A 57671-nucleotide genomic window follows, 5' to 3' on the forward strand; every position below is an offset into this window, starting at 1 on the left:
CTTGCAAAGAATTTATAACAAATTGCAATTCTATAATTAAAAAATTGCTTGCTATCATTGGCTTTTTAACAAAATCTGCTAAAATGGAAACGGTTGCAAACGTTTGTTTATTACGAACCACAAAAGTCCGTATCAAACAACCTACACGATGCCGTGTTAAACCGTTTGGCGTATGGGAATAAAGGAGTTCACATGCCGGCAAATATTCAAGATGTTGCAGATAAAGCACACGTGTCAGTTTCTACCGTGTCTCGTTCATTTACACGCCCAGATTTAGTTTCAGCTTCAACTCGCAACAAGGTATTGGAAATCGCAGAAAAGTTGAACTTTTCTATTTCCAAATCTGCAGCAGCATTAAAATCCGGCCGAACTTTGCGCATAGCTTTACTTGTAAGCGACCAAATTCGCCTATGGTTCAGCGCATCTATTATTCAAGGTCTTAACCAAGTATTTCACAGCGCAGGCTACGATTTATCTATTTTCCAGATTTCTAGTAGTGAGGAGCGTAACGAATTTTTCACAATGCTTCCAACTAGACGAAACGCAGACGCTGTTGTTGTATGCTCTTTTGACGTAAACACTAACGAAATTGAACAGCTTAAAACTACAGGCGTGCCTATTGTTGGCATAAATTGCTTGCATCCTAAGGATTATGATTTTGATTCAACTATTAATATTGACGATGATCAAGGCGCGAGGCTTATGGCACGTCACTTGATTGGATTAGGGCATCACAATATTGCATATGTTCGCACTACTCGCGATGTTTCACTACATTTCAGCGTTTTGCAACGTTATCATTCATTCATTGACGAGTGCAAAAAGAACGCTATTACGCCAATTGAGATTGTTGCTCCAGCTAATTTAGACAGAATAAGCGCTATAGTTTCTATGCTTCTTGGAAACGCAACAATGCCAACTGCTATTGCTTGCCAGGAAGACGGAATTGCAATACCTCTTATGTTCCAGCTTGCTCGTAGCGGTTATGCAACTCCTAGCGATGTATCAATTATTGGTTTTGACGATAGTTTTTACGCTCATGAAACTGGTTTAACTACTATTAGACAAGATCCGGTTGAGATTGCTGCAACTGCAGCTAAAATAACACTTTCGCTTATAAAAGGTCAGGAAGTTGACAATCCTTATAGAATTGTGCCAGCTCAACTTATTGTGCGCTCAAGCACAGCGGCTTTATTAAGCGAGTAAATATTTTATTTTATTTAAGCAAGTAGCTTTTTATAATTCCTACACACTATTTAAATAACAAAAATCCGCTAGGACTTAACACTAAACTGTGTCAGTATCCTAGCGGATTCGCTTACGTCACCTTTGCTTACTTACGTCAGAGGTGTAACGTTTATTAATTTATTTTAAATCACTCATCGTCTTCGTGAGCCTGAGCATATTCCTTAGCCCAGCCATCGACGAATGCGGTCTTGACCTTATCCCACTTGCCAGTGCCCTGAGCGTACTCAAGCAAAGCGGAACCAAGATCGTTCTTCCAGTTGTCAGATGGCATGACGGTGAAGTTCCAGCTTACTGGGGTCTTACCGGACTTTGCATCCTCAACAGCTGCCTGAGTCAATGGGTTGTCGGACTTAATGTCTGCGAAGCTCTTGAATGGAGTTGTGAAGCCCATCTGCTTGGACAAAGCATCCTTACCAGCATCGGAAGTAAGCAGCCACTTCAAGAAGTCCTTAGTAGCCTTCTTGTTTGCGTCAGAAGCCTTATCGTTGATGCACCAGTAATTCTCAGAACCGGTGGCCAAGCCCTGCTTCTCTTCGCCCTTAGCACCAATGTAAATTGGGAGCATGCCAAGATCTTCAGCCTTCATACCAGCCTTGGAGAGGTCACCCCAAGCCCAAGTACCATTCTGATAGAACACAGCCTTGTTCTGGGAGAATTCAGCGTTTGCATCTTCACCAGTCTTGGAGCTGAGCTGAGTTGCAGGAGTGGTGGAATCATTGATGTAGAGATCGAAAATCTTCTTGTAACCATCAAGGAACGTACCCTTAACCTTTGCAGGCTGCTTGGTAACGTGATCTTCCTTGAACTCGTAGTACAGAGGAAGATTTGCAAGGTGGGTCTTGAAGCGCCAGTCAGAGCTGGAATCGAAACCTGCAGAAGTAAATGCACCATCAACACCGAGATCTGCCTTATGCTTCTGAATGTCGTCAGCAACAGCCTTCAACTTGTCGAAGGAGTTGATTTCTTCAGCAGACTTAACCTTAGCATCCTTAAGCTCGGTGTACTTCTTGAGCAAAGCCTTGTTGTAAATCAAGCCGTAGGTTTCCATTGCGTATGGAACACCAACAACCTTATCTCCATCCTTAAGAGCAATATCCTTGTTCTGAAGCTGGTTGTAAAGCTCGGTATCCTTCAAATCAGCAGTGTAATCTTTCCAGCTTGCGTAACCGACTGGACCGTTAATCTGGAAGAGTGTAGGAGCTTCGTCGCCCTTGCTGATTTCGCTCTTCAAAGACTGCTCGTATGTACCAGAAGCAGCGGTCTGAACCTTTACCTGAACGCCAGTCTTCTTGGTATATTCCTTAGCAACTTCCTTCCACTGGTTTGCAGCTTCTGGCTTGAAGTTCAAGAAGTAAACCTTACCCTTCTCAGCGGCTTTTTCGCTGGAAGAGGAACCGCAAGCTGCGAGAGCGCCAAAAGCCATCGCTGAGCAAGCTACCAGTGCAATTGTTGACTTAATCGTACGATTCATCATCGAACCTTTCTCGTATGCCGACAATCCCTTCATTGGACTGCCACACCACTAGGTGTCCTTATCGACAATACTTATTATGCCTCAAATATTTGAATATTGCAAACGATGGCATAACCTAAATTAACGCGTGTCGCCATAAAAACTGCACATAATAATATCTTTAATGAAATTGGAAGGTATTTTTGAAAATAATTAAAGGGATTACGCAACAATTTAGCAAACGATTGCGCAACCCCTTGAGGATTATAGTTCAAAACAAATTATTTAATTAAGCTAACTACGCCCATGAGCAATCTTATATTCCTTAGCCCATCCGTTAACAAACGCGGATTTAAGAGTATCCCACGCCTTTTCAGCGCCAATAGAAGTCATACCGTCTTTTGTCGCTTGAGCGTATGTAAGCAGATCAGAGCCAACATCGTCTTTCCAACCGTTAGATGGCATAGTAAGAAACACCCACTTAACAGGCACTTTGCCTGGCTTAGCAGTGTACTCAACAGCGGCCTGAACAAGAGGATTTTCTGCTTTAGGGAAACCTATGAAAGGAGTAGCAAAACCCATCTTATTAGCTAAAGCATCCTTACCATAATTTGAAGTAAGTAACCAACTAAGGAAGGCATTAGTAGCCTGCTGATTCTTTTTTGAAGCCTTTTTATTAATGCACCAATAGTTTTCAGAACCGGTAGCCATGCCTTGCTTCTCTTCGCCCTTAGCACCAATGTAAATTGGGAGCATGCCAACATCGGCAGGCTTTATGCCAGCTTTTGAAAGATCACCCCAAGCCCAAGTACCATTCTGGTAGAACACAGCTTTACCAAGAGCAAACTCATAAACAGCATCCTCACCAGTTTTAGTGCTTAACTGACTTACAGGAGTTGTGGAATCAGAAATATAAAGGTCAAAAATCTTCCTGAAATTATCAACATAGTCGTAATTAATTGACTGAGGCTGACCATTAACGTTATTCTTAACGAATTGATAATACAAAGGCATATTTGCAAGATGCGTCTTAAAACGCCAGTCTGAGCTCAAATCAAAACCTGCAGACGCAAAAGCACCGTCAATCCCAAGCTCATCCTTGCGCTTTTGCAAATCGTCTGCAACAGCCTTCAACTTACCGAAAGAAGTTATTTGATCTTCAAAAGATTTTCCGTCTTCTTCCGGCTTCAACTTTGCATCTTTAAGATCCGCATACCTAGCAAGCAAAGCCTTGTTGTAAATCAAGCCGTAATTTTCAGTAACATATGGCACAGCAACCGGCTTACCGTTATCCATAAAAGCAAGATTTTTATTGCTAAGTTGCGTATAAAGAGGAGAATTAGTTAAATCAGCAGTGTAATCCTTCCAGTTAGCGTAGCCAACAGGACCGTTAATCTGGAATAACGTAGGCATGTCATCTGGCTTATTTGCATTTTTCTCTACTTCAGTTTTAAGTCTCTTTTCATACTGACCACCAGTTGGTGTAACTATGCTTACTGTAACACCAGTTTCATCCTTGTACTTTCTAGCAACTTCTTCCCATGCAGCAGTAGCTTCAGGCTTCAAATTGAAGAAAATAACCTTCCCATTAGCAGACCTATCGGTATTTGCGCCAAAAGACTTAGAAAAACCAAAAGCAGTAAACGCGCAAGCCGCCAAAACAGCGCAAACCACTAGCGCAATAATCGACTTAACTGAACGACTCATCATCGAACCTTTCCACACACTGCTAATCTCTTACGAACTAACTAATTACTGCTATTGAATACTGAATAAATCACAATAGTGAGCTAATATTACAGCAAACGCAAGACTCAAATATATAAATATCTTTGCAAAAAGATTTGCGCAAATCGCAATAAAATATCTGAAATTCTAAACTGTATTTCAGCAATTCCAATGCACAATCACACTATCGCCTTTGTACTCGCCCAACACAGAATAATGCGCAGTATCCATACGAAGAAGTCGCGCAAATTCAGGATTTACTCCCAGCCAGCGAGTAGTTAGTATGCGCAAAACATGAGCATGCGCAACCACAAGCACATTTTTACCCTGCTTAAGTTTAGGCATTGCAGCATCAATAACGCTTTGCGTGCGCTCTGCAACTTCTTGCAAAGTTTCACCAGACGTACGGTGCACTGAAACATTTTCGCCATTTGGCAAAGTTTCTTTAGCATCAGTAATCATATGCGCAGGAAGTGCTTTAGGCCCATGCTTCCACACATCCCAAGCCTCAACTCCACTTAATTCAGCAATATCAGCGCGCGTGCGACCTTCTGCTGCCCCATAATCCCACTCAACAACCCCTTCACACAACGTATATGGAGAATATCCAGCGCCCTGAGCTGTTTGCTGCGCACGACGAAGCGGGCTAACAAGCACACAATCTGGATTAAAGCCTTGCGGAAATTCCTTACGCAAACGCTCCCCAGCTTCTTTTGCTTGTTCAACACCAACTTCAGTAAGCGGCAAATCTGTGCGCCCAGTATGTTGGCCGGACACACTCCAAGCTGTTTGGCCGTGACGAAGCAGCACTAAACGTCCAAGTTCTTCACACTTTTCATCATTCAATTCTTGAGTGCCATTAGTTTGCATAGCTTCACATTCCTTTAGCGCGCCAAGTACCCTTCTATCGCGCCGGGCGCCGCACAGCACGACTGATTTTTACGTAAACAATTCTCAAAATGCATCCACACTGCTGCAAATCAAGATTACTGTTCTATGTTACCGCCAAAATTGGTATTTCGTTACCACTAACATAGAAAATATGACGCAATTATCATCGGCAAATAATAAATTCGCTCGCAATCATCGCGCAGCTCAAATTACCGTGCAACGACTTAATGCAGCGAATCATAAGATTGATGCGCTTCGCGAGCGCCGATTAAAAAACCCAAATACTTTAGGAGATTCGTTGCTTAAAGTCGCACTGCCTTCTTTCGCAACGTTTATTGCCGGGCAGATTGCGCACGTAATATGGAAAAAACATGTTGATACTCGAAAAATCAATTTAGACTCTAACAATCATCCTAACAATCTTTCTAAAGAAAAAATTGAGCAAAAGCAACGTGTTAAGCAAGAAGAGCCGTTGCTAATGTCTATTGGTTTTGCAGTATTTTCTGCGATTCTTACTACGATTGTTGGTCGCTTAGTAAGCAGCGGAACCTTATCTTATATTGCGCGAAGGCAAAGAAAGCGTCAATTTAGAAAAAATAAATTCTGATTTTGAACAAATGAACTGAGAATGCAGAAATAAGAAAAAGAAAAATAAGATAAGGGACAAAAGAAACGTGCAAAACTTACGTCATAACGAAACTATTGATACTTTACTGAACCGCCGCTCAATTCGCGCTTTTAGCAATGAAACAATTGACGAAGATACAGTCGCAACTCTTGAAACCGTAGCCCAGCGAGCCGCTTGCAGCCAGTTTTTGAACGACTGGTCAGCGATTAAAATTACGGATAACTCAATTAAGCAGAAGCTTTCCGAAATCGGCAATCAAACATATATTGCCACTGCTCCGCTGTTGTACGTTTTTATTATCGACCAACACAGAAACGCTGCAATCGCGCAAAAAAATGGCATCGACACCAGCAGCGACGAGTTCATGCTTAAAACTCGTTACCGCTTTACTCAAGCACAAAATGACGTTATTTTAGCACTTCATGCCATGGAAACTGCCGCGGAATCTTTGGGTCTTGGTTGCGTAATTCTTGGTTCAATTTTGAACAGTAGAACTCAGCTTATTGATATTTTGAATTTGCCTGAATACACGTACCCTGTGCTCGGCTTGGCAATTGGTGAGCCTGCGCAAAATCCGGAATTAAAGCCACGAATGAGCGCTAACATGCAGATTTTTGAAAACACTTACCCTGCTGACGACGCTGAATTATTAGAAAATCTTGCTGATTTCGACAATCGCGTGCATCAATATTACGATTTGCGAAACGCTAGCCGACCAGTTGATGCTTTTAGTGCGCAAATTGTTGCATTAGCAACTGATAATAGTGCGAAAAAGCATGAGGCAGAGGATGTTGAGCAAGTTGCAAGGCAAGGTTTTAACGTTGCATAATTAGCTCCGCCTTAACTTAGCACAACTTTAACTTAGCGCCGTCTTGGCTTGTATCCGCGTTTTCTAGATTTCGGCTTCGCGCTTGCAGACGGCGAGCGCATATCGGAATACATGCGATCTACCGGGTTTTTATGCGTCAAATGCCAACAACCGCAATATTCGCAAGCGTAAACCCATAACTGTGTTCCGCGCTCTCTTAAACTCTGCTCCGCTGCCATAAGAGCCTGCCCTTTATTCTTATACATGATTTTTTGGGTAGATTCGCAGCGCCTCGGAGTAAAGAAATACATAGCCTTTATGGTATCAAACCGCTTAACAGAGCTTATACAAGACGTACGCAATAGCGTAAATCACGCATTATTCCTAAACTTAAGCCACAAAACACATTCACGAAAGTTCAAAATAAATTCAATTTCTTATACTTTAGTTCAATTTTTCTACTATTTTTCGTCATTTTTTGAAAAATTACTATACAAAAACAATTTCAGCGACTATTATTGGGCAAATAATTCAATTTAATACTTATATTTTGAACTTTATTGTGAACTTGTTCAATTTATAAATGCTGGTTTTACGAGAAAGACAGATTATGGCACAGAATTTTGCTGACGAGCTTAAGAAAGCTATGAAACGCAAGGGATACAAGCAGATTGACGTAATCGAGCTTGCATCAAAAAACGGCCATAAACTTGGCAAAAGCCAGTTAAGCCAGTATTTAAGCGGCAAAACTGAGCCTCGCAAAGACGTGCGTAACATGCTTGCTGAAATTCTTGGAATCAGCGGCGACGGAATCAAAGGCGGTCATTCTTGTGCAAAAATCGATCAAAACTGCCAGTCTGCAGAAGAATCACAATTAAATCAGCCACAGCTTACAGAAGCTGAACTTTCACAAACACTCAAACATAGAAACTTCAACAAATCCACAAAACTCGAACACGTGCTTTACGACGTTCGCGGTCCTGTTGTTGAAGAAGCAAACCGTATGGAAGCAAATGGAACGCATATTTTAAAGCTCAACATTGGAAATCCTGCGCCTTTTGGCTTCCGCGCTCCAGACGAAGTAATTTACGACATGCAGCAGCAGCTTATTGACTGCGAAGGCTACTCGGATAGTCGCGGACTTTTCTCTGCGCGCAAAGCAATTATGCAATACGACCAGCTCAAGGGCATTCCAGGCGTGCAAATGGAAGATATTTACACTGGAAACGGCGTTTCCGAGCTGATTAACCTTTCTATGCAAGCGCTGCTTGATTGCGGCGACGAGATTCTTATACCAAGCCCAGATTATCCGTTGTGGACTGCGTGCGCGAGCTTGGCTGGCGGCACTCCTGTGCACTACATGTGTGACGAAAAGTCGCATTGGTATCCAGATATTGCCGATATTCGCTCTAAAATCACGCCTCGCACTAAAGCAATCGTGATTATTAACCCGAATAATCCTACGGGCGTGCTGTATAGTCGCGAAGTTTTGGAAGAGATTGTTAAGATTGCGCGCGAGTTTAATCTGATTATTTTTGCTGACGAGATTTACGACCGTCTTGTTATGGACGGCAAGAAGCATATTTCGATTGCTTCTCTTGCTCCAGACGTGTTCTGCGTAACTTTTAGCGGACTTTCTAAGTCGCATATGATTGCTGGCTTCCGCATTGGTTGGATGAGCCTTTCGGGAGATAAATCCAAGGCTCGCGACTACATTATGGGGCTTAACATGCTGTCTAATATGCGTTTGTGCTCGAACGTTCCTGCACAGTCGATTATTCAGACTGCTTTGGGTGGATACCAAAGTGTTGAAAAGTATTTGGAGCCAGGAGGACGCGTGTACGAGCAGCGCGAGTACTGCTATAACGCGCTTCAGGAAATGGACGGCGTAAGCGTTGAGCGGCCAGACGCTGCTTTCTACATGTTTGTAAAGCTCGATCCTGCTCGCTACAACATTCACGACGACGAGCAGTTCGCGCTTGATTTGCTTCGCGATCAGAAGTTGCTGATTGTGCACGGAAAAGGCTTTAATTGGCAGACTCCAGGCTACTTCCGCGTAGTCTACTTGCCGCGCTTGCAAACACTCCGCGACGCAATGAGCAAACTCTCTAACTTCCTCTCCTACTATCGCCAGTAGCCGCAACCCCTGCCTATAAACTGCAACAAAACACTCATTTCGCTCACAGTCCAGAAAAAGGTGTAAATAAAGGTGTACATATCAAAAGACACATATCATTCTTAATATGAAAGAAAGAAAAGTAAGAAGAGTAAGCAATGAGCGCTGTAGCACGAGTACGATCGGGTTTGATTATATCCGTTTTATCGCTTAATGCTTTTCTTTTAACGAGCTGTAGATTTGGCGTAAGTCTATATCTTTTAATACATGTCGACTTATCTCACGCAGCGCTTAACGCGGTTTCCGTAGCACTTATGACCTGCGTAGCAGCACCGCTTGGCGGAATTATTGCAGATAAATATCCACCAACTAGATTGTTTATAGCACTAACGTTTTGTTTTGCCTTGTTGTGTACTGGATACGGTTTCGCTTTAGTAGCACAGCATAATCTTATTGCTATTACGGTTACACTACTCGGCATAATATTCGGGTTCTTTACCGCATTTTCTTCGCCTAATCAAAAAGTATTGATGGCATATAGCGCACCAACTGGCGAAAAAACCAAGTTTTTGGCAAGCATGCGTATGTGGATTAATCTCAGCAGGCTTGCTGCACCTGCGATTACTGGCATATTTGTTGATATATGTAATCCGCTCATTTTCTTTACGAGCATTGCTATTGTGATGATACTAGCGGCGCTACCTCTACTGTTAGTTAATCTAAACCAGCAAGCACAAAATAGCTCAAACAATACGAAGACAGGAAGCAATAAAACTGCTGGTTTTGCAGCTTCTCTACACTATATGAAATCTACACCATGGTTAATAGTCTTAGGAGTAGTATCAGCATTACAATCTGGATCATGGCTTGCTGCATTCAGACTAATGGGAGCACACCATTGTCTCACACTTTTTCATTCGGCATCCACGTGGGGGTCAATAGTCAGCATATTTAACATTGGCATGATTGTAGGTTCGCTATTATGCAAATATATTGTGCTACATTATGAGATTTTATACTCTATTTTATTACCTGGGTTCCTTTCTATTCCTTTACTTATTTTCGCACTTAATAATTGGATTGCTCTTTTTCTTTGCTCTGCTTTCATTGCAGGTATTATTTTTGACGCCACTATTGTCTATGGGCAAACAGCTCTTCTCGATGGCATACCAACACACATTCTCGGCGCAACTACTACTTTTACTTCTATTATGGAGCAATGCGGCATTATCGTAGGGTATGCAAGCGTACTAGCATGGGGAAATCTAAATTCATCATTATTCATAATGATTGCTTCTGGCGTAATACTTGTTTCAACAGGTATAGCCTTATGGATTATTCAAGCTCGTAAACAAACATACCCATCAATGCTTACCAAAGATTATTGGACACCATCAGCATGGGTAAAAAGAAGCATATAACAAGCTATTTAGTGCGAAAGCACAATAAAGCTATGCAAATGCAATTACATCACAGGACAATTAGTTTGCACATCCTGTTGGAATCCTGACGGATCTCCTAGTTTTGCTTTACGCATATGCTCTTTGAAAAAGTTTCGCGTTGCATCATCACAACGGTCTGGACCCATAAACGGCATGCTAGGCACTTTTTCGAGCTCATGCAAAGCTTTACTTGCCGCTTGCTCATCACTAGCATACGTGTCTAACCATTGCCGTTCCCAAGCACACTGATAATAATTAGATGCTTGCGTATCACCATATCCACTCTGGAACTGGCTGTCTTTTTCTTCTCCAACCAAGTTTGCAGGAGCTTTATATTTTTCAGGCCAACTAAGCTTTGCCACAGATTCCTGATACTCCTTCTCTATATGAGCAAAATCAACAGTCTCTCTAGACGAACTATTTTGCGAGCGCGCACCATCCACACCACTCGCATTATTGTTGCCTATTCCTCCACACGCATTAAGCATAAGAAGCGCACTAAGCACACCAACAATAAGAGTTGCTTTACCAATAGTATGATTATTCATTATTCCTTCTTTCTTATTTTTTGAAAATTAACGCAATGCTAATGCTGGTTGTAAACGCGATGCTTTTATTGCCGGCACCACACTTCCAGCAAGCGCTGTAATAAAAGCCGCAATAACAGCTCCAATAGCGGCTTCATATGGGTAAACTGGCGGACTAACGGGGCTTGCCGCATCCCAAAAACTTGATGCTATAGACACAAGACCAAAAGAAACAGCAACAGCAGCAATCGAAACTATTAGTGCTAAAATAATCGCACTGCCTAACACGAGTGAAGCAATCGACCATTTAGTAGCACCCAAAGCTCTGCGTATAAGCAGTTCATGCGTGCGCTGCTCCAACGATGCTAAACCAATATTGATTAAACCTAGCGCGGAAACAAAAAGCAATAATGCTGCTACGATAGCAAAACTTAATTGCAATACTATTATCACATTCTCGTAATCATCACTATTATCATGTCTTCTAATTTCGTTTACTTGTCCACCACAACAGTCGTAAAGAGCATCTGAAACATAAGATTTAATTGATTTTTGAGGACGATTTTCTTTATTCAACCAGTAGATTGAGCCTTGAACTTCTTTTCCAGAATATTCCCAAAGAGTTGGAGCGTAACGTAATAATCCTAGAATATTCACGTATACTTTTGCTGAGTCTACGCCATCGTTCACAACTCCAACAATCTTTATAGGACTCATTTGTGTTGTTTTGCGAGAAGTAATAAATGCTACTTCACCAATCTTGTATCTTTTGCTAGCAGATTGGTTTACTACCATTTCTAATGCGTTGCTTTTATCGCTATTACTAAACCATCTTCCACTTACAATAGGTAAGTTATAAACTCTGTTGTATCCTGCCGTAGTGTAAACAGCGTCAACATATTGAAGATTGCTGGTTTTATATTCTTTGCTTATTTTTACACTCTTCGAGGCTGGCATAGAAGCGCTAAACAGTAGTCCAGCGTTTGGTTGTAGCATAACGTTAGCGTTACGGTTTGCGGATTCAATGCGATTTAAGAATTTGTCAAATACTGAATATTCGTTAAAATTTTGTGCTGAAAAAGTAATCTCGTATGTTGGTCTACGACCGTTTAGCTGTTCGTTAGTTGCAATAAGATAGTCCTTACCAACCGTGCCAATAAGCACTGACGCAATAACAGCAATGATGCCGATAAACATTGAAAAACCTGTGAGGAAGGATCTCATAGGAGACAGGCGCAAATCTTTAAGCAGCATGATCATAAAGAACACCGCCTTCCATAGTAAAAATGTGAGAGCAAGAACGAGCTACTTTCATATCATGAGTGACCAATAGTAATGTTGTTCCAGATTCTTGAACACGATCATGCAACACTTGAAGCACTTTTTCTCCCGTACTACTATCGAGCGCACCAGTTGGCTCATCGCAAATAAGTAATTCGGGATTAGTAACGAGAGCACGCGCTATCGCGACTCTCTGCTGTTCACCGCCTGATAGACTTCCAGGGTATTCGTTTAGTTTATCTTGCAATCCAACAGCACATAATGCTTCTTCTATCGTTTTTCTTCTTGTCTGCTTGCTTTGTTGTAGTCCTGCGTATAAAAGCGGCAACTCAACATTTTCTCTAATGCTTAAATGCTTAATGAGAGAATAGTTTTGGAAAACAAAACCAATATTTCGAGCGCGCATATGCGATACTGTATTATCACTACACTTTTGGATTGACTTGCCAGAATAATAGTATTTTCCAGTAAAATTTTTATTCAAAAATCCAATAATAGAAATAAGACTCGTTTTGCCGGAACCAGACCTGCCAACTACCGCGTATGTTTCACCTTGATTAAGTAACATAAAGGCAGAGTTAACAGTGGTAAGCCATTCGCCATTGCCTAGTTTTACACGCGCTGACACGTCTTGTAGTTCAACCAGTGGAACAGGATTGTTCTCCATAATCATTGCACTCCTGGAATGAGATCAGGAGAAACACCTGCTACAACATCACCCTCATGCAAACCAGACGTAATTTCAATATTAGCGCCGTCACTGATTCCAAGACCAACTTCTTTACGCTCCCAATTATCGCCTTTCTTGTATGAGACTAATCCTTTTTGGACTCTTCCAGCAACCGCACTAACAGGCAGAGTTAGAACCGATTGTTTATGCTTGCCATTAAAAACAAGCGTCGCATTTTGGCCTGATTCTACTTCTGTGCTTTTATCTATTAAACACGTTAAAACTTTCGACGATACACTAGGCGTACTTTGCGCACTCGACTCATCTGTTTGAGTTGAATCAGCATTATCATTCTTGCTACTACCCGAAGCTGCAACATCGGTAGAAGTTCCACCGCTTTGTACTATTTGCAAACAATTGGTTGGTCCAACACTGTCTTCAACTTGGAAGCGACCTTTAACATCTGTAATATCCGCAGAACGAAGTAAAGCTTTTGCGTTAAGGCTTATTGAAAAACCTTCATATTTAAGAGTGAATAGCGGGAAAGATTTAGGCACGTCCGCAGATGATTCAGCTACTGACACAACTTTAGCGCCTACGGGAGCAATAATTTTGTTACCAGCATTGTAGCCTAGAACACTTCCAGCTTTTACAACACTTCCTGCTTTTACCGATGGAGAAAAATTCCCTCTACTTACAGCAGTGATAACAAAGGTAGACGATTGTTCTATTGCTGCTTTACCCGACACAACTTGTGTTAAAGGCTGTTTTTTGACTGAAACAAGTGGAACTGAATCATGTGATGCCTGCTGCTGACTATTATCAACTGCTCTACCAGAGCATGCAGTAAGCAAACACACTGGCAGAGCAGCGAACAAGAATACTTTCGTAAACTTACGCATAACACAAAGCTCCTTACTCTCCAAACTCGCAAACGCATAGGATGCGTCGAAACAAGCCTCTCAAACTGATCCAAAATAAATAAAGGGCTCGGTAATGCTGCAATTAACGCTTTTATGATTACCACTTCATTTAGAATTTCAGCTTTTGGTTAATAGCTTATAATCGCCGTAAAGAGTTTGCATCACACTAAATGATGATTTTATTTATGATTTTTGGAGCTTGCATAATACCAGAGAATGATTTATTTTGCATAGAGTTTATACACTACCGAGCGACTTACTTGCGCATAGCCTCAACCACATTGTGATTAAATCACTAAGCTTTAAGCGAACTTATTCGCTGCGGAGTAACCCCCGTAAGCTCCAAGCAACTACCTTTATACAATCTGCTTTGTAAAGGTTTTCCTAGACAAGATATTCATCATACAAATTCAAGTATTATTATTACTTAAATAATGCTTTTCTAAAGGAGCAGTATGATAGCAAAGCGTATTACTGTTGGCATTGTTGATGATGATTGTTTTTGTCTACACGGCCTAAAAACATATATTGAACAGGTTGTTCCGTCCTGCAATATTTGCTGGTTATCCGCGCACGCCGATCAAGCAATTCAGTTTTGTCAAAATCAATGCCCAGACGTGCTGCTAATTGACATGTATATGTCTGGGGTTTCGGGAATTAAAATATTATACGAATTGCGAAGAAGATACTCACTCCCAATAATAATTGCTATAACTTCATTCCCTATCAACGATTATGCTTTAAAAGCATCAACAGCAGGCGCGCAAGGCATTGTTGGAAAGAACCACCCAGAAACTATTTGCGCCATGCTTAGCAGTATTGCCCATGGCACGTTCAAGCCACAAATAATAGGCGATTTTCATTTTGACGACACGACGACAGCATTCCAACGTTTGCAAAATAAGCCAAAAAATGGACGCCTTGCTTTAACGGATCATGAGACTGAAATTGTAAAGTTGTGCAGTAAAGGAATGACTAATGCGCAAATCGCTAAACGTTTATTTGTTGAAACTTGTACTGTGGAAACTATCCTTCGTCGCGTGTTCAAAAAATTGAATGTGACAAATCGTTCACAACTTATTACCACATGGCTGCATGATGAATATTTAGGAAATGATACACAATGATTATTTTCTTAATGCGTCGTTTGCGAGAAAAGATTATTGACAATAAAACATTTTTACTATTGGGATGTTTGTCGAGCGCAATGGATGCATATATTTACTCAAATAGCGACAATAGCACAATACAACTTGTCATAGTTTACATGATTCTTGCTGCTATAAATTTGTTTCTTTGCTTGCTCCCGCATTTTATGAGCATGTGCTATATTTTTGTACACCTCAGCATTCTTGTTATTCCTAGTCTGAATCTTCCACCAGTAACTTTCGGGCTCATCATATCATTTGTTTTTATTTCGTATTTATATCCGATTCAATTTACACTACCTTTATTCTTAGTAATAGATGCATTACACTACGTTGCATACCGATACTTATCAACTTTGTCTTTCAAGTATCTTATTGCTTACCTTTTAATAAATATATTTTGCGTTTGCACTGGTATTATTTTGCGCATTTCTCACCAAAAAATGGTTCTTTATGAAAAAGATAAGCAAACAATTAATAATCTTCATCTGGCTGTGCGAATGCACGATAGATTAACTAATAAGATTGCAGATATTGCACTACAAAGTAAAATAGCATTACTTGACAAGTCTATTTCTAAAAAACAGCGAAGTGCTATTGAGGCAATAAATGATTTGGCAGATCAGGCTTTTGAAGAAGGTCATAATATTATCGACATTCTACGTGGAAATACTGCTAAGCAAGATGCTCGAAGCGAGTTTATTCAGCACATTGAAGATACACTACAAATGAACGACTCAATCAATACATCTTGTGGATTAAAAGGAAGATCCATATGCAATATATCTAGTAACGATATTCCTGAAAATATTAACGATGAAATCATCTGTGAAGTTATTGAATTAATCGAAGAACTATATTTGAACATGCGAAAATATGCTTCTTTAGTTTATTACATCAGAATTTCGATACGTAAAAAACAAATTGTTATAAAACAGTTCAATGTTCGATTTTTGGACAGGAAAAGTAAAGATGCAATTCGTTCAGTATCTCAAAAAGGACTTCTGCTTCATCGCGATACAATAAAGCATTTAGGCGGTTCACTCTATTTTCGAGCCTTTGGTAAGTATTGGGAATGTAATGCAGTTATTCCTTTCAAAAATGAACATAACTGTATAGATAGTATGCTTTACTGATTCAGTTTAAAAGATTAATGAATCTTAAGCAGTTTTAGTTAGTAATTATTTGTAAAGGTTTTCATATACAAGATATTGTTTACCTTTTAGCACGCCATTAATTTATAAATTGTCAAAGTTTTATATACACAATTATTTTCTTGTATTAGAAGGAGAAGAATATGAGTAATTTAGAAGATACAAAAGCACAAATTCCGTCCGTATTTTGGACAATAGCCAATGGTGTATTTCTTGCTAGCGGAATTGCGCTGATTGTAATGCGTAATGATTATCTATGGGGAGTGCCTCAAATTATCGCTGGATTATTTGGTCTTGCAACCATGTTTCTCATTAAAAAACCGTGGTGCGCGCAGCTATATTTTATCGTATCTTCACTAGCTGTAATAGCAAATGGGCTTATGGAAATATTCGGCATAATCCACGGATCTGGATACGGTTATGTTCCGCTGATTATTGGCATAATCGTGCTTCTATTTATAGGCCTTGACAAGGATGAAAGTTCAAAAGCTCTTGGAATTGCCAAGAATAAATAAAAGCATTAGACTACGATTTTAACTTAAAACATATCGCAATTTTCAAAGGCCAAGCTGTAAACATGCATCTTACGACTTGGCCTTTGATTATTTATCTGTTAATGATTTGTTTTGCATAAAGTTTATACACTACTGAGCGACTGATTTGCTCAGAGACTAAAGCATATTGCATTAAATCACTAAGCTTTAATCGAACTTATTCGCTGCGGAGTAACCCCCGTAAGCTCTGCAACATCACGAACCGTCAAGCCCTGATTCCTTAGTATGCGAACCGTTTCACGCATAAGCATAGATGCCTCTTGCTGAGTTTTTATAGCTGCCGATTTTGCATCTAATTTATCAATTAAGTAAATAGGCATTGCATATAAAAATCGTATAAATCTATAACCGCAATGCGCGCACTTCTATCTGATATTTTCCAAAGTACTTTGGGTTTTGCAAGATAGATTGGTTTTTGTGGAACTACTTTTCTTGCGCAAGTTCGATTGGCGGATGCTCCGCGCGGAAAGTATTTACGTGCGCTTCAGACGCATACCCCAGCGCAAAACCAGTAATCAGCGCATACTCCGGCGGAATGTCGAATACTTCGTCAAGCGGTGAACGCCACGCGGCAAGAACGCCAAGCGGGCATGAATCTACGCCTTGCTCTTTAGCAGCCAACAGTAACGTTTGCAGCATAATTCCAGCATCCAGCGCAGAAAACGGCAGAAAATCGCGGCGAACAAACACAAATCCCATAACTGGCGCACCGAACGCCTGGAAGTTGCGCAAAGTGTGAGCATTCCGAGCAGGAAAATCTTTACGATCAATATTTAAATGTTTATACAACGCCAACCCTAAACGCGCACTGCGCTCTTTAAGTGATTGTGGATACGGAGCCATTACAGGAAAATCTCCATCCGGCTGGCTCATTTTCTGGGCTATAAGGCGCTCTTCTTCGCTAAGGGTAGCGTCTTTAGTACGAAACATTGCTTTGCATTTTTGCGTATATGCATCAATAAGCTGCTGCTTTAGTTCCCCTTGAGCAATAGCTAGCATGTATCCACGAGTGTTGGACCAGCTCGGCGATTGTGCAGCTGTTTGCAAAATAGTTTCAAGAATTTTAGAATCGACTGGTTTATTTAGAAAATCACGTGCAGAAAATCGCGACTTTGCGAGTGCTTCAAAAGTTTGTGTAGTCATGTCTTTTAGTATATCGCACCAAATACGCACGCAGTACTTTTCTCGAGTTTGCGCTACGGCCTGCCGAAGCGCTGCGATTTAGCGCGCGCTGGCCATTCTTCGGACACTGGTGCAGTACGTTTTCTGCGCGCGTGTCTCTGTTGTCTGTTTTGACGTTATTTTGGAACATTCTCCTTAGTTTTTCTCCGGCGTTTATTGTTGTTTTGGCGTTATATGGAAACATTTGCCGTAAGTTTATGCCAGCGTCTCGAGGATTACAGATAACAGTAGTGTGGGAATAAAAAAAGCGGGGAACAATCAAGTTCCCCGCTAATCAAAGATTAATGCGGCAGCGTGCTAGTCTCCCACACCCTATCGAGTGCAGTACCCTCGCCGTGTCAGGCCTTAGCTTCCGGGTTCGGAATGGGACCGGGCGTCTCACCTGAGCCATGACCACCGCAAAACTATATTATACACTCACAAACCGTGAGTGGCAACGTGGCGGTTTGGGAACCGGACATGAACGCGAGCAATAAAAGCTTTTACTAACCAATCGTTAAGCGAATCGTTTAATACTCCATGATGCTAGAAAATAATACTCAAGTTTCAAACCAGCCCCTTCTTAAAAAGCAGAAGGGAAGAATGTCACCATCGCCCGTTAGTACTGGTCAGCTCCACCCCTTACAGGGCTTCCACGTCCAGCCTATCAACCACGTGTTCTACATGGGGGCTCACACACTAAAGTGCAAGGAATGCTTATCTTGGAGCAGGCTTCCCGCTTAGATGCTTTCAGCGGTTATCCCTTCCGAACGTAGCTAACCGGCGGCGCCACTGGCGTGACGACCGGCATACCAGAGGTTCGTCCACCCAGGTCCTCTCGTACTATGGGCAGGTCTCCTCAACATTCCAACGAGCGCAGAGGATAGAGACCAAACTGTCTCACGACGTTCTGAACCCAGCTCGCGTGCCGCTTTAATCGGCGAACAGCCGAACCCTTGGGACCTGCTCCAGCCCCAGGATGCGACGAGCCGACATCGAGGTGCCAAACCATCCCGTCGATATGGACTCTTGGGAATGATCAGCCTGTTATCCCCGGGGTACCTTTTATCCGTTGAGCGATGCCACGTCCGTACGCCGGCACCGGATCACTATCTCCGACTTTCGTCCCTGCTCGACCCGTCAGTCTCACAGTCAAGCCCGCTTGTGCGATTACACTCAACACCCGATTGCCAACCGGGCTGAGCGGACCATTGAGCGCCTCCGTTACTCTTTAGGAGGCAACCGCCCCAGTTAAACTACCCGCCAGGCACTGTCCCTAACACGGATAACGTGTCGAGGTTAGACGCCAGATATGGAAAGAGCGGTATTTCACCTGTCGACTCCACGCAAGCTAGCGCCCGCGCTTCACAGCCTCCCGCCTATGCTACACGATCCACACCTAACGACAATACCAAGGTATAGTAAAGGTCCCGGGGTCTTTTCGTCCTTCTGCGCTTAACGAGCATCTTTACTCGTACTGCAATTTCGCCGGGCTCCTGGCCGAGACAGTGGGGAAGTCGTTACGCCATTCGTGCAGGTCGGAACTTACCCGACAAGGAATTTCGCTACCTTAGGATGGTTATAGTTACCACCGCCGTTTACCGGGGCTTAAATTCACCGCTTCACCGAAGCTAACGGATCCTCTTAACCTTCCGGCACCGGGCAGGCGTCAGAGCGTATACAGCGGCTTACGCCTTCGCACGCTCCTGTGTTTTTGGTAAACAGTCGCTACCCCCTAGCTTGTGCCACCCCCAACAGCTCAACAGTGTGAAACCATATCACCATCAGGGGTCTCCCTTATGCCGAAGGCACGGGAGTAATTTGCCGAGTTCCTTGGCCAGGATTCGCCCGATCGCTTCGGTATACTCTACCAGACCACCAGTGTCGGTTTAGGGTACGAGCGGAATCACACCTCACGTTGAAGCTTTTCTTGGCAAGCAGGATCACCGGAATCAGCCTTACAGCCTACCCATCACGCCTCAGCTTTAACATCCCCCGGATTTACCTAGAGGACAGCCCACACGCTTAGCCACGGAAAACCACCTCCGCAGCCGGCTACCTACCCGCGTCACTCCCACGCTAACCTACTACCGATACGCTCCCAACACAAACAAGCCAACAACCCCGAAAGGAAGCCAGCCTGTAAATGAAGGTTAGTACTCTCAGATTCAGTTCGAACGGTGTAACACCGGTACGGGAATATCAACCCGTTCATCCATTCGACTACGCCTGTCGGCCTCGCCTTAGGACTCGACTCACCCGGGGACGACGAACGTGGCCCCGGAACCCTTAGTCATCCAGCGGACGGGATTCACACCCGTCTCTCGCTACTCATGTCTGCATTCTCACTCCTGTAAAGTCCACGACACGTTCACACGGCCGCTTCACCCCTTACAGGACGCTCTCCTACCCCGCATGAAACAAATCATGCAGCCGCGTCTTCGGTGGCGTGCTTAAGCCCCGCTACATTGTCGGCGCGGAACCACTAGACCAGTGAGCTGTTACGCACTCTTTCAAGGATGGCTGCTTCTGAGCCAACCTCCTGGCTGTCTATGCGACTCCACATCCTTTCCCACTTAGCACGCGCTTCGGGACCTTAGACGACGATCAGGGCTGTTTCCCTTTTGACGACGGAGCTTATCCCCCGCCGACTCACTGCCGTGATAAACCTAACAGGTATTCGGAGTTTGGCTGCTATTGGTACCCGGTATGGGCCCGCAAGCATCCAGTAGCTCTACCCCCTGTAAGCAATAACACGACGCTGCACCTAAATGCATTTCGGAGAGAACCAGCTATCACGGAATTTGATTGGCCTTTCACCCCTAACCCCAAGTCATCCCCCCAGTTTTCAACCTAGGTGGGTTCGGTCCTCCACACGGTCTTACCCGCGCTTCAACCTGCTCAGGGCTAGATCATCCCGCTTCGGGTCCAGGACATGCGACTAAAACGCCTTTTAAAACTCGCTTTCGCTACGGCTCCCCCACCCGGGTTAGCCTCGCCACATACCACTGACTCGCAGACTCATTTTTCGATAGGCACGCCGTCACCCCACAAGAAGGCTCCGACGGATTGTAAGCGCACGGTTTCAGGAACTATTTCACTCCCCTCCCGGGGTGCTTTTCACCTTTCCCTCACGGTACTAGTACACTATCGGTCAGACAGGAATACTTAGGCTTACCCAACGGTCTGGGCAGATTCACGCGGGATTCCACGAGGCCCGCGCTACTTGGGAATAAGCATAAAGAGACATCGCACGACAAGCTACGGGGCCATCACCCTCTACGGCTGGGAATTCAATCCCATTCACCTAGCACGACATTTTATCACTCTTCTCAACCCCGTCAGAGGCTGAACAACCAATCCCACGACCCCGAATGCGCAACACCTGACGGTTATCACACGCACCCGGTTTAGCCTGATCCGCTTTCGCTCGCCACTACTCACGGAGTATCCTTTCCTGCAGGTACTGAGATGTTTCACTTCCCTGCGTACCCCCCACAAAAACTGTGGTGACCACCCATAACAGTGGCCGGGTCTCCCCATTCGGAAATCCTCGGATCAAAGCCCACTCGGCAGCTCCCCGAGGCATATCGCAGCCCGTCACGTCCTTCATCGGTCCTGTCTACCAAGGCATCCACCATACGCCCTTACCAGTGACACACACCAGTAAGAAACCTAACAGCAAAATTCTCTAGACAACAAATCATCACACTAAACGATCACAAAACGATCAAGACGACTCCACCAAAATGGAGCCGGTCGAAAATCAGTAAAAGCAAAAACATGAAACCCTAAAAAGAATCTCACATAATCACTCGCGTCCACTATCCAGTTCTCAAACCACCACAACACCACAAAACCCAAGCCAACACTAAAAAGCATCAACCTGAAATCCTGTGAGTCAAGGACCGCAACCCCAAAACAAAGGGGGGTGGCAATCCGGGAACCCAAAAGCATGCCCAACATACTCATTCAAAAAACGTTAACTATTGTTTTCCACACCAGTAACCACACTCATCTGAGCGTGCACAAAAACTCCGTAGAAAGGAGGTGATCCAGCCGCACCTTCCGGTACGGCTACCTTGTTACGACTTAGTCCCAATCACGAGCCTCACCTTAGACGGCTCCATCCCAAAAGGGTTAGGCCACCGGCTTCGGGTGCTGCCCACTTTCATGACTTGACGGGCGGTGTGTACAAGGCCCGGGAACGCATTCACCGCGACGTTGCTGATTCGCGATTACTAGCGACTCCGCCTTCACGTAGTCGAGTTGCAGACTACGATCCGAACTGAGACCGGTTTTAAGGGATCCGCTCCATGTCACCATGTCGCATCCCGTTGTACCGGCCATTGTAGCATGCGTGAAGCCCTGGACGTAAGGGGCATGATGATCTGACGTCATCCCCACCTTCCTCCGAGTTAACCCCGGCGGTCCCCCGTGAGTTCCCGGCATAACCCGCTGGCAACACAGGGCGAGGGTTGCGCTCGTTGCGGGACTTAACCCAACATCTCACGACACGAGCTGACGACGACCATGCACCACCTGTGAACCTGCCCCGAAGGGAAACCACATCTCTGCAGCTGTCAGGCACATGTCAAGCCCAGGTAAGGTTCTTCGCGTTGCATCGAATTAATCCGCATGCTCCGCCGCTTGTGCGGGCCCCCGTCAATTTCTTTGAGTTTTAGCCTTGCGGCCGTACTCCCCAGGCGGGACGCTTAACGCGTTAGCTCCGACACGGAACCCGTGGAATGGGCCCCACATCCAGCGTCCACCGTTTACGGCGTGGACTACCAGGGTATCTAATCCTGTTCGCTCCCCACGCTTTCGCTTCTCAGCGTCAGTAACAGCCCAGAGACCTGCCTTCGCCATTGGTGTTCTTCCCGATATCTACACATTCCACCGTTACACCGGGAATTCCAGTCTCCCCTACTGCACTCTAGCCCGCCCGTACCCGGCGCAGACCCACCGTTAAGCGATGGGCTTTCACACCAGACGCGACGAACCGCCTACAAGCTCTTTACGCCCAATAATTCCGGATAACGCTTGCGCCCTACGTATTACCGCGGCTGCTGGCACGTAGTTAGCCGGCGCTTATTCGAAAGGTACACTCACCCGAAGGCTTGCTCCCAATCAAAAGCGGTTTACAACCCGAAGGCCTTCATCCCGCACGCGGCGTCGCTGCGTCAGGGTTTCCCCCATTGCGCAATATTCCCCACTGCTGCCTCCCGTAGGAGTCTGGGCCGTATCTCAGTCCCAATGTGGCCGTCCGCCCTCTCAGGCCGGCTACCCGTCGAAGCCTAGGTGGGCCATTACCCCGCCTACAAGCTGATAGGACGCGACCCCATCCCATGCCACTAAACACTTTCCCAACAAGACATGCGTCAAGTTGGAGCATCCAGCATTACCACCCGTTTCCAAGAGCTATTCTGGAGCATGGGGCAGGTTGGTCACGCATTACTCACCCGTTCGCCACTCTCACCAGTCAGCAAGCTGACTAGATCCCGTTCGACTTGCATGTGTTAAGCACGCCGCCAGCGTTCATCCTGAGCCAGAATCGAACCCTCCACGAAAAACTTCAATGAAGAGCCAACATAAGGCTCCAATATAAAAGAAAAAGACGAGACATTCTTTAAGGAAAGAACATCCCAACAAAAACCTCACCACCATTTAACCATCTCTCAGGCACCCCACAATCTGTGAGGCAGGCAATGAACTGGCAATAATTAACTAATAAGTAGTACAGACACGCTCTTGAGTTCTCAAACCACCACCACACCAGCCGGCTCAATCAACCCCGAAGGAGAAGAACCAGCCGCGCTGAGCAGCAAGAGATAAACTTACACCAAACCACACTCAAAAGCAAATCACACACATGCCAACAAGCCAAAACCATTGAAACGAAGCCAAAACATCGGCGTGTTGAAACAACGTCAGTAGCGCTCAAAAAAATCGCAATCGCACAAACAACGGCAAATATGCAGCAAAAATAATCAAAAAAATAATCAAAATACCCAAAACACGGAGTGTTGCGAAAAAATCAAAAACAAAATAAATAAAAACTCAGCAAAAACAATATGCTTGCAATATACGTGCACACAATATATATGCGTGCTATATATATGTATATGAGAAATAGCGAGAAAAATAGCAAGAATAACGCACGCAACAACGCACACCATCATATTGTTGTGCTAACAGGCGCGGGAATATCTACCAGCGCGGGCATTCCAGATTTTCGCGGTCCAGACGGCGTATGGACCAAGCACCCAGAACAAATGAGCGTTTATGACATAGACGCATTTTTAAGCAGTAAAGAGGAACGCATATATTCTTGGAGATGGCAAAAAGAGTCGCCCGTTTGGAACGCACAGCCGGGAACAGCTCACAAAGCACTTGTAAAACTCGAGCAGGCAGGCATGCTCGACCTTATAGCCACACAAAATTTTGATGCGCTTCACGAAAAAGCTGGTAATAATCCAGACATCATAGTGAATTTGCACGGAAGCATTGGAACATCGCACTGCATGAGCTGCCACGCGAGCTATAAAACTGCCGATATTATGGCAGATTTAGATGAGCACCCGGATCCGCATTGCAGGCGCGCTCTGCCGTACCGCGGAAATATGCCTTGCAACGGTCTTATAAAAACAGACGTTGTTTATTTTGGAGAAGCACTTCCCGAAGGCGCTATGGAACGCAGCGCGCAAGCAATTGTTAAAGCAGATGAATTATGGGTTATTGGCTCCACGTTAGAAGTATTTCCAGCTGCCAGCCTAGTGCCGTTAGCTGCGCGCGCAGGAGTACCGATTACGATAATGAACCTGGGCGCTACACAATATGATTATTTGGCAGAGCGTATTATTCGCGAAGATATTGCGAAAGCTCTGCCAAAATTAGTAGACGAAACTATTGCAAAGTAATTATTGCAAGGTAACAGCGATACCTTCCCAAGGCGCAAGAGTACCGTTTTTAAGCGATGCAAGCGCGTGATTTACGTCGTAGGTTGTAACCATTACGTCATGCTCTGTAAAGCTACCAGAAGCGCAATTTTGCAGCATTTTCGCACTTTGTGCAGGAATAGGCACAGTTGAATCAGTCATATTAACCATTACGAGCATGCGTTCTGTAGATTCTGAAGAAGATTCCGCATTAGATCCCGTAGAATCTTTCTTCATCACGCAATCAGATTTAAGCTCGCGCACAAAAGCGTACACACACTCGTCATCCGCATCAACCAAATTCCAAGAGCCAGCAGAAACAATCGGCTCCGAATGACGAAGCGCAATCAAATACTTATAAAAAGCGTAAACGGAATCAGAATCTTCCATCTGCTCAGCCGCATTAATATCCACATAATTAGGATTCACACTAATCCACGGCTCCGCATTATTTTTCGATGCGACATTAAAAGGCATAAATCCCGCATATTTAGAAGCATTCCACTGCATTGGAGTTCGAGAATTATCGCGGCCGCGCTTTGCGAGCGCATCCATCATCGACTCAGCCGACTGAATATGCGCTTCTTCTACTCGCTGCTTAAACATATTCAACGCTTCCAAATCGCGATACTGCTCGAGACGAGTAAAGTGCGCGTTAGTCATACCAATTTCCTCACCTTGGTACACGTAAGGTGTGCCGCGATGCATGTGAAGAAGCATTGCAATCGCCTTAGCAGAGCGCACGCGCATCTCGTCGCTAGACTCACTTCCCCAGCGAGAAAGCGCACGCGGTTGATCGTGATTATTAAAGAACAGGCTCGCCCAACCAGCATCCGCTACAGCTTGCTGCTGCTCGGCCATTACGCGCTTTAATGCCGTAAGCTTTAGCGGCACAGGATTCCACTTAGTGCCGTTTTCGCAATCAATATCCACGTGATTAAACAGGAATAGCATGTCGAGCTCGCTGTGAGCAGGGTCAGTAATATACGTGTTGCGGTGCGGAGAAATTCCCGGAGCTTCGCCAACAGTAAGATAGCCTTCGCGCCCTTCGAAAACTTCTGCACGCATCTCGCGCAAGAATTCGTCTAAACGAGGACCGTCCGAGCAGAACGGGAATGGCGAAGAATAGCCGTCGGCTCCGGCTGGCAAATCTTCAATCTTGCAACCAACCTCACCCGGCAAACGGCCTTCAGAATCAACATGCTTTGAAATTTGCGTAATCACATCCATGCGGAAGCCGTCAATTCCGCGATCCATCCACCAATTCATCATCTTGTACACGGCAGCGCGAACCGCGGGATTTTCCCAATTCAAATCTGGCTGCTTTGGAGAATACTGGTGAAGATAGTATTCTCCGCGCTTCGAATCATAAGTCCACGCGGAACCGCCAAAATACGAGCCCCACTTGTTTGGCTCCGCGCCCGGCTCACCAGGAACGCATCCTTCGCGCGCAGGTCTCCACCAATACCAATCTGCGTAATCACTAGTAGCATCCCTAGAAGCCTGGAACCAAGCATGCTCGTCAGAAGTGTGATTTACTACTAAATCCATCACAACTTTAAGCCCGCGCTCGTGAGCTCCAGCCAGAAGCTCGTCCATATCTTCCAAAGTTCCGAAAAGTGGATCAATATCTTGATAATCGGAAATATCGTAGCCGTTATCGTCTTGCGGAGACTTGTAAACAGGGCTGAGCCAGAGCACGTCAACGCCTAAATCAGCCAAATAATCGAGGCGCGAAGTAATTCCCTTTAAATCACCAATGCCGTCGCCGTTAGTATCTTGGAAGCTTCGCGGATAAATCTGATACACAACTGCATTCGCCCACCAAGGGTTTGGCGTAGCGCCGTTTGTGCGCACGGATTGCGGCAAGTTTGCTCTGTCAAAAGTAGTCATACATTCCCCATTTATTTAAGTAAGTAAGTTTTACTGCGTATTTTGTATTACGAATAATTTTATATTTAATAGTATTTGTGATTTTAGACTCTAAATTTTAGCAGAATATCAGATATTGCGCAGCTAATAAAAAAGCGGCCCGCAGCAAAAGCCGCGAGCCGTGCCTCCTTCTCATTCATTACAAGATCTATAGGGATGCTCTCCAAATCACTGCTGATGATGCAGCTTGAATGCAAGTTCCGCCAAATGCACGCCGTGAGTTAAGAATTCGTGAGTGCGGCAAACATAGTCGTTTTCGCGACCAAGTTTCGCAATATAACCGTTGATGTAATCGACTTCCGTTTCGCGGCCGCGGCTCATATCTTGGTACATAGAAGGATAGTGCAAAGGATTTGCCACGCGACTTACGTAATCGATAGCTTCCATCTCCTGCTGACGCGTATTAACCATTCGAATTCCGGCGCGATCACACACGTCATACGCTTCGTTAATAAGCTGTCGAGCCATATCCATAGCGCCTGGGTAAGAAATAAACTGACCCATTTGAATCTGATACATAGTGCACAAAGTATTAATTACGGAATTAAAAATCACCTTTGCCATGCATGTACCCTTGAAATCTTCCGTAATAGTAGGGTTCAATCCGGCAGCCTTAAAGTCGTCTCGCATAGCAAGCTCAACGTCACTCACCTGCTCGTTTAACGCGCACATATTCATGGTTCCAACGCCGACTTTACCAATAAAATCAACGTCTCCCGGACCATTCAAAACGGTTGCAATCATTGCAGTTCCGCCATAAATATGGTCATCCGGGAAGTACTGCTGCAACTTTTCAAAGTGTCCCCAGCCGTTCATTGCAGCAAACACAACCTGATGCTCTTTGAACAAATGCTTGCAACGCTCCAACATTTCCGCAAGCTGCATTTGCTTCATAAACACAATCCACACGTCTGGATCACCGTCATAATCTTCAGGCGTATACATATTGATCGGCACTAAATGGCGGTTTTCATGGTCTCGGCTAACCATTACGCCGCCTTGCTCGCGAACCTTATTCACATTTTCATCCCAGGCGTCAATGAAATCAACATGAATGCCAGCCGTTTCCTGCAACAAAACGCCATAGCGATATCCCATAGCTCCCGAACCGATCATTGCATATTTCATGCCACTCATAGTGACACCTCCTTTTAGGTAAAAATGTGCTTAGGCGAGATTCATGCGTTTTACAGGAATTACGTCGAAGCGACTACAAATATTGCAAAAGCAAAAGTAAAAACGATTGCTTTTTGTTTTTATAGCATATTACTCAATTAGCGGGGATTGTCAAAAATTTTTCTGATTGCGTTTCTTATGGCGTTTCTAATTAAAAAATTATTCCGTTTTAACGGTGATTTTCAAAAAAGTTTCGCAAAACTTGTGCACATTCAGATTCACAAACCGAACCAATAACTTCCGGATAAGATCCCACGTGTGGGTCTCGTAAAATATCCCATACAGATCCACACGCACCCAACTTTGCATCCCAAGCACCAAACATTACGCGACGAAGTCTAGTTTGTAAGATTGCTCCAGCGCACATTGGGCAAGGTTCAAGAGTTACTACCAAAGTGCAGTCAGATAAATTCCAAGATTTGCGCGAAGAAGCAGCAGATTTCATAGCGAGCACTTCCGCATGAGCTAAAGGATCGTCCATCTTTTCGCGCAAATTTGCGCCGCGGCCAATAATATTTCCGTCACCATCAAGCACAACTGCACCAACTGGAACTTCTCCAGCTTTAGCCGCTTCGACCGCCAACCGCAACGCTTCCTTCATTGCGTAAGTAACGGAATCATCATTTTTGTTCATAAAATCGGCTCACACAATCAACTGCACAATCAACTCACACAATCAACTCACAAATCGCAACTGCTACAGAAGTCCCGACGTAATATCGTGCAACATGAACCACTTTCGAATATCACCAAGTTCCTCCATATGCACAGCATGATCAAGACCTTTGTACCGCTTTTCCTCAAGCCACGTGTGCTCCTCAAGCCAAGCGGCCGCTGCTGAAAATTCATAAGGCGGAATCACATCATCTTCTAAACCGTATCCGAAAAATACAGGCGTATTGTGCTCAGCTAAATCGTCATCTTTTAAAGCAATTTCGTCTGCAGAGGCAGGAACGTTAGGAGCTATAAATCCGGAAAGCGCAACGGATGCGCGATAACGTGCAGGATTCAAGCGCAATAAATGAACTGCGAGCGCTGCTCCCTGAGAAAATCCGAATGGAACAACATCTCGATTTTCGGGAATATTCGCGCACACCCACTCGTCTATTGCGGCTGCAGCAGCATACATGTCGTAATCTAAATCTTCTCGCTGCGGCACAGCGTCATGGAACCAGCTGTAAGCTCCCTCTTCAAGCTTAAGTGGAGCGCGTAGTGCAATTGCATCGTTATAAGGCGCAACAATTCTCAGCAAATCTAGCAAATCTTCTTCGTTAGATCCCCAGCCGTGCAATAACAGCAGCAGTGGGTGCGTTGGGTGCGCAGCAGCGTTTCCTTGCGAATACTGTACTTGCGTTACTTTCAGCGGCTCTCCAAAACGACCCGGCACTACGTGAGATTCGCGGCCAATATGCGGTTCGTAAGAATTGATTTGCGCATTATTGCGATTTGGTTCATCGTTAGTAGACATAGTAGTCATTGCCTCACCGCCGCTTGTATAAATTGTTACGTTACAAATCTTTATTTTAATAAATATTTTGTATCAAATCATTATGATTTTCTGATTTACAGCATACACATATAAAAAATTAATTAATAAAAATTAATTAATAGAAATTTAAAGAATGAATATTTTGATTTTAGTAACTTTCGAATTAAAAAGCAGAGTATCGCAAATTTAGTACGATTTGATAATTTATCAGACGTCTGACGAATTGTAACGTGCTTACTGTAACATACAAAGAAAGCCAATTCAGCCGCGATTTCAAGGAGGATATCATGCTGAAAACTGAATTCGTTGTAGGCGCGTACGCGTCACTGCCAAAATCACGCGAAGAACAACGACAATACTACGATTTACTCGGAAGTCAAAACTGGGTTGCCGGAACAGAAATCCCATACCCGGGCGATTTAGCAGATTCGCAAACCCGAGAATGGCTAGCAAACGCAATACCATCAAACTGGCACAAAAACACAATAACCGCAATTCCCGGAACAATGCGGCATATAAATTTTGATCCCGATCCAGAATTTGGCTTAGCAAGCCCGAGCGAAGAAGGGCGACTTCGCGCAATCGACTTCTTCAAAAATATTCGTAACGCAATAGCTGATTTTGCAAACCTTCGAAACAGCTGCGATATTTCGCATATTGAAATACATACGGCACCAACTCGAATAGCGCGCGCGGACGCAATGAAAAAGTCACTAGACGAGCTCGCGCAATTAGATTGGCTTGGAACAAAGCTCGTAATAGAACATTGCGACAGGTATATTGAAGGGCAAAATCCAGAAAAAGGCTTCCTTCCGCTCGAAGACGAAATTCAAATTGCAAAAGATGCAGGAATTGGAATCACAATTAATTGGGGTCGTAGCGTTGTTGAAGAACGCAATGCTAAAGCCGCTATAAATCACGTACGCGAAACAAGAAAAGCTGGAGTGCTTAAGGGAGTAATGTTCTCGGGAGCAGGCCCAGAAGCTACGCAATACGGGTACGAATGGATTGATGGACACTTGCCTATGGCTCCAGACGAGCCAACGTCCTTAATGACTCTTGCGGAAATTCAGGAAACTGCGCGCGAAGCTTTAAAAGACGATTATTTAATCGACTATTTGGGTGCAAAAGTATGCGTACCTCAAGATTCCAGCGTTCCAGAACGCTTGAACTATTTAAAGCATATTTACGAAGCTGTAAACGCAACACAAATTGCGTGAATTAAAAACTCAATCAATCAGCAAATAAAATATATTTCTACGGATGTGACTTATGAACGAAATAAAAGATTCTCGCTCTACATATCTTGCTTTTGACATAGGCGGAACAAAAATAGCTTACGGATTGGTTACATTACCGGAGTCGGCATGCAGCAAAAATATTGCAGATGCGGCTGATACAGCAACGGCAAATATTGCAGATGCTGCAGGTTGCGTTATTCCGTCCGTGCAAGAATACGGTTCAATACCAACCGAAGCGTCAAAAGGCGGCGAAAGCATAAAAAATCGTTTAGTAGAACTAGCGAAACAAATCCTGGAAAAAGCGCAAAAAAATGGCAAAACCATTAGCGGAATCGGAATCGCAGCCGCAGGAGTGCCGAATAGTAAAACTGGCGAAATAGTTGCAGCAACAGACATTCTTCCCGGTTGGCGCGGACAGCGAATTTACGACGCGTTTAAAAGCATAACTGATTTGCCAGTTTATATGATTGGAGACGTTGGCGGACACGGACTAGGGGAAGCTATTTACGGAGCTGGGCGCGGAAAATCAATCGTACTTTCCGTTGGAATAGGAACCGGCGTCGGCGGCGCAATTATTATAAACGGCAAACTTTTTACTGGAGCACACTCAGTTGCCGGTCACGCCGGTCACGTTGTTAGCGATTTGGGAGTTGGATTCGAATGCTCTTGCGGAACGCACGCTGGGCATATTGAGCCAGTTGCGTCCGGAACTGGTCTTGCAACTTTATACAACCATAATTTGCCTGCAGGTGTTCAAAAAGCGGAAAACGGGTACGAAGTATGTGTTTACGCAAACGAAGGTCAACCGCACGCTAAAGAAACGCTTGCTAAAAGCGCAAAAGCATTGGGAGAATGCATAGCTGGAATGGCGAATCTTATAGACCCGGATGTTATTGTGCTTTCGGGGTCTGTTGTAGAAGCAGGAAATATTTGGTGGGATTCAATGCGAGCTGGATTTGAAGATTCTGCTTTAGATTTGGTTAAAAGCACGCCGATTTTTAAGGGAAAGCTTGGTGGCACAGCTCCGCTTATTGGTGCTGCTTTCGCCGCTTTTACAGCTTCTCAAATTTGAAATATTTTTAAAAGGAGAAAAACTATGAATCCTGTAGTTGAAAAAATTAAGGGCGGCTTAATTGTTAGCTGCCAAGCTTACCCTGGGGAGCCGCTTAGGCACCCGGAAACAATGGCACAAATGGCAATGGCTGCCGTAGAAGGCGGCGCTATTGGAATTAGATGCCAAGGATTGTCGGATATTTCCGCGATTAAAGGTCAAGTTGACGTTCCTGTAATCGGCATTTGGAAAGATGGCCACGATGGAGTTTATATAACACCTACTTTGCGTCATGCGCGCTGCTGTGCGGCGGCTGGAGCAGATATTATTGCGATTGACGCAACTGATAGGCCGCGTCCAGACGGGCTTACTTACGAGCAGACTGTTAGCGCTTTGCACAATGAGGGCATAGTAGTTATGGCTGATTGCGGAAACTTCGATGACGCTAAACGCGCTGCGGATTGTGGAACGGATATTATATCTACTACTTTGGCTGGTACTTCTCCAGGAAGACCGAAAACAGACGGGCCTGATTTTGAACTTTTAGGCCAGATTTTGCAAGCTTTCCCAAATTACCCTATTATTTGTGAGGGGCGTATTCACACCCCTGAGCAATTGCATGAGGTTATGCAAATGGGCGCGTGGGCTGCAGTTGTTGGGACGGCAATTACGCATCCAACGTCAATTACGCGTTGGTTTGCAGCAAAGCTTTAAAAAGAATAAATGAATTTTCACAATCTCGACACACGCACAACTTGACATCAGACATCAGACCTCTTATGTTTAAAGTAACGTGAAAATCACACGAGCGCATAATTGAAAACTATTCACATTCAAAGATGAAATGTGAATCAACAAACTCAACGGTGAGGAGAAAACATGAAACGGATTAGCTCAAAGCTAACCACTGCAATAGCTGCAAGCCTAGCCGCATTAGTTATGCTATCTGGCTGCGGTGGAGCAAAAAATAAGTCAGCAAAAGCACATACTGCTGTAAAAGATACGATTACAGCTCAAGTTGCGTACGCAAGCCGCGATTTCGCACCATCTACAACCTCTGGCGCGTTGCCAATGGCAGCAAACTGGCATGTTACGGAGCCACTTTACGCTCTTGACTACAGCAACTTTAAAGTTTTCAACGCACTTGCAAAAGGAGAACCAAAGAAGATTTCCGACACCGAGTACGAAGTAACCATTCGCGATGCCGCTAAGTTCTCGGACGGAACAGAAGTAACCGCAAACGACGTAGTATCCTCATTCAAGCGCACAACCGCGCAAGGAAGCCTCTACATATCAATGCTCGACTTCATTGATTCCGTAGAAGCAAAAGACAATCGTCACGTAATCTTTAAGCTAAAGAAAGCCTTCCCACTGTTCAAGCAGCGTCTCGCTTTGATTCAAATTGTTCCAACCGCAAAGTCGGATGCAGACTTAAAGAATCAGCCAATCGGATCCGGCCCATGGAAGTACGTATCAATCACCGATAACCAAGTAAAGTTTGAGCGCAACGATTTGTACAACGGCAAGTACAAGGCACAAACCAAGAACATGGTTTGGAACATAACCGTTGACGATACCGCTCGCGTAACTGCTATGCAAGGCGGCAAAACAGACGTAATGGAAATGGTTCCAGCACAAGCCTTCAATACTTTGAAGTCCTCCGGTTCTGAACTTAAAACCGCTCAGGGCTTCACTCTCCCATTCGTTATGTTCAACACGAAGCAGAAGCCATTCGACGACAAGCGCGTGCGCCAAGCTGTACTCTACGCAATCGACGTAAACAAGCTCATAGCAAACCAAATGAGCGGTCAAGGCGATCCTGCAACAAGCTTCTTGCCGAAGAATTACGCAAACTACCATAAGGCAAAGAACGTATACACCAAGAACATCGACAAAGCAAAGAGCTTACTCAAGGAAGCCGGCGTAAAAGGACCTATCAAGTTCACCCTTTACACAACCGACCACACTTGGATCACCCAGCTCGCTCCGCAAATCAAGAACGATCTTGCTGAAATAGGTATGGACGTAGACATTCAGTCTATGAAGTCTTCCGCACTTTACCCATCAATCACCGATCGCGACGACGCAAACTACTCGATGGTTTTGGCACCAGGCGACCCATCCGTATTCGGAAACGACCCAGATTTGTTGATGAGCTGGTGGTACGGAGACAACGCTTGGACCCGTCAGCGCACATTCTGGAAGACTTCCGAAGGATACGCAAAACTTCACAATCTTATGGACAAGGCTTTGGCAGCTAGCACACCAGCCGAGCGCCAAAAGTATTGGAACCAGTGCTTCGACTTGATTAGCGACGAAGTTCCTCTGTACCCACTCTTCCACCGCAAGACTACGACTGCCGTAAAGAAAGGCTCTTTGGCAGAGTGGAATGCAATCGGCTCCACCGGCATCAACCTTGTAAAAGCAAAGCTTACAAAGTAGGTGCAGAACCAGACGTATTAAATAAACGTCAATCCCCTAACCTCTAACCGCAAAACCGGCCCAACTGTTTACCTTTCTCGCTTCTGTGCAGACGGGCCGGTTTTGTTATAAAAAATAACAATTTCTTCAATGGATGTGTGGATGTCTTATGAGTAATTTTCTTAGACTTTTAGGTAGGCGACTAATTGCCCTGCCGTTCATGGCATTCGGCGTTACGTTCCTCGTATTCTTCCTTATGTCATTTTCAAAATATGATCCAGCAGTTGCAGCTTTAGGCGAAAACTCGTCTCCAGCAGCACTTGCAGCTTTCCGCCACGAAATGGGCTACGACCGCCCATGGTGGGAACAGTTCGGATCCTACATTCTTGGTCTTTTCCAAGGAAACATGGGTGTTTACGGCGTAAATAAAGACTCCGTAGCAGAACGCGTTGCAGAAGCATTCCCAATCACTCTGCAGCTAACTTTCATCGGCTTATTAATTGCAATAATTTTTGCAGTAGTGTTTGGCGTTTTTGCAGCACTTTACCGCGATACTTGGGTTGACCAAACAGTTCGAATTCTTTCGATTATTGCAATTGCAACCCCATCCTTCTGGCTTGGTGTTCTTTTGATTTACGTTCTTCAAATTAAGCTAGCTTGGCTCCCAGGTTCCGGCGATTTTGTGCCGTTCTTTGAAGATCCAGAAGCTTATATTGCAAGAATGGCAATGCCTTGCTTCGCACTAGGACTTCCAGTAGCCGGCCAGCTTACGCGAATCATACGAACCTCAATGGTAGAAGAATTGGATAAAGATTACGTACGAACCGCAATCGGCGCAGGAATTCCAAAAAGCGTAGTAGTTGCTAGAAACGTATTCCGCAACGCCCTAATCACCCCAATTACAACTTTGGGCATGAAGATTGGTTACCTTATGGGTGGCGCAATCGTTATTGAGGTTATTTTTGCTCTGCCAGGAATGGGCACGGCAATGTTCGATGGCATTAACGGCAACCAGCCAATGCTTGTGCAAGGCGTTGTACTTGTTGTTGCAATCGCATTCATCTTCATAAACATCATTGTTGATTTGCTCTACGTATTAATCAACCCAAGGATTAGGACGGTGTGACATGCTATTTGGAAAGAATCAGGTAGTAGATGCCGCATCAAAGCCAGGCATCAAGTTTAATAGATTTAACAAAATGAGCTTAGGCTCCAGAATTGCGTTCATTGTGATTGCGCTTCTAGCATTTTGCGCTATTTTCGCGCGATTTATAGCTCCGTGCGATCCAGTAAAGATTACGCAAAACTATCAAGCTCCGACAAGTGCGCATTGGTTTGGTACCGATAACCTTGGCCGAGACGTGTTCTCTAGGGTTATGTACGGCGCGCGCTATTCGCTTGTGATTGGCTTGTCATCTGTGCTTTTCGCACTGGTTATGGGAGCTATTATCGGCTCAATCGCAGCAGTAAGCCGCACCTGGATTGCTGAGCTTATAATGCGATTGATTGATATTGTAATGTCCATTCCAGGAATCGCATTAGCGGCCGTATGCCTTGCAATTCTTGGACAATCCATGATTGGCATCATCATTTCTATCGGCGTGCTTTACGTTCCACAAATCGCAAGAATTGTGCGAGCAAATATTATAAGCGAATATGGAAAAGACTACGTACGAGCAGTAATCGTTTCTGGCGCTCGAGCACCATGGATTTTACTCAAGCATGTAACCCGAAATATTGCAGCTCCAGTTATGGTGTTCACGACGCTTTGTGTTGCAGACGCAATCGTTTTCGAAGCCTCGCTTAGCTTCATTAACGCAGGTATTCCAGAGCCAACTCCAACTTGGGGCAACATTTTGTCTTCCGCAAAAGCGGGCGTTATCTTTGGATACTGGTGGCAGGCATTGTTCCCAGGCCTTGCGATTATGATTACCGTTCTGTGCTTGAACATTCTTTCTGAAGGAATTACTGACGCAATGGTTGCGGCACCAACCGCTCCAGTTTCTAAGACTGCAGCCGACGCTGATGCAGCTCGTAAGGAAGACAGGATTCTTACTGACCCAGTTGCAGCATACAAAGAGCAGCACGCAGCTTTGGTTGAATCTCTTGCGAAACTTCGCGAAGCTGAACTAAAGCGCACGGATCGTTTGCAGCCAACGTCTACAGAGCCTCCAGTTATTGAGGTTAAAGACTTGTGCATTCAGTTCCCACGCTACGGCAGCGTAAATGTTGTAGACCACTTGAGCTTCTCTGTTCGCCCAGGCGAGACAATGGGCTTGGTTGGTGAATCTGGTTGCGGTAAGTCAATCACTTCGCTGGCGATTATGGGCTTGCTTGATCCAAAAGCTAAGATTAGCGGACAAATCCTGTTTAATGGCAAGGATCTTGTAAAGCTTAGCCCAAAGGAGCACAATGCTTTGCGCGGCCACGAGATTGCAATGGTTTACCAAGATGCTTTGTCTTCCTTAAACCCATCAATGCTGATTAAAACGCAGATGAAGCAGCTAACTTCTAGAGGTGGCACTCGTAGCGCCGAAGAGTTGTTGGAGCTTGTAGGCTTGGATCCAAAGCGCACGCTTGAATCCTACCCGCACGAGCTTTCTGGCGGCCAGCGTCAGCGCGTGTTGATTGCAATGGCACTTACGCGAGATCCAAAGTTAATAATCGCAGATGAGCCAACAACCGCTTTGGACGTTACTGTTCAAAAGCAGGTGATTGACCTTCTTAACGAATTGCGCGAAAAGCTTGGATTTGCAATGGTGTTTGTAAGCCACGATTTGGCTCTTGTTGCCAAGGTTGCGCACTCGATTACCGTAATGTACGCAGGCCAGGTTGTTGAGCAAGGCTCCACTAAGGAAATCCTAACCGACCCGCATCACGAGTATACGCGTGGTTTGCTTGGCTCCGTAACCTCCATTGAGGCTGGTGCTCCAAGATTGCACCAGGTTCCAGGAACGGTTCCAAGCCCATCCGACTTCCCTAAGGGAGACCGATTCGCTCCGCGCTCCTCGCATCCAGATCAAGGACTTGATGTGCGCCCAATAATGAAGCGCATTCCAGGAACGTGGCACTTCTACGCCGCGCCTCCAGAGCCTGAATCGGATGTACCTTCCGCAATTTTGACCGCCTCCGATCAAGGAGATGTGCGATGAACATGAATGTTAACGAAACAAACAAAGTACAGAACGAAAATGGCGATGTTCCAATCATCGAGCTGCGCGACGCCGAAGTGGTGTTCACTACTCGAGCTGGATCTGGCTTGTTCCATAAGAACCAGATTACTGCAGTAAACAAAGTAAACCTTAAGCTGATGCCTGGCAAAACAATTGGTATTGTTGGTGAATCTGGTTGCGGAAAGTCTACTACTGCAAACATTATGTGCGGACTCCAGCAGGTTACGAGCGGCAAGGTTTTGTTTAAAGGACAAGACGTTACGCATCGCACTGCAAAAGAGCGTATGGATATTGGTCGCGTTGTTTCTGTTGTGTTCCAGGATCCTGCAACAGCTTTGAATGCAAGAATGAGCGTTGTTGATCAGCTGATTGATCCTCTTGTTGTGCACAAAATTGGCAACAAGGAAGCGCGCGATGCTAGAGCCAAGGAGCTAATCCGAATGGTTGGTTTGCCTCACTCTGTTCTTGGCGCTTTGCCAGGTCAGCTTTCTGGCGGCCAGCGTCAGCGTGTGGCAATCGCTCGTGCGCTTTCGCTTAATCCAGATGCAATAATCGCAGATGAGCCAACTTCTGCTTTGGATGTTTCTGTGCGTGCTCAGATTTTAAATCTTCTTTCCGACTTAAAGAAGAGGCTGAATCTTTCCATGGTGTTTATTAGCCACGATATTCAAACAATCCGCTACATATCCGACGAAGTCGTTGTTATGAATCACGGAACGATTGTTGAGCGAGGCGAAACGCATCAGGTTATTAACAATCCTCAAAATGATTACACGAAGATTCTGATGGGAGCGGCACCGTCGCTGTTGCACCCAACGGAAGAAGAGTGCAAGTAAGGTGCGTTAAATAAATCCACACAAAATCTTGGGCGGTTCACTATCCCTCACAACAAAATTCAAGCGAGCCGCCCATCTCACTCAACTAAATTACGAAAACAAAATATTAAACAAAAATTTTAAATTCGAAATTTAATATCGAAACTTTAAGCACGAAAGAAGTGTAATTATGACTGAAAAATTCCACGGCGTTATTCCTCCAGTTGTTACGCCATTAACTGCAGACGGCGAAGTAGACGTTGTTAGCTTTGAGCGCTCACTTAATCGCATGATTGATGCTGGAGTAGACGGCCTGTTTACACTTGGCTCTTCTGGCGAAGTGGCATTTAGCACAGATAAGCGCCGCCGTGAAATCATTGAAAACGTAATGCGCATTGTAGACGGCCGTGTGCCAGTTTTGGTTGGCTGCATTGATACGGAAACAAACCGCGTAATTGAGCACGCAAAGGAAGCCAAGGAGCTTGGGGCTTCTGCAATCGTTGCAACAGCGCCATTCTACGCACTCGGCGGCATGGCAGAAGTTGAGCGCCACTTCCGTCTTATTCACGAAGCTGTTCCAGATTTGCCATTATTTGCTTACGACATTCCAGTTTGCGTGCACACGAAACTTCCTGGCAATTTGCTTGTAAAGCTTGGAAAAGATGGCGTGCTTGCTGGCGTTAAGGATTCTTCCAACGACGACGTGTCGTTTAGGTTCCTTGTAGACGACAACAACAAGGCTGGCCACCCATTGACTTTGCTTACGGGCCAAGAGGTTGTTGTTGATGGAGCATACATGGCTGGCGCAGACGGATCTGTTCCAGGCCTTGCAAACGTTGAAGCAACTGGTTACGTGCGAATGTGGAAGGCTGCTCAGGCTGGCGATTGGGCAACGGTTAAGAAGGAGCAGGATTGGCTTGCTGCTTTGATGCGAATTGTTACCGTACCTAGCGGCGTGGCAGGCTTCGGCGCTGGCGTTGGAGCATTTAAGACCGCAATGGCATTGCTTGGCGTGTTTGACACAAATCAGATGCCAGATCCAGTTTGCCCACTTAAGGGAGAAAATGTTGAAGCCGTGGCTGGCGTTCTTAAGGAAGTTGGCTTGACTTTGGCAAAGAATCCGCAAGAAGTGAGCGATTCCACTAAGTAGCGGCTTAAGTGCGTATCTTAAGTAAAAATCATAAATAATCATAAATAATCTAATAAAGCCTTTTATTTATTGTGCATAGTAAGTAAATAGTGTTGCGGTGTGCGTTAATTCGCATGCCGCAATGCTAATAATTGCTTAAAGCTTTAAAGGAGAAGCAAAGATGGCAGAAGTTATTATTGTAAAAGATCAGGATGAAGCTGGCGAGCTCTACGCAAAAGCAGTTGTAGATTTGATTAGTCGCAAGCCAGACGCAGTACTTGGCCTGGCTACAGGGTCTAGCCCATTAAAAGCCTACGAGCATCTTGCAAAGCTTGTTAAAGAAAATAATGTTGACGTTAGTCGCGTGCGCGGATTTGCGCTTGACGAGTACATTGGATTGCCATTAGAGCACGAGCAGTCCTACCACAGCACAATCCGCAGAACCGTAACCGACTTAATCGACCTAAACCCAGATTTAGTGCACGTTCCAGGAGATGTTCTTAACGGAGCGCCATTAAGCGAAGGCAGCAAGATTGCGCACGCTGGAGCTGACTACGACGCTGCTATTGCTGCTGCTGGTGGAATCGACGTGCAAATCTTGGGAATTGGCTCCGACGGCCACGTTGGATTCAACGAGCCGGGATCTTCGCTTGCGTCTGGAACGCGCGTAAAAACCTTAACTGAGCAGACTCGTGTAGATAACCGCCGATTCTTCGACGGAGATATTAACCAGGTTCCAACTCACTGCATAACCCAAGGAATTGGAACGATTTTGCGCGCTAAGCATCTTGTTCTTCTTGCGTTCGGCTCAAATAAGGCAGATGCTGTAGCTGCAACGCTAGAAGGCGGAGTAAGCTCGCTATGCCCAGCTTCCGCGCTTCAAATGCATCCACACGCAACCGTGATTATAGACGAAGCGGCAGCAAGCAAGCTTAAGTTGGCAGACTACTATCGTTGGGTGTACACAAATAAGCCATCTTGGCAGGGAATCTGATAGATCCGATACCTCTGATAGATAAGTCTAAAATTAAGTAACGTATTCAAAAGCACAAACGCAGGTGGGTTAAATGTCAAAAAATGCATACTTAGATGCCGTAAATAAGATTGATGATTCACTAAAATCAAACGAGGGGCGCAGTTTTGTAGTGCGAAACGTTAGCGTTGTAGACGCGCGCGGAATTGTTCCTAACGCTTGGATTTTGGTTAAAGATGGCGTGATTTTAGAAACGGGCATTTTAGACGAAGACCTTGCGCTGGCGATTAATGCTTGCGGCTTGCGCGCATCTGACTTAAATGTTGTAGACGGCGGTGGCTATTTTGCTGCGCCAGGCTATATTGATTTGCACGCTCATGGAGCCTGGGAGCATTCGTTTGACGACGGTGCCGAAGGGATTGCCATTGCGCGCGCGTATCACATGCTTCACGGAACAACTAGGCAAGTTCTTAGCTTGATTACAAATCCTCTTGACGTAATGCAAGAGAATTTGCGCACTGTTAAGCGCGTTATGCAAACGCGACCAGATGTGCTTGGATCTCACTTAGAGGGGCCGTTCTTGGCGCTTTCTAGAAAAGGCGCGCACGACCCTAATTGCCTAGTGGACCCTACTCCCGAGCGTGTTGAGGCGCTGCTTGAGGCGGCGGATGGCACTTTGCGCCAGATTACTATTGCTCCTGAGCGTGAACATGGCATGGAGGCTATTAAACGTTTTGTTGACGCTGGCGTAATCCCAGCCGTTGGCCATTGCGATGCGGATTATCAAACTGCTCGCACAGCTTTTAACGCAGGTTCCACGCTTATGACACACATGTTTAACGCTATGAACGGCATTCATCACCGTAAGCCAGGTCCAATTCCTGCAGCCTTGGAGGATTCGCGCGTCACGATTGAGCTTATTAACGACGGCTTCCACGTTGAAAATCCCGTTTTGCAAATGGCGTTTAATGCCGCTCCTAATCGTATTGCGTTTGTAACAGACGCTATGGCCGCCACCGGTTGCGCGGATGGCTCGTATAAGCTTGGAGCACTTGACGTTCAGGTTACAGACGGTCATGCAAGGCTTGTTTCTAATGGAGCTATAGCGGGGTCTACTTTAACGTTAGACGTTGCGATTAAGCGCGCTGTTAAAGAGCTTGGCATTGGCTTGCCGGCGGCAATTGCGGCTGCAACTCTCGTTCCAGCCCGCGCTCTTGGGGTAGATAAGCAGAATGGTATAACTAACGCGCCTTTGGGCTTGGTTGAAAAGGGTTACGCAGCCGACTTACTTTTGCTTAATTCTGGGACTTTGGCCGTCGAGCACGTTTGGCTAGAAGGCCATAAAATTTCGTAACGGAAATCGTGTCGTTGCGATTAATCGTGATGCTGTAGTACTCAGGCATCACCATTGAAGATGGAAGAACCGCTCTCTAAACTAGAGCGGTTCTTCCATTTTATAGAATGTATGTGCTTCAGCGCTTTTGCAGTCTATTAAGCAAAATCGACTGAATTGGCTCGTAATGGCTATTTACAGCCTGCCTATATCCGTCTGCGTCTCCCGCAATAGCAGTTTTAAGCATAAGTTCATGCGCTCTAGCGGTTTTTTCAAGCTCGTCCGAAACTTCCAGCCCCAATTGTGGTAAAACAGCCATATGCACAAGCCACAAGCATCGCACAAATTGCTCTGCAATCGTATTGTTTACCGCGCGCAAAATGCCCGTGTGGAAAGCAATGTCTTGTTCCAAGAACGTTTTTCCAGCATGCGCCTCTTTTGTCATTGTTTCCGAAAGCGCTTCCAGCTCTGGATGCTGCGTTCCCTTAAGCGACTCAACAACTTTATCCGCGCATCCAAGGTCTAGGAATTTGCGCATTTCTACAACGTTACTCAAGTCTTCAAAATTCTTATTAATGGAGATTAAGGAGCGAAAAGCGAGTGTTTCCACCATTGGGTCCAAAGATAGCGAGCCAACAAACATGCCTTTCCCTTGCTTAACTTCCACAATGTTAAGTGCTTCCAGCTTGCGAATCGCCTCGCGCACCGATGACCTTGATGCGCCAATCAAATTGCATAGCATTGGCTCAGTTGGCAGCATGTCTTTTGGTTGCAAGCGTTCTCTTAAAATAAGCGATCTGATTGCATCCATCGTTTCGTCGCAACGTTTTCTTGCAACAATCGGAGCGGAGTTAGAGCTTGCTTGCAATAACGATAAGCGGTCTAGTGTTGTCATCTCATCGTCTTCGCGGCTGCTAAATGTCTCTTCCATTTTGGCTCCTTTCAGTTCGCGTGAGTCTTCTCTCTTTTATTTCTTCCATTTTTTCGTTTTTGTGTACTTTGTTTTTGAAACCTGTTTGCAAACTATCTTGCCGACAAAGCGAGGAATCTATTGCTGTTATATAAATTCCAGTAGTCTCTTTTTCCCACAGTAGTTGCAAATTGTGTTTATTGCTAGAGGTAAGGCATTGATAAACGTGGTGGAATGGGTTTACGCACACATTTTTTTGCCACGTTTTGCCGCCGTCGAAGCTAAATCGCACAACTCCGCGGCCGCGGTACGGCATCATTTGGCTTGCGTTTGCAAATGCTATGCAGTCTGCGTTTTGCGCGTTTTCGCCGCTGAAGCAGGTTGCGCTCGGCTGGCTGAATATCTCGGGCAAGCTTTGGTCAAAAATCAGCTCGCTCCACGTTTCGCCGCAATCGTGACTAATGGCCTTGCCTACGCAGCCCGAGCGATTTTGATTGCGGAAGAACGCCAGAATATCGCCATTTTTGCGCTCTACAAACACGGTTTCGGAGCTTGTTGCATCGTCGTCTTGCATTGTTGCGGGATCTACGATTTTGCCGCCCATTAATCGCCCTTCGTTAATCATTTTGCCTCGGCGCCACGTTTCGCCGTCGTCGTCCGAAATAAGCGCTCCCGAAGAATAGTGCGATTTGCTTTGGCCGCTGCAATAAAATGGCACGAGTATTCTGCCGTAATGTTTTTCGCTATGCCTAATAATAATTCCGTTCCCTGGGCATACTCCAGCGAAGCTCATCCACGGTTCTTTAACCATGTGGTCAATTAAGCGTGGTGCGCTCCACGTTTCGCCGCCGTCGTCCGAGTAGATTTGCGCTATGTAGCAAGTTTTTTCGGCGAATAATGGCTGACTTTCGCTTGCAATTTCTGGCGATTTCCATATGTCCCACGTGGAACTGTCGCAAGTTTGATTATTGTGCAATCCGCTGCTCAGGTCTCCGCTCAAATCGCCATTTTTTATGCTTCCATCTGGGTAAATTAGCCAGTTTGTTGCGCATTCTTTTTCGCTAGAATTGCATGGCAATTTTACGGCTGCGCTTGCGTCCATTGCCGCCGCGTAGTGGCCACCTAAGCGGTCTATAAGCTTGATTCTTCCGCATGCGTCTACGCCTACAGCTGTTTTGCAATTTGTTAGCCCAATTCCGCCAGGATTAATGTCAATTAATACGTTGATTCTTTCGCTTTTGCCTTCTGGGTCTAAAACAGGGCAGGAGTCGATTGCACTGGCGCCCAGTTTTCCAAGGTTTTTGCCAGGCATGTTGATTACGGTTTGCAAAGGCCCCCACGTTTTGCCGCCGTCCGCAGACCTGCGAATCACAAAGTTTATGTGATTTGGAGCGTCGTTCGAAACGCTTGTTCGCTGGTCTGCTCCCGCGATTAGCGTTCCCATGCGCGTTTTTACAAGCGACGGTATTCTGTAGCTGCGAGAGTCTGCGTAGCCTGTGTCGAATAATGCAGTTGTTACAAGCGGTTTTACTCTTGATATTCTTTGGATTTGGCCTTCGCTTAGCGCACTAAAGTAGATTCCGCCCGTTCTAGCTTCGCCCATTAATCGCACTCCGCGCAGGTTTTCGCCAATGCTTACGGCGTTTAATCCCGTTATGTTTGCAAACCAGAATTGTCCTATGTTGTGCGACTGGCTGTATCCGTCTACGTAAATGTCGATTGCTCCGCGATTTGCGCGAATAATCAAGTCGTGCCATTCGCCGTCGTCAACGCTTGCGGCTGCTTCGATTACGCTTTTTACGCACGTTTCGCTGTCGATTAGCGTGATTTTTATGCCTTCTGGCCCTGCATACACGCTTATTTTTTCGCTAGATTCTAGATTAGTTTTCGTTCCAACAGTTCCGGCTGCAAAAAGCACTCCGTGTTGGCCTGGCCCGCGCAGCCTAAATTGAATGTGCAGCGTTCCGCTGGACTTGCAAGATACGCGTTTTATGTCTCTTGCGCAAATCGTAGGTCCTGCAAACCATATTTCTGGCTGTGCTTGAGTGGCCGAATTTGCGATTTCTTCTGGATTTGGCAAGTGGTTTGAGTAGTAAAAGTCGTAGATTTGCGAAGATTCTGCCTGTACTGCACACACTTCGGCCGCTTTTTCGCTCACTCTTTGCGGTCCAAGATTCGTTGCGCTCGCAAAGCACTGGTATCCGTCTAAATAAAATCGGCTCCCAAAACTTCCGTACGTTATTGCAAAATCGTGTTCTCGCCCATCGCATGCGCCTAGCGCATCTTCCATGTGCAGTGCAATTTCTTTTGCACCGTTTGCGTCGGCGTTATCTTCTAAAAGATTTTGCGCACTAAGCAGGGGAGCATCTTCTTTAATACTTATTTTTATTATTGGAGTTGCGTGCTCTTGATGCGTGGAAGCTTGCGATTTTTGCGCGGGCTTAATATTTAATAAATCGCAATCCGCATTTGCTACAAATTTGAACCCTATTATTCCTTCGTTTTGATTCCCGCGATTCCCGCTATTTTCGCTAGCTGCCGTAATTTTTATTGTGGCATGATTGAATCGCGTGTGTGCCGAACCCCCGATATTGGCAATTTCTTCACCCAGGTTCGTCGTCTTCGTTGAACGACGTTCCATTTTAGTCCTCCATGACCGTAAAAATTAAAACACCAATGTTTTAACACATCTGACGTCTTACGACGTTCACTATTCAGTCTATCACACATTTTTAAGCAAATGCACAATTGTTACACATGATGTTGCAGCCGTTGCCACAAAATAAAAAAGAACGTTGAAAAATCAACGTTCTTAAAGAGTGCGAACGGCGGGACTTGAACCCGCACGAGCATACGCTCACTGCCACCTGAAGACAGCGCGTCTACCATTCCGCCACGTTCGCATACAAAGTGCAAGGCTATCATATTTGATATAAATTCGCAATGTTTAGCCTAGCATTTTGTGGTAAAAACTGCTCTCAGCCTTTTGAACCGTTTTCATAGTAATGAGCAAGAGTCTCATCACGGAACTCTTCAAAATAGCCACCGTCAATAGAAGCTCGAATATCGTCGAGCAGCTTCACGAAGAAACGCTCGTTATGAATTGTTGCAAGCGTAAATCCGTTCATTTCACTAGCGCGCAGCAAATGATCCACATACATTCTGGAATAATGAGTGCAAGTGTAGCAATCGCAACCTTCTTCAAGCGGACGCTGATCATGCTTAAACTCAGCGCGTTTAACGTTATAACGCCCATGACGAGTAAAAATTGCTCCGTTTCTTCCGCATCGAGCCGGAGCAACACAGTCGAAAGTATCTCCGCCGTTTTCAACGCAAGCAAAAATATCATCCACGGCTGCAATACCAAGCACGTGACGTGGGCGATTTTCCGGCATAGCATCGCAAATCCAAGCGCAAGTATCTCCAATAATTCGCTTCTCAATAGCGCCACCAATACCAACGCCATCAAAATCTAAAGAAGCAATCTGCTCGGCCGCATGCCTACGCAAATCCTCATAATTAGCGCCCTGAACAACACCATATAACGCTTGATACGGCTTACCCACACGCTCCTCGGTTAAACGCTTATGCTCTGCAACACAACGCTTAGCCCAGCGGAAAGTGCGTTCTACTGACTCTTCCTGGTAGCGACGCGTATTCATCAAAGTTGTAAGCTCATCGAAAGCAAACATAATATCCGCGCCGAGCTTGTGCTGTATTCCCATAGAAATTTCTGCACTAAAACGATGCTTGGATCCGTTAAGAGGAGACTTAAAAGTTACGCCATCCTCGTCAACAAAAGCCATACGCTCCTTACCGGCTGCAATAACATCGTCCGACTTCATGCCGGTAACGTCCATTGCAAGGGTCTTCTTAAAACCAGCACCCAAAGAAAGAACCTGAAAACCACCAGAGTCCGTAAAAGTTGGCTTATCCCAGTTCATAAACTTTCCTAAGCCACCAGCCTCGTCAAGAACATCCGCGCCCGGACGCTCATACAAGTGAAAAGCGTTTGAAAGCATGCACTGAGCGCCCAAATCCTTAATGCTTTCTGGCAACACTGCCTTCATCGCAGCTTGAGTTGCAACAGGAACAAAGGCTGGGGTGTGAATATCTCCGTGAGGAGTGTGTATTACACCAGTGCGCCCGTAGCGAGCGCCGTCACGACCTTTGCCTTCAGCAGTATTGGAAAGTCGCGTTTTATTTGTAAACGAAAATTCTTTGCGGTCACCAGGCTTCCCAGGCTCAGCTCCGCGTGGATGTTCAAGAATACTTGTCATAGCATTTACTTTATTAGAAGGCATGACGATAGCATTAAATAAATTTAATAGTGCATATAAATAAGAAGATGGTTTATGATGGTGTATCAAGAGTCTTTTTTAAGGAGGATGAATGGCTGACGATTTGTATGGTACCAATCAGCAGGAATCCAATAACAATGTAAATACTGAGGCTATTGCACAGCAGCAAGGCACGCAGAACCCGCAAAATCAACAGGATCAGCAGAACCAGCAAGGCACGCAAGCTCAGCAGGATTCGCAGAACACACAGCCGCAACAAAACTCGCAGCCGCGTACTGCTCAGAATGTTCAAGCTTATAGTCCTGCTCCAGAGTTCGGCGCATACGGACCTGTGAATAATAGTGGAACAGCAAACCAGCCTAACGCAAGTCAGCCTAACGCAAACCAGCCTAGCGCAAACCAGCCTAGCGCTAATGCGGCGCCTGCCTCATATGTTGGGCCGCAAAATCCTTATGCCCCTTCAGCAAATACTTCTAATGCGTTCGGAAATCCATACGAATCTAACGAAAATATTAACCACACAAATGGCGATTATGTTAATCAAAACGCGCAGCAAAATCTTCCTACAGTGTTTAATAGCACAGATGAAGGAGACCACAGCGAAACAAGCGCAGTAAATAAGGGAGAAAAGTTTGTCAATCTTCAGGCAAATAACAATACTCCGCCTGTTATGATTGCTATTTTATCTGCAGTAATTTCAGCAATAGTTTGTGTTGTTGTAATGACTTTCGTAGTTTCGCAAGGCCTTATTGCAATACCGCAAGGAAGCTCCTTAGAAAGCGTCGGTTCAAAAGCATCTGGCCCTGGAACCGCAATAGTTAAAGGCGCACAATCTCCTGATTGGCGTGGCGTAGCTCGTCAAGTTTCTGGCTCCGTAATTTCTATTCAAACGCGCTTAGCCAAGGGAATGGGCAAGGGTTCAGGCGTAATAATTGATTCTAAAGGATACGCAGTTACGAACAATCACGTAATTGCAGACGCAAAACAAATTCAAGTTACGCTTTCTAACGGCCAAATATATTCTGCAACTTTAGTTGGAGCAGATAAAACGACAGATTTGGCTGTTCTTAAGCTTGATAATCCGCCAAAAAATTTGAAAACTGCACAATTTGCAAATTCGGATTTGCTTGCGGTTGGTGAAGCAGTTATGGCTATTGGCAACCCGCTAGGCTATGACGACACTGCTACAACAGGTATTGTTTCAGCATTAAATCGTCCAGTATCTGTTATGGACGATCAAAGCCGTTCAGAAATCGTAACTAATGCTGTGCAAATTGATGCCGCTATTAATCCAGGAAATTCTGGCGGACCGACCTTTAATGCAGCAGGCCAAATTATTGGCATAAACTCTTCTATTGCAGCCACTTCTACTCAAGGCGGAACAGCAGGCTCGATTGGTATTGGTTTTGCAATACCAGCAAACTTGGTGAAGCGAGTAGTTTCAGAAATTATTAAAAATGGTTCTGTTAAGCACGTTGCTTTGGGAATTATGATTAAAAGTGTTGCCGTGGAATCAAATGGTATTACTCGCGGCGGCGCTCAAATTGTTTCTGTAAATCAAGGAACTCCGGCAGCTAAGGCAGGACTTAAAGCTGGAGACACCATTGTGGCGTTTGACGATAAACCTGTTGCTAATAATTACGCTCTACTTGGGTACGTTCGAGCAACAGCGTTTAATAATAAGGCTACACTTACTGTAGTTCGCGGCGGAAACACTCTTAAATTGACTGTTACGTTCAACCAAGAAGAAGCTGCTGTTAGCGGAATGAATCGTAAAGAAAAGACGCTGAAGAATAATAAAAAGAACTCTCGAAATCGTGGTAGTAAATCCGATGACGATGACGACGATGATTTACAGCAGCGTGACGATAGTGACGGAGACGACGGCGGCATCTTTGATCCGTTCGGATTCTGGTAAATTAAATAACGCCTGCAAATATTTAAGGCCATAATAAGTACGCCCCAACAGTAAGATGCATCTTGCGATTATCTTGCAATTGGGGCGTATTTATTTATTTCTTCACACTACTTTTGCGCTCGTATACAGTTACTGTTCCTTCGGAAACATTCGATTTGAAAGAGGATTTAGTTTTAGCAATAACATGCGCCGTGTAATGCTCAATATTGTAGTCCAATGCAACAAAGTAGTACCACGGTTCGCTTGATTCGGTTACAAAGAATTGAGGTTCTTTTTTAGCCTTGCAAGCTGATATTTCATCCCACGCTTGAGACTCAGAAGGACGTTCATTAGTAATAAACGAACTGTTTTTATAACTGCAATCAATAAGATTCTTCGCAAAATAAGGGTTTGCTGTAATAAGCTGCCAAGAATACTGGTGAACATCCTCGAATTCTGGGGAAATAGTATTACCGTTACTATCTAATTTTTCTTCTTTATGCAGCCAAGATGTTACGAAACGCTTATTTTCTGCGTGATTTCGCTGAATAAATTGAGCAAGAGCGCGAGAACCTGAGTAGTCGAATCGAATATCATTAACGCAAGCAAATATATTCCAAATCAAACTTGGCGCTAGCAAAATAACAATAATAGATTGAGTAAATGCACACTTATTACTTAACTTATTTGCAAGCTTAATATCAAAATTAAGCGGCTTATTAGCAACACACATCCACAGTTGCGCAATAAAGAATACGAATACGATTCCTGCATGATGCAAAGTAAAATATTGCGTTGCAATAATAGCAAAAGTCAAATAAGGAAGAATAAGAGATACCAACATTTTCCTACGCTTTGCAATACAAATAGCGAAAGCCCAAATCAGTATTGAAATAAGAACGCAAATAATAGTTGGCAATATTCCTAAAGACATTCTTCTCAAAGAGACGTCTCCAGCGAATGCTGTAAACATGCTTTCTGCCGGAACTACGAAAATAAAATACAGAAATTGAATAAGATGAGAATTTCCGCTAAAAGTTGCGCGAGAACCAAATGCGTTAGCAGCAGGCCAAATGCAGGCAACGCTTGCAAAACCAACAAAAGCAAGCAAAATCCATCCAAGCAAACGATTTATGTTAGAAAATATTTCGCAAACAGCATTCTTAATTCCAGCTATCTGTACGCTTCGCACAACCCAAGCCAAGGCAAAACCTGCAGCAATAGCAATTCCATAAGCACTAATCGCACACATTAACACAAGACTTAGCACAAGTTTCCAAGTATTAGATGGCTTAGAATCCGCATATTTCCAGTAATGTGCAACCATTAGCAAAGAAACGCATAGCAATGCGTAAGGGCGTGCAGTAACGCCGTATTGGAAGCAAATAAAATAAGTAAATGGCAGAAGCGCAATAGTAAAGCGATTAAAAGGAGCACGGAAAATCAGCCATCCTCCTAGAAGAGCAGCGCACAAAAACTGCACACCTTTAAGACCAATTTCGTACGGAACACCTGTTTTTGCAGGGATTGAAAGAAGAAGCGTCCAAAGTGGCGGATGCCCTTCGTAATGCGGACGAAGAGTTAACAAATCAGCAAACGAAGAATCGCGTGCAATAAGCCAACTCTGCGCTTCATCAAACCACGGTTCATGGAAGTACATAACTACTGCAACAACAGCCATGTATGCAATAAAACTAAGCGCGCGCGCATGATTTACAATCCATAGTTTATTTGTTGTTTTCGGAGTATTTGTATTTGCAGTACTCGTATTCGTAATAGTATTTTCGTTCATAAATGTTTTATTTTCTTCTATAGTATTTTCACTAATATGCATATTTCTATTTAATTATTTCTTTCAAAATTGCGTCAGTACTAAACTTCAGCAAATAAAAGCCCCAACCAAATAAAATCACGCTAACACCGTAACAATACAGTGCAAGCGTGATTTTAAAGTTTGAAATTTTTTTAGTTTTGATTCAATGCAGCCAAACGACGAGCGTTAGCCACAGCATACAAGCTGATTCCAGCCGCAACCGAGGCGTTAAGTGACTCAACTGCGTTAGAAATTGGGATTCCAGCAATAGCATCACAAACTTCACGAGTTAGTCTGCTCATGCCCTTACCTTCAGAGCCAAGAACCACAACCAGCGGATCAGTTTCAAAACCCGTTCCACCAACGAGCTTATCGCCGCCGCCATCAAGACCAATCGCATACCAGCCGCGCTCGCGCAAACCTTGAATAGCCTTATTCAAATTAACAACTCGAGCAACTGGCAAATGAGCTGCAGCACCGGCAGAAACTTTCCAAGCGGCAGCAGTTACGGAAGCGCTTCTACGCTCAGGCAAAATCACGCCGTTAGCTCCGAATGCTGCAGCAGAACGAATAACAGCACCCAAATTTTGCGGATCCGTCACGCCATCTAAAGCAATAAACAACGGACGAGCATTAATTCGAGCAGCGGCAGAATCAGCAGCTTCCATTGCGCGAGACTTCTTTTCTGCACGTTCAACCAATTCCTGCAAAGAGTAATACTGGTAAGGCTGCACTTTCAAAATAATGCCCTGATGGTTGCTAGAACGCGCAATTCTATCCATTTCCAAACGGTCAGCTTCCAGCAGACGCAAGCCCTTAACTCCAGCAAGTTTTACAATTTCGCGAGTGCGATCATCATGTTCGATTCGGCTTGCAACGTACAACTGTAAACTTGGAACTCCAACTCTAAGAGCCTCAAGAACAGCATTACGGCCAATAACCAACTCATCCGAATCAGAGGCAAACTTATCCACCCTTCGCCTTGCAGCTAAACGCGGGTCAGCGAAAGTGCGCTTTATAGCAGCTTTCTTAGCGAAATAAGCCTTATGATATACGCGATCTTCAGCCTTTGGCGTAGGTCCTTTGCCTCGCAATGCATTGCGATGTTTTCCACCCGACCCCTTGGTCGGTCCTTTTTTCGTAGTCATACCTCTATTCTCACATGCCCCCGAGGCATTGAGTTCGCAATAAGCAGCATTAACTTTTAATAAATATCAATAAATTTTATTAATTTTACATACTTCTTTTTAGCTTCGACACTTATTGGCGCGTTATATGACATAATAGAACGGTACTTATTTATTGCCGTAAGCTTTTAGAAAAGTGCGAATAACTGCTTTGTAAAAGTGACGCAATATTCCACAACCGCGCAATAGTTACAGTGCTGAACGTACAAAATAGCGTTCGCGTTGCGATTATTGACTACTCCGCGGCGCTCCCAAGGGGGGAAACATGGTTGATCACGCTCTTGATCAATCCAACCGCAAGGTATCTGATGCCAATAATCAGGATCCTTCATTGCAAAACATTCAGCAAGTATCCCTTGCCTTACACGTAGACGTAACTTGCGGCTTAAGTTCCGAAGAAGCATCTAAACGACTTGCACAATTCGGCCCGAACGCGCTTGCTGCATCCGAAAAAACGCCAGCATGGAAGCGATTCCTTGAACAGTTCAAAGATCCACTTGTTTACTTGCTGATTGCAGCTACTATTATTTCTGCAATTGCTTGGTTCGTGGAGAGAGCACAGCATAAAGGTAACAGTGGTGGAGAAGTTCTACCGTTTGATTCCATTGTTATTATCATAATTTTGATTGCAAATGCTGTTCTTGGATTTATTCAAGAGGCACGCGCGGAAGAAGCGGTTGAGGCTTTATCCAGGATGAGCGCTCCGCAAACTTCGGTTTTGCGAGATGGACACGTTATACGCATCGATACTACCGAGGTAGTTCCTGGCGATATTCTTGTTCTTGGAGAGGGCGATGCTGTTTCTGCGGACGGCCGTTTAATTGCTGCAGCATCTTTGCGTGTTGCTGAAGCAAGTCTTACGGGCGAATCGGTTGCTGTAAGCAAGCGTCCCGATACTTTGCAATCCGCAAAAGCTTTGGGAGACCGCACAAACATGGTTTTCAACGGAACTGCTGTTACGCAAGGAACTGGTCGCGCTATTGTAACTTCAACCGGCATGAGCACGCAGGTTGGAAAAATTGCGGATATGCTTTCCAAGTCGGACGAAGAATCCACTCCTCTTGAGCGCGAGATGGTAAGAGTTTCTAAGGTTCTTGGTATTGCTGTATGCATTATTGCGGCTATTGTTCTTGCATCAATGTGGCTACTAGAAGGCTTCCATAGTATTCAGGATATTATTGATTCGCTTCTTCTTTCTGTTTCTCTTGCTGTTGCTGCAGTCCCAGAAGGCTTAGCTGCTATTTTGACTGTTGTACTTGCTCTTGGCGTGCAGCGCATGGTTAAGCATCATGCGGTTGTAAAAAAGCTTTCATCTGTGGAAACACTTGGTTCTGCTTCTGTTATTTGCTCCGATAAAACAGGCACATTAACTCGCAACGAAATGACCGTTGAGCGCGTAATTACTCCTAGTGGAGAAGTGCAGCTTACCGGTAGCGGCTACAAGCCTGAAGGTCGAATGGTGCTGCTTGATTCTGAAAATGCGGATCTTGCTGTCCCGCAAAATCTTGCTACAGAAGTATTAGGAGCTTTAGGTTCCGGCTATTTGGCTAACGATGGCGATCTTCATTACGACGAATCTACTAAAAATTGGCAGCCAGTTGGAGATCCTACAGAAGTGTCTATTGTTGCTGCAGCGCGTAAAACAAAGGCAGATAAGCGTTACGCTCACTTAACTCGTGTTGCTGAAGTTCCGTTTACTTCTGAACGCAAACGCATGTCTGTAGTTGTAAAAGATGGTTCAGATTCTGGAAATCTTATTGTTTGCGCTAAAGGCGCTCCAGATGTGCTTCTTTCTTACTGCACTCGAATTGCAGTAGCTGGTGCTGTACGTCCGCTTACTGACGGCGATCGTGAAGATATTTTGGCAACTGTTGAGCGCCTTTCGGGGGAAGCTTACCGAACTCTTGGAATGGCGTACCGTCCGCTTGGTGTTGATAGTCTGGCGAAAGTTGACGGCATGGTTTCTAATGCTGCCGGCCAGATTGCTGACGTTGCTGAGCAAAGTGACGTTTTGGAATCTGATTTAATTTGGAACGGCATGGTTGGAATTATTGACCCGCCTCGCATTGAAGTTCGAGACAGCGTTGCTCAAGCTCACCGAGCTGGAATCCTCACTGTTATGATTACCGGCGACCATCCTCTTACGGCTACGCGCATTGCTCGAGATCTTGGAATTATTGGAAAAGATGAGCATGCGCTTACAGGCGACGAACTTGACGAGTTGCTCTCACGCGACGACGACAATATTGCTTTTGATGAAGCTATCAGTAAAACTAGCGTGTACGCGCGAGTAGCTCCTGAGCACAAACTTGCTATTGTTTCTTCATTGCAACGTCAAGGAAATATTGTTGCTATGACAGGCGACGGCGTAAACGACGCTCCAGCCGTAAAGTCTGCCGATATTGGCGTTGCAATGGGCATTACTGGTACAGAAGTAACTAAAGAGTCCGCCAAGATGATTTTGGCTGACGATAATTTCTCTACAATTGTTGCAGCAGTGCGCGAAGGACGTGGAATTTTCGACAATATTCGTAAATTCTTGCGATACTTGCTCAGTTCTAACGTTGGTGAAGTTTGCACCGTTTTCGGTGGTGTTGTTTTTGCTGGAGCGCTAGGCATCACGCAGCCTAATTCCGTAGGTGTTACGCTTCCACTTCTTGCAACTCAGCTTTTGTGGATTAATCTGCTTACGGACGCAGCTCCTGCGCTAGCGATGGGCGTTGACCCGCAAACTGACGATGTAATGGATAGAAAGCCTCGAAAACTTACCGATAGCGTTATCGACCGACGAATGTGGGGAGATATTGTATTTATCGGCATAATTATGGCTGCTATTACGTTAATTGGAATGGATATGCATTTGGCAGGAGGCTTATTTACTGACCGTTCTGTTGGCATTATGAGCCATGCTGCACAAATGACTCACGCTCGCACAATGGGATTCACAATTCTTGTGTTTGCGCAAATGCTTAACGCACTAGCCTCTCGTTCCGATTCACAAAGCGTATTTGTAGGTTTGTTTGCAAACCGTTGGCTTTGGGGCGCTATTGCAGTTTCTGTGCTTCTACAGCTGGCAGTAATTTACATACCGTTCTTGAATGAACCATTTGGCACTGTGCCTTTGAGCTTAACTGAATGGTTTGAGTGCCTTGGCCTTTCAATGGTTGTGCTTATTGCTTCGGAGTTAAGAAAGTGCGTGTTACGTTTCATCGCAAAGCACAAGGCTCAAAAAGCTTTAACTGTGGTTGCTTAAAAGCAAGCAAACACAGACCGCGGCACGCGCTACAATTATCAGTATTGTAATTTTCGCGCAAAATAGCAGTAAATATTTCGTGCGAACAATGAAGTTACTGATGTATAAGCTTTATTGCAAGGAGATTTGACGTCATGCTGTTGTCTGATCACGACATTCTCAAAGCTCATGATGAGGGTCATATTGATTTGACCCCATGGACCCCGGAAATGGTGCAGCCTGCGTCAATTGACGTGCGCCTCGACCGATTTTTCCGCTTATTTAACAACCATGCTTACACGTATGTTGATCCTGCAGAAAATCAGGGTGAACTTACAGAACAGTTCGAGGTAGCTCCTAATGAGCCTTGGATTTTGCATCCTGGTGAGTTTGCTCTAGGAGCTACATGGGAGTATGTAAAGCTTGACGCAACCATTGCTGCACGCTTGGAAGGCAAGAGCTCGCTTGGACGTCTTGGTATTTTGACACATTCCACCGCTGGCTTTATTGATCCAGGTTTCGAAGGTCATATTACTTTGGAACTTTCTAACGTGAGTACTTTGCCGGTTAAGCTTTGGCCGGGTATGAAGATTGGCCAAATGTGCTTCTTCCAGTTAAGCTCACCATGCGAGAATCCGTATGGTGCAGCTGTTAACGGCTCGCACTATCAGGGTCAGCGCGGTCCAACTCCGTCGCGTTCGTATGAGCATTTCTACCGTGCTGATTTAAGCTAGCAATGCTTTTATGGCATGTTTTTTTGCAAAAATCGTAAAATTCAGAAGAAAAGTATAATATTCACAGAGAATTTTCAGGTTGTATTACTGTACTGCTCAGAATAGTATGGTTTTATAATAGTGTCGAACAAAACGACAGGTGCATGGCACCTAGAATTTATTCTTTTCTTCTCTCCTTTATTTCCCCGGCGCACAGGCGCCGGGGTTAAATTTTTTCGCAACATAAATTACTTCTCTCCCAGCAGGAGTTAAGATCTGTTTTGCGAGCTGCGGATAAGATAGTCAAATGCAGATAATGCAGCATTTGCGCCCGTTCCATACGCTGTAACAATCTGCTTATACGGTTCGTCCGAACAATCTCCAGCAGCAAAAATACCTGGAACATCAGTGCAACCAGCGCGATTTGTAATAATTTCTCCTCTATTATTTAGAGGAATCTGATTTTCCAGCCAGCGAGTATTTGGAGCCAAACCAATCTGCACAAATACGCCGTCCGCTTCAATAACATGCTCTTTAGATTCGGAATTATTCACACTATTTCTATCTATATATTTAACTGCCGTAACTTTATTGCCATTGCCTTCAACTTTGCTTACAGCAGCACTCGTAATAATTTCAGTATTTGGCAAATTATGCAAAGTATTTAGTAATACTTGATCCGCTTTAAGAGTATCCATAAATTCGACTACAGTAACGTGCTTTGCAATACCAGCTAAATCAATCGCTGCTTCTACTCCGGAATTTCCGCCACCAACAACGACAACATTCTTATCTTTGAAAAGTGGACCGTCGCAATGAGGGCAGAACGATACGCCTCTATTCCTATACTCATCTTCTCCAGGAACGCCTAATGTACGCCAAGTTGCGCCAGTTGCAATAATCACTGCACGAGCTTTCAAAGATCCGCCAGAACGAGCATGGATCGTATGCAAACCGCATGATTCTTTGGCTAAATCAAGCGAGTCTGCCCAATCAGGAGTAAATACGTCAATATCGTATTGCGAAATATGTTTAGTTAAATCTGCTGCTAGCTGAGCGCCAGTAGTATGCGTTTGCGAAATATGATTTTCAATACTTTCGGTTTCTACAACCTGCCCGCCACGATGATCCATAATCATAGCCGTGCGCAAGCCTTTACGAGCAGTGTAAATTGCGGCAGCAGAAGCAGCAGGGCCACCACCCACAAGAACAATATCGTATGGGTCTTGCGCGTTCATTTTTTCTGCGAGCGCAACATTTGCCGCAGAAATGCTATTATTCCCATCAGATTTTTCGTTAGACGCAAGTATTTCCACCAGTTCATCTATTCCTGCCCGTCCGGAGGAAATAAGTTTGCCATCTTCAAACACTGCCGGCACGCTCATTATGCCAAGGCGCTCCACTTCTTCTCTAAAAGCGCTACCTTCTACTGCAATATGCTGAATTTTAGGGTTAATAATAGAAATGGTATTAAGTGATTGCACAACTTCTGGGCAATTTAAGCAAGTTACCGACATGTAAGTTGTTACATTGTGTGGACCAAGTTTAAGTATTGCTTCGCGCTGCTCATCACTAATTTTTGGCGCATAGCCACTTACTTGTAGAAGCGCTAATACTAAAGAACTGAATTCGTGTCCTAAAGGCAATCCTGCAAAACTAACCGATACAGTAGATTCTCCATTTACTGAATTATCTAGTTTTCTGCGCAATTCAAAGCTTGGCTTACGCTTTGAATTGTTGATTTCATTATTATTTACTTCAACAATACTGATTTTGTTGCTTTGTTGAGATACTTCTTCTAACAATGCTCTAACTTTTTGAGATGTTTCAGAATTGTCAACGTAAGAAACGATTTCTATTTTAGATACCATCTTTTTTAGTAATTCTGAAAGCTGAGCAGTTAATGACGCATTCAACAAAGACATAATCTACTTCCTTCGGTAACTTTAGCCACAAACAAAAATAAGCTAAATGCGTAGGAAGCTAAGAACGTAGCCCCCTACGCATTGCGAAAATTCTTTAAAAAGATTCTTTAATATTTAATTGCAAAAATCAGATTTTGCCGACCAAATCGATAGAAGGCTCCAAGGTTTCTTCACCCTGCTCCCATTTTGCTGGGCAAACTTCGCCTGGGTGCGCTGCAATATACTGCGCTGCCTTAACTTTACGAAGCAGCTCGTCGGCATTACGGCCAATGCCATCAGCTGTCATTTCG

At 44.8% G+C, this 57671-nt stretch carries 43 protein-coding genes, 1 tRNA gene, 3 rRNA genes and 1 pseudogene (1 of these 48 only partly in view); 22 read left to right on the top strand and 26 right to left on the bottom strand.

The genetic code is table 11. The features are described from left to right. Positions 1–192: 192 nt before the first annotated feature. Positions 193–1206: a LacI family DNA-binding transcriptional regulator gene (locus HXT33_RS05760; RefSeq protein WP_421786951.1), complete on the top strand. Its 1014-nt coding sequence runs from the start codon at positions 193–195 to the stop codon at positions 1204–1206. A 169-nt stretch (positions 1207–1375) separates the two neighbouring features. Here HXT33_RS05760 and HXT33_RS05765 read toward each other — a convergent pair whose 3' ends face one another. The 3 genes from HXT33_RS05765 to HXT33_RS05775 form a co-directional block, all read right to left on the bottom strand. Further along, on the bottom strand, positions 1376–2722 hold the full coding sequence (locus HXT33_RS05765) for an ABC transporter substrate-binding protein (protein WP_032841747.1): 1347 nt from the start codon (positions 2720–2722) through the stop codon (positions 1376–1378). A gap of 273 nt (positions 2723–2995) precedes the next feature. Continuing rightward, complete coding sequence (locus HXT33_RS05770) at positions 2996–4411, bottom strand: ABC transporter substrate-binding protein (protein WP_119521544.1); 1416 nt, start codon at positions 4409–4411, stop codon at positions 2996–2998. A 177-nt stretch (positions 4412–4588) separates the two neighbouring features. Continuing rightward, positions 4589–5299: a histidine phosphatase family protein gene (locus HXT33_RS05775; RefSeq protein ID WP_421786953.1), complete on the bottom strand. Its 711-nt coding sequence runs from the start codon at positions 5297–5299 to the stop codon at positions 4589–4591. A gap of 172 nt (positions 5300–5471) precedes the next feature. On the opposite strand from HXT33_RS05775, the gene HXT33_RS05780 reads away from it, so the two are divergent. Together HXT33_RS05780 and HXT33_RS05785 are read left to right on the top strand one after the other, a co-directional pair. Then, complete coding sequence (locus HXT33_RS05780; RefSeq protein WP_421775933.1) at positions 5472–5927, top strand: DUF4235 domain-containing protein; 456 nt, start codon at positions 5472–5474, stop codon at positions 5925–5927. Between the two features lie 67 nt (positions 5928–5994). Continuing rightward, entirely contained in the window at positions 5995–6777 is a 783-nt protein-coding gene (locus HXT33_RS05785; protein WP_421786955.1) for a nitroreductase family protein, read from the top strand. A gap of 32 nt (positions 6778–6809) precedes the next feature. On the opposite strand, the gene HXT33_RS05790 is transcribed toward HXT33_RS05785, so the two are convergent. Next, positions 6810–7067, bottom strand: coding sequence for a hypothetical protein (locus tag HXT33_RS05790; RefSeq protein ID WP_032841754.1), 258 nt, complete (start codon positions 7065–7067; stop codon positions 6810–6812). A gap of 299 nt (positions 7068–7366) precedes the next feature. On the opposite strand from HXT33_RS05790, the gene HXT33_RS05795 reads away from it, so the two are divergent. Next, on the top strand, positions 7367–8893 hold the full coding sequence (locus HXT33_RS05795; protein WP_421786957.1) for an aminotransferase class I/II-fold pyridoxal phosphate-dependent enzyme: 1527 nt from the start codon (positions 7367–7369) through the stop codon (positions 8891–8893). 137 nt (positions 8894–9030) lie between these two features. Next, a complete protein-coding gene (locus tag HXT33_RS05800) occupies positions 9031–10293 on the top strand; it encodes an MFS transporter (protein WP_419389158.1) in 1263 nt (420 codons plus the stop codon). 44 nt (positions 10294–10337) lie between these two features. On the opposite strand, the gene HXT33_RS05805 is transcribed toward HXT33_RS05800, so the two are convergent. Genes HXT33_RS05805 through HXT33_RS05820 form a run of 4 tightly spaced genes read right to left on the bottom strand, consistent with a single transcriptional unit; the run spans position 10338 to position 13694 of the window. Then, a complete protein-coding gene (locus tag HXT33_RS05805; protein WP_410314713.1) occupies positions 10338–10862 on the bottom strand; it encodes a hypothetical protein in 525 nt (174 codons plus the stop codon). A 27-nt stretch (positions 10863–10889) separates the two neighbouring features. Further along, positions 10890–12101: an ABC transporter permease gene (locus tag HXT33_RS05810; protein ID WP_421786960.1), complete on the bottom strand. Its 1212-nt coding sequence runs from the start codon at positions 12099–12101 to the stop codon at positions 10890–10892. Next, on the bottom strand, positions 12085–12795 hold the full coding sequence (locus HXT33_RS05815) for an ABC transporter ATP-binding protein (protein ID WP_421786962.1): 711 nt from the start codon (positions 12793–12795) through the stop codon (positions 12085–12087). The genes HXT33_RS05810 and HXT33_RS05815 overlap by 17 nt, the downstream gene beginning before the upstream one ends. Further along, the gene (locus tag HXT33_RS05820; protein ID WP_421786964.1) at positions 12792–13694 is read right to left on the bottom strand and encodes an efflux RND transporter periplasmic adaptor subunit; all 903 of its coding nucleotides are present in this window, start codon (positions 13692–13694) and stop codon (positions 12792–12794) included. The genes HXT33_RS05815 and HXT33_RS05820 overlap by 4 nt, the downstream gene beginning before the upstream one ends. A gap of 476 nt (positions 13695–14170) precedes the next feature. Here HXT33_RS05820 and HXT33_RS05825 point away from each other — a divergent pair, with 476 nt between their 5' ends. The 3 genes from HXT33_RS05825 to HXT33_RS05835 all read left to right on the top strand — a co-directional run bounded on the left by HXT33_RS05825 (position 14171) and on the right by HXT33_RS05835 (position 16532). After that, positions 14171–14842: a response regulator transcription factor gene (locus HXT33_RS05825; RefSeq protein WP_004137067.1), complete on the top strand. Its 672-nt coding sequence runs from the start codon at positions 14171–14173 to the stop codon at positions 14840–14842. Beyond that, a complete protein-coding gene (locus HXT33_RS05830) occupies positions 14839–15999 on the top strand; it encodes a histidine kinase (RefSeq protein WP_421786967.1) in 1161 nt (386 codons plus the stop codon). Before HXT33_RS05825 ends, HXT33_RS05830 begins: the two co-directional genes overlap by 4 nt. 161 nt (positions 16000–16160) lie before the next feature. Continuing rightward, positions 16161–16532 carry a hypothetical protein gene (locus HXT33_RS05835; RefSeq protein ID WP_004112863.1) on the top strand — a complete coding sequence of 124 codons (372 nt, stop codon included), beginning with the start codon at positions 16161–16163 and terminating at the stop codon, positions 16530–16532. Between the two features lie 179 nt (positions 16533–16711). Here the strand turns inward: HXT33_RS05835 and HXT33_RS05840 are convergent. The 6 genes and pseudogenes from HXT33_RS05840 to HXT33_RS05865 all read right to left on the bottom strand — a co-directional run. After that, positions 16712–16867, bottom strand: a pseudogene (locus HXT33_RS05840) (helix-turn-helix domain-containing protein); the annotation flags it as partial. Positions 16868–16994: 127 nt separating this feature from the next. Next, complete coding sequence (locus HXT33_RS05845) at positions 16995–17714, bottom strand: nitroreductase family protein (protein ID WP_421786969.1); 720 nt, start codon at positions 17712–17714, stop codon at positions 16995–16997. A gap of 323 nt (positions 17715–18037) precedes the next feature. Beyond that, positions 18038–18154: ribosomal RNA gene (gene rrf, locus HXT33_RS05850) — 5S ribosomal RNA — on the bottom strand. Between the two features lie 178 nt (positions 18155–18332). Next, positions 18333–21393: ribosomal RNA gene (locus HXT33_RS05855) — 23S ribosomal RNA — on the bottom strand. 50 nt (positions 21394–21443) lie between these two features. Then, positions 21444–21704: a hypothetical protein gene (locus tag HXT33_RS05860; RefSeq protein ID WP_421786897.1), complete on the bottom strand. Its 261-nt coding sequence runs from the start codon at positions 21702–21704 to the stop codon at positions 21444–21446. Between the two features lie 71 nt (positions 21705–21775). Continuing rightward, positions 21776–23302 (bottom strand): 16S ribosomal RNA (locus HXT33_RS05865). The 16S, 23S and 5S rRNA genes sit together here, the layout of an rRNA operon. Positions 23303–23857: 555 nt before the next feature. Here HXT33_RS05865 and HXT33_RS05870 point away from each other — a divergent pair. Continuing rightward, positions 23858–24652: an SIR2 family NAD-dependent protein deacylase gene (locus HXT33_RS05870; RefSeq protein ID WP_410296292.1), complete on the top strand. Its 795-nt coding sequence runs from the start codon at positions 23858–23860 to the stop codon at positions 24650–24652. Here the strand turns inward: HXT33_RS05870 and HXT33_RS05875 are convergent, their stop codons facing one another. The 4 genes from HXT33_RS05875 to HXT33_RS05890 form a co-directional block, all read right to left on the bottom strand. Beyond that, positions 24653–26563: an alpha-glucosidase gene (locus HXT33_RS05875; RefSeq protein WP_421786972.1), complete on the bottom strand. Its 1911-nt coding sequence runs from the start codon at positions 26561–26563 to the stop codon at positions 24653–24655. A 207-nt stretch (positions 26564–26770) separates the two neighbouring features. Next, entirely contained in the window at positions 26771–27739 is a 969-nt protein-coding gene (locus HXT33_RS05880) for a ketopantoate reductase family protein (RefSeq protein WP_421786974.1), read from the bottom strand. 208 nt (positions 27740–27947) lie between these two features. Next, on the bottom strand, positions 27948–28412 hold the full coding sequence (locus tag HXT33_RS05885) for a nucleoside deaminase (RefSeq protein ID WP_421786976.1): 465 nt from the start codon (positions 28410–28412) through the stop codon (positions 27948–27950). 63 nt (positions 28413–28475) lie between these two features. After that, complete coding sequence (locus tag HXT33_RS05890; RefSeq protein ID WP_421787616.1) at positions 28476–29246, bottom strand: alpha/beta hydrolase; 771 nt, start codon at positions 29244–29246, stop codon at positions 28476–28478. Positions 29247–29554: 308 nt separating this feature from the next. Between HXT33_RS05890 and HXT33_RS05895 the strand changes: the two genes are divergently transcribed. The 10 genes from HXT33_RS05895 to nagA all read left to right on the top strand — a co-directional run bounded on the left by HXT33_RS05895 (position 29555) and on the right by nagA (position 41424). Next, entirely contained in the window at positions 29555–30487 is a 933-nt protein-coding gene (locus tag HXT33_RS05895; RefSeq protein WP_421786978.1) for a DUF4862 family protein, read from the top strand. 52 nt (positions 30488–30539) lie between these two features. Further along, on the top strand, positions 30540–31580 hold the full coding sequence (locus tag HXT33_RS05900) for an ROK family protein (protein ID WP_047923677.1): 1041 nt from the start codon (positions 30540–30542) through the stop codon (positions 31578–31580). Between the two features lie 24 nt (positions 31581–31604). Further along, a complete protein-coding gene (locus HXT33_RS05905) occupies positions 31605–32273 on the top strand; it encodes an N-acetylmannosamine-6-phosphate 2-epimerase (protein WP_004126717.1) in 669 nt (222 codons plus the stop codon). Positions 32274–32438: 165 nt separating this feature from the next. Continuing rightward, positions 32439–34001, top strand: coding sequence for an ABC transporter substrate-binding protein (locus tag HXT33_RS05910; RefSeq protein WP_421786980.1), 1563 nt, complete (start codon positions 32439–32441; stop codon positions 33999–34001). Between the two features lie 199 nt (positions 34002–34200). Then, positions 34201–35106 (top strand): ABC transporter permease, encoded by a 906-nt coding sequence (locus tag HXT33_RS05915; RefSeq protein ID WP_004126711.1) that lies wholly within the window; start codon positions 34201–34203, stop codon positions 35104–35106. A 1-nt stretch (position 35107) separates the two neighbouring features. Next, a complete protein-coding gene (locus tag HXT33_RS05920) occupies positions 35108–37132 on the top strand; it encodes a dipeptide/oligopeptide/nickel ABC transporter permease/ATP-binding protein (RefSeq protein ID WP_421786982.1) in 2025 nt (674 codons plus the stop codon). Then, the gene (locus tag HXT33_RS05925) at positions 37129–37989 is read left to right on the top strand and encodes an ABC transporter ATP-binding protein (protein WP_421786984.1); all 861 of its coding nucleotides are present in this window, start codon (positions 37129–37131) and stop codon (positions 37987–37989) included. Before HXT33_RS05920 ends, HXT33_RS05925 begins: the two co-directional genes overlap by 4 nt. A gap of 169 nt (positions 37990–38158) precedes the next feature. Beyond that, complete coding sequence (locus HXT33_RS05930; RefSeq protein WP_410314749.1) at positions 38159–39118, top strand: dihydrodipicolinate synthase family protein; 960 nt, start codon at positions 38159–38161, stop codon at positions 39116–39118. Between the two features lie 160 nt (positions 39119–39278). Further along, on the top strand, positions 39279–40091 hold the full coding sequence (gene nagB / locus HXT33_RS05935) for a glucosamine-6-phosphate deaminase (protein ID WP_047923673.1): 813 nt from the start codon (positions 39279–39281) through the stop codon (positions 40089–40091). A 73-nt stretch (positions 40092–40164) separates the two neighbouring features. Further along, complete coding sequence (gene nagA, locus HXT33_RS05940; RefSeq protein ID WP_047923672.1) at positions 40165–41424, top strand: N-acetylglucosamine-6-phosphate deacetylase; 1260 nt, start codon at positions 40165–40167, stop codon at positions 41422–41424. A 118-nt stretch (positions 41425–41542) separates the two neighbouring features. On the opposite strand, the gene HXT33_RS05945 is transcribed toward nagA, so the two are convergent. The 4 genes from HXT33_RS05945 to tgt form a co-directional block, all read right to left on the bottom strand. Then, the gene (locus tag HXT33_RS05945) at positions 41543–42334 is read right to left on the bottom strand and encodes a FadR/GntR family transcriptional regulator (RefSeq protein ID WP_004136681.1); all 792 of its coding nucleotides are present in this window, start codon (positions 42332–42334) and stop codon (positions 41543–41545) included. Continuing rightward, on the bottom strand, positions 42318–44954 hold the full coding sequence (locus tag HXT33_RS05950) for an exo-alpha-sialidase (protein WP_421786987.1): 2637 nt from the start codon (positions 44952–44954) through the stop codon (positions 42318–42320). Before HXT33_RS05950 ends, HXT33_RS05945 begins: the two co-directional genes overlap by 17 nt. A 179-nt stretch (positions 44955–45133) precedes the next feature. After that, positions 45134–45216, bottom strand: a tRNA-Leu gene (locus HXT33_RS05955). 75 nt (positions 45217–45291) lie between these two features. After that, positions 45292–46617, bottom strand: coding sequence for a tRNA guanosine(34) transglycosylase Tgt (tgt, locus tag HXT33_RS05960; RefSeq protein ID WP_205727552.1), 1326 nt, complete (start codon positions 46615–46617; stop codon positions 45292–45294). An 88-nt stretch (positions 46618–46705) separates the two neighbouring features. On the opposite strand from tgt, the gene HXT33_RS05965 reads away from it, so the two are divergent. After that, positions 46706–48532, top strand: a complete 1827-nt coding sequence (locus HXT33_RS05965; protein WP_421786989.1) for a trypsin-like peptidase domain-containing protein — start codon at positions 46706–46708, stop codon at positions 48530–48532. 94 nt (positions 48533–48626) lie between these two features. On the opposite strand, the gene HXT33_RS05970 is transcribed toward HXT33_RS05965, so the two are convergent. Further along, positions 48627–50345 (bottom strand): ABC transporter ATP-binding protein, encoded by a 1719-nt coding sequence (locus HXT33_RS05970; RefSeq protein ID WP_421786991.1) that lies wholly within the window; start codon positions 50343–50345, stop codon positions 48627–48629. Between the two features lie 131 nt (positions 50346–50476). Further along, positions 50477–51472, bottom strand: a complete 996-nt coding sequence (gene rlmB / locus HXT33_RS05975; RefSeq protein WP_421786993.1) for a 23S rRNA (guanosine(2251)-2'-O)-methyltransferase RlmB — start codon at positions 51470–51472, stop codon at positions 50477–50479. A 304-nt stretch (positions 51473–51776) separates the two neighbouring features. On the opposite strand from rlmB, the gene HXT33_RS05980 reads away from it, so the two are divergent. Both HXT33_RS05980 and dcd read left to right on the top strand, forming a co-directional pair. Then, on the top strand, positions 51777–54764 hold the full coding sequence (locus tag HXT33_RS05980) for a cation-translocating P-type ATPase (protein WP_421786995.1): 2988 nt from the start codon (positions 51777–51779) through the stop codon (positions 54762–54764). Between the two features lie 134 nt (positions 54765–54898). Continuing rightward, entirely contained in the window at positions 54899–55477 is a 579-nt protein-coding gene (dcd, locus tag HXT33_RS05985) for a dCTP deaminase (RefSeq protein WP_004136673.1), read from the top strand. 248 nt (positions 55478–55725) lie between these two features. Here the strand turns inward: dcd and ahpF are convergent, their stop codons facing one another. Both ahpF and ahpC read right to left on the bottom strand, forming a co-directional pair. Next, a complete protein-coding gene (ahpF, locus tag HXT33_RS05990; RefSeq protein ID WP_421786997.1) occupies positions 55726–57381 on the bottom strand; it encodes an alkyl hydroperoxide reductase subunit F in 1656 nt (551 codons plus the stop codon). A gap of 127 nt (positions 57382–57508) precedes the next feature. Then, a protein-coding gene (ahpC, locus tag HXT33_RS05995; protein ID WP_004133847.1) for an alkyl hydroperoxide reductase subunit C crosses the window boundary here: on the bottom strand, positions 57509–57671 show its 3' portion. 401 nt of this gene lie beyond the right edge of the window; only the last 163 of its 564 coding nucleotides appear in the window; its start codon lies off the right edge, out of view; the stop codon is at positions 57509–57511.

It is taken from the genome of Gardnerella sp. DNF00753 (genome assembly GCF_049244275.1).
GTDB lineage: Bacteria > Actinomycetota > Actinomycetes > Actinomycetales > Bifidobacteriaceae > Bifidobacterium > Bifidobacterium greenwoodii.

Coding starts and splice junctions, on each gene's coding strand:
- HXT33_RS05760 (WP_421786951.1), top strand. CDS start 193: ATGCCGGCAAATATTCAAGATGTTGCAGATAAAGCACACGTGTCAGTT.
- HXT33_RS05765 (WP_032841747.1), bottom strand. CDS start 2,722: ATGATGAATCGTACGATTAAGTCAACAATTGCACTGGTAGCTTGCTCA.
- HXT33_RS05770 (WP_119521544.1), bottom strand. CDS start 4,411: ATGATGAGTCGTTCAGTTAAGTCGATTATTGCGCTAGTGGTTTGCGCT.
- HXT33_RS05775 (WP_421786953.1), bottom strand. CDS start 5,299: ATGCAAACTAATGGCACTCAAGAATTGAATGATGAAAAGTGTGAAGAA.
- HXT33_RS05780 (WP_421775933.1), top strand. CDS start 5,472: ATGACGCAATTATCATCGGCAAATAATAAATTCGCTCGCAATCATCGC.
- HXT33_RS05790 (WP_032841754.1), bottom strand. CDS start 7,067: ATGTATTTCTTTACTCCGAGGCGCTGCGAATCTACCCAAAAAATCATG.
- HXT33_RS05795 (WP_421786957.1), top strand. CDS start 7,367: ATGGCACAGAATTTTGCTGACGAGCTTAAGAAAGCTATGAAACGCAAG.
- HXT33_RS05800 (WP_419389158.1), top strand. CDS start 9,031: ATGAGCGCTGTAGCACGAGTACGATCGGGTTTGATTATATCCGTTTTA.
- HXT33_RS05805 (WP_410314713.1), bottom strand. CDS start 10,862: ATGAATAATCATACTATTGGTAAAGCAACTCTTATTGTTGGTGTGCTT.
- HXT33_RS05810 (WP_421786960.1), bottom strand. CDS start 12,101: ATGATCATGCTGCTTAAAGATTTGCGCCTGTCTCCTATGAGATCCTTC.
- HXT33_RS05815 (WP_421786962.1), bottom strand. CDS start 12,795: ATGATTATGGAGAACAATCCTGTTCCACTGGTTGAACTACAAGACGTG.
- HXT33_RS05820 (WP_421786964.1), bottom strand. CDS start 13,694: ATGCGTAAGTTTACGAAAGTATTCTTGTTCGCTGCTCTGCCAGTGTGT.
- HXT33_RS05825 (WP_004137067.1), top strand. CDS start 14,171: ATGATAGCAAAGCGTATTACTGTTGGCATTGTTGATGATGATTGTTTT.
- HXT33_RS05830 (WP_421786967.1), top strand. CDS start 14,839: ATGATTATTTTCTTAATGCGTCGTTTGCGAGAAAAGATTATTGACAAT.
- HXT33_RS05835 (WP_004112863.1), top strand. CDS start 16,161: ATGAGTAATTTAGAAGATACAAAAGCACAAATTCCGTCCGTATTTTGG.
- HXT33_RS05845 (WP_421786969.1), bottom strand. CDS start 17,714: ATGACTACACAAACTTTTGAAGCACTCGCAAAGTCGCGATTTTCTGCA.
- HXT33_RS05860 (WP_421786897.1), bottom strand. CDS start 21,704: ATGAGTATGTTGGGCATGCTTTTGGGTTCCCGGATTGCCACCCCCCTT.
- HXT33_RS05870 (WP_410296292.1), top strand. CDS start 23,858: ATGAGAAATAGCGAGAAAAATAGCAAGAATAACGCACGCAACAACGCA.
- HXT33_RS05875 (WP_421786972.1), bottom strand. CDS start 26,563: ATGACTACTTTTGACAGAGCAAACTTGCCGCAATCCGTGCGCACAAAC.
- HXT33_RS05880 (WP_421786974.1), bottom strand. CDS start 27,739: ATGAGTGGCATGAAATATGCAATGATCGGTTCGGGAGCTATGGGATAT.
- HXT33_RS05885 (WP_421786976.1), bottom strand. CDS start 28,412: ATGAACAAAAATGATGATTCCGTTACTTACGCAATGAAGGAAGCGTTG.
- HXT33_RS05890 (WP_421787616.1), bottom strand. CDS start 29,246: ATGTCTACTAACGATGAACCAAATCGCAATAATGCGCAAATCAATTCT.
- HXT33_RS05895 (WP_421786978.1), top strand. CDS start 29,555: ATGCTGAAAACTGAATTCGTTGTAGGCGCGTACGCGTCACTGCCAAAA.
- HXT33_RS05900 (WP_047923677.1), top strand. CDS start 30,540: ATGAACGAAATAAAAGATTCTCGCTCTACATATCTTGCTTTTGACATA.
- HXT33_RS05905 (WP_004126717.1), top strand. CDS start 31,605: ATGAATCCTGTAGTTGAAAAAATTAAGGGCGGCTTAATTGTTAGCTGC.
- HXT33_RS05910 (WP_421786980.1), top strand. CDS start 32,439: ATGAAACGGATTAGCTCAAAGCTAACCACTGCAATAGCTGCAAGCCTA.
- HXT33_RS05915 (WP_004126711.1), top strand. CDS start 34,201: ATGGCATTCGGCGTTACGTTCCTCGTATTCTTCCTTATGTCATTTTCA.
- HXT33_RS05920 (WP_421786982.1), top strand. CDS start 35,108: ATGCTATTTGGAAAGAATCAGGTAGTAGATGCCGCATCAAAGCCAGGC.
- HXT33_RS05925 (WP_421786984.1), top strand. CDS start 37,129: ATGAACATGAATGTTAACGAAACAAACAAAGTACAGAACGAAAATGGC.
- HXT33_RS05930 (WP_410314749.1), top strand. CDS start 38,159: ATGACTGAAAAATTCCACGGCGTTATTCCTCCAGTTGTTACGCCATTA.
- nagB (WP_047923673.1), top strand. CDS start 39,279: ATGGCAGAAGTTATTATTGTAAAAGATCAGGATGAAGCTGGCGAGCTC.
- nagA (WP_047923672.1), top strand. CDS start 40,165: ATGTCAAAAAATGCATACTTAGATGCCGTAAATAAGATTGATGATTCA.
- HXT33_RS05945 (WP_004136681.1), bottom strand. CDS start 42,334: ATGGAAGAGACATTTAGCAGCCGCGAAGACGATGAGATGACAACACTA.
- HXT33_RS05950 (WP_421786987.1), bottom strand. CDS start 44,954: ATGGAACGTCGTTCAACGAAGACGACGAACCTGGGTGAAGAAATTGCC.
- tgt (WP_205727552.1), bottom strand. CDS start 46,617: ATGCCTTCTAATAAAGTAAATGCTATGACAAGTATTCTTGAACATCCA.
- HXT33_RS05965 (WP_421786989.1), top strand. CDS start 46,706: ATGGCTGACGATTTGTATGGTACCAATCAGCAGGAATCCAATAACAAT.
- HXT33_RS05970 (WP_421786991.1), bottom strand. CDS start 50,345: ATGCATATTAGTGAAAATACTATAGAAGAAAATAAAACATTTATGAAC.
- rlmB (WP_421786993.1), bottom strand. CDS start 51,472: ATGACTACGAAAAAAGGACCGACCAAGGGGTCGGGTGGAAAACATCGC.
- HXT33_RS05980 (WP_421786995.1), top strand. CDS start 51,777: ATGGTTGATCACGCTCTTGATCAATCCAACCGCAAGGTATCTGATGCC.
- dcd (WP_004136673.1), top strand. CDS start 54,899: ATGCTGTTGTCTGATCACGACATTCTCAAAGCTCATGATGAGGGTCAT.
- ahpF (WP_421786997.1), bottom strand. CDS start 57,381: ATGTCTTTGTTGAATGCGTCATTAACTGCTCAGCTTTCAGAATTACTA.